Origin of the sequence: Bradyrhizobium sp. LTSP857 (genome assembly GCF_000938285.1) — a bacterium.
In the GTDB taxonomy this organism is placed as follows: Bacteria; Pseudomonadota; Alphaproteobacteria; order Rhizobiales; family Xanthobacteraceae; genus Bradyrhizobium.
The window spans coordinates 116,871-172,708 of the sequence record NZ_JYMS01000032.1; the positions used below are offsets into that span (position 1 = coordinate 116,871).

Consider the following 55,838-nt stretch of genomic DNA (forward strand, 5'->3'; position numbering starts at 1 on the left):
GCCAACGGTAGCCGACCGTGGCCCCCGCGCAAGGGGCTTTGTCATCGCAATGGCAGGCAGGGACCACCGCGGGAGCTCTTTTCTTCAAAAAATGTCGAAAACAACCCCATGCACAGTAGAAGCGATGCGCCAAGCCATTGTATCAACTTCGAAATCAAGTTGGTCCGTCGGGCAAAAAAATCGGCGCGACGGTACGATCGCACGCCCATGAGCGACAAGGGTCAGGTGAGCTGATCGCCGCGGGCGAGCATCTCGTTGAGCATCGCCTCGGCCTTGTGCTGGAGCGGCAGCGCGCCACTCGCGGAGGCAATGGCGATCGTGCCGCGCAGGGCGACGAGGATCGCGGCCTTGTTCTCCGCGCTGGAGGCCGGCGTCACGACGGCTTCGCCGAACAGGGCCTCGGCCTCGAGGCCGGAGAACCCCTGCTGGCGGGCGGTGTTGCGCGCCTCGCGCAGCATGTTCTGCGCGGCCTGGACATCGCCAAGCTGGCTGGTGGCCAGCGCCAGGTAGATCGAGCTGCGCAGCACCGCCGAGGTATAGCCGATCGCCTTCGCCTCCTCGCGCGCCTCGCCAAGCATGCCGCGCGCCCGGTCGAATAGCCCTTGCTCAAGATACGCCATGCCGAGATGGCAGGCGAGCACCGGTACGAACAGCCGGATGCCGTGCTTCTGCGCCAGCACGAAACCCTCTTCGAGAATGGCCGCGGCCGCCGCCGGATCGTTGCGGCCGAGCTTCAGCCAGCCGCCGCTATAGGCGGTGGCGACGCGGTCATAGGGACGGTTGGCCTCCTCCGCGATCGCGACGGCCTGCTGCTGGAGCTGTTCGGCGATATCGAGTTCGCCCATGACGGTGTGGGTGAAGCTCTTCATCATGCAGCAGAGGAGGAGGGTGTATTTTGGCGGAGCGCCGAAGGGCGCACTTGCCTCCGGCCCCATCAGATGGGCCCGGGCTCTCGCGAACGTCTGCTCTGCCTCGCGATAACGACCGGCAAGGAAATAGGCCTGCCCGAGATTGTATTGTGCAAGGTTACGCCAACCCGGGTTGCCCGACTCCTCGGCAAGGCCAACGACTTCCTCGCCGAGAGCAACTGCTTCAATCGGCGTCCCGTAGAAGTTCTGCCCACCCGCCATGACGGTCATGGCGGCGACCTTTCTTCCGATGTCGTCAATATCATTGGCCCGGCGCTCGGCCTCCTTTCCGAGATCGACCCACTCGGCAACCCGACCGGACCAGATGAACGCCATGCGGGCCTCCATCCGAAGGTCAATGGCATCCGACTCCCGCGAACGCGTCATCGGGGTTTTGTCGAGTGAACTCATCCCGATCTCGAAATAGTCGACCGCATCGGCGTATGCCGAGCGCACGAGACATTTCTGGGCGGCGCTCCTCCCGTAGCTGAACGCCTTCAGCCAATCCTTCGCCCGCATGGCGTGGTAGCAGAGCGTGTCAGGACCATCGCTCCATGTCTCATCGCTCTCGAAGGCCGCAAGAATCCGCGCGTGTATATTTTCACGCACTTTTTCCACCATCGACTCGTAGGTCACTTGGCGGACCATTTCGTGTCGAAACTCGATCGAGTCCTCAAGTTCGCTATCGATCCTGACAAGCAGCTCGGCCCGATCGAGCGCTTCGAGACAATCCTGAAAGACGTCTTGAGGCAGAACCGCGACATTCCGCAGCATGGCTATGCTTGAACGTGGGCCGAGCGCCGCCGCGATTTGAAGAACCGAGCGTTCCTGCCTCGATACGCGATCGAGCCGCGCAGCAATCACTCCTTGGATGCTGGTGGGGATGCCGAGCTCATCGATGGGACGAACGAGGGCAAGGTCACCCCACTGACCGCGAAGCGTGCCACTGTCCTTCAGCCCGCGGCAGACTTCCTCGAGAAACAGGGGAACGTTGGCGGTATGAGAGATGATCCGATTCTTCAAATCGAAGTTCGTCGTGGATGGGCCGAGCATATCTGCCAACATGGCCAATCCCGAATCGTCGTCCAGGGGACGCATTGCTATCACTTCCGCACGGCACCGTGCGACCCACTCAGGCATCCCGTTCGGCCTGCTCGTGAGAAAAACCAGCAGGTTCGAGACTTGTAGCGACGCGATTGCAGCAACGACCGTGTCGCTGGCTCGATCGATCCAGTGCAAGTCCTCGACGAGAAGAACCGTGCGTTGCTGAAGGGCTAAGCTCTGAACGATGGCGCAACTTGCATCGGAAATGGTGCGAGCACGCGCGTAGGGCTCCAGCTCGCTCCAGCTACGATCCGTGACCGGAATATCCAATATTGAGTCGATCGCGAGTTGATGGATCGCCGACAACTCCTTTCGGATGTCAGCCAGACGATCCGAATCTCTGGCGGCAACCTCCAAGATCGAGAGTATAGTACGCTTGAGCGCGCTGAACGGCGCGCCTTGAAGATTTGGACTGCATTCGGCGTCAACGAGTCGCCAACCGCCGGCCCTGAGGTCCTGGGCAAACTCGTGCGCGAGCCGGGATTTTCCAATGCCAGCGTCGCCGATCAGCAGGACGGTTTGTCGCCCCGCGCTGGCCCGTTCCGCGGCGCGTCCCAACAGCGCCCGCTCCGTGGTGCGATCGACAAACCGCGAAACGCTCCGTGCCCGTCGCACCCGCCAGCTCGAAAGATCGCTCGCGCCCACGACACGGTAGACTGGCAGCGGCTCATTGAAGCCGCGTAGCCCCTTACGGCCCAAGGATTCGAACCGGACATGCCCATCCGCGAGCTTCTGGCAGGCTTCCGACGCGTAGATCTGATTCGCCTCGGCCGCCGCCTCCAGTCGGGCGGCCAGATGCTGGGCGGCGCCTCCGATCTCGTAGACCTTGGAAAACTCGCTGGCGACCATGTAGGCGACGACGTGGCCTGAGTGGAGACCAACCCGGACCTGAAGTCCGGGATCGCCCAGGCTCCCAACGCGCCGGACCAGTTCGATGGCCGCATGACAGGCCAGGGGAGCGTGGTTGTCGTCGGCAATCGGTGCGCCAAAGACCGCAGCCAGCCCGTCCCCCAGCTCCTTGCTGACGATTCCGCCAAACTGACGTACCGCACCCCTCATGGCCGCCAGTGCAGGCTCCAGGCGCGATACCGCCTCCTCCGGCTCCAGTTCGGCAACAAGCCCTGTGGAGTCGATGACGTCGGCCCGGAGAATTGTCACAAACCGCCGTTCGCTATCGGGATCGCCGCGCTGACGCACCGCCGCCCCGCACTTGGAGCACCAGCTATCGTCCGGATCAATCGCCGACTGGCACGCGAAGCAATGCATTCCTGCGCCTTCAAAGGTCGCGGCATTGCTGTCGACCAGCACCCGCGAGCAACCCCTGGTAAGAATACCTATCGAGAACCGCTTAGCAATCAGGCTCGCTCATCGCCGCGGGGCACGGTGTGGGTGGCGATCTGGACGAAACACAGTCCTGAGTGGTAGCGTATGCAAATCCCAGCAAAAATGGGGCATATATTCTGGCGACGCCAGGTTGGCCGAACTGACCAGCGTCGTGTAGCTGTATGTATTTCCGCAAAGCCAAGGACATATTGAAGGAAAAGACGATGGGCTCGAGAACTTACACCGGGGCTTCATTCAAAGATTTGATGAACGACAATTATTTCCCGTTGGAAAACATGCAGAGGAGCGTGGACATCCTCAAGGCGTCCGAGGACATCCACCTGCCGACCCTGGAGTATGGCCAGTATCACCTGATCCTGACGCCGGCGGACAGATGGCCGGACGGAAGCGCCAAGCATTGGCAAAAGGAGAAGGGCCGCGCCCGCGTCGACCTCAGCACCCAGCCGAATACCATCCCGCTGTCCAATGACGAGCCCGGCGTGATCCCCCTGACGCGGTGTACGCTGCTCGATGCCTGCGTCCGGAAATGCTTCAATTCCGAGCCGCCGATCCCGATGAAGACGAAGATCATCACCCACGCGGCAAGCGATGCCTTTGCCCATCGGCACGAGATCAGGCTGGAGTGGGAGTATGATAATGGCGAGGACCATGCGCCGACGCTGCTCAATCTGACGATGGTCTGCCCGCACAGATCCTGATTGCGCGAGAGACCAAACGCGGAAGCTTTTGTATCGACTGAAGATGGTCCGTCGTCGTCGCGGCCCGCGCTACACGACGGATCGATCCTTCCCTCGCCACTCAGCCCACGATAATGCGCCGCCCCACGAGAGACCGGCCGTCAACGCCGCGCAAAGCGCGTGCTGAAGGCTGCGCCGCACGGGTGTCAGGAAATGACAACCGCGCTGAGAGGGCGACGCCCGCTTGCCGGCGCCGGACCATCCGCGTAGCCAACCCGGAAGCCGAAGATCGGCTCCCAGCCGTTCCAGACGCCGCCGAGATTCATTCGAGCGGCGATCGAAGAATTGCCGCCGCCTTGCGTCTCGAAGTCGATGACTTCGATGGAATGGTTCATCGGCTGCAAGGCCAACCCGCGCTGCACCCCTTCGAGGTGAATGCGTTGCCACAAGCGACCAGCCTCGATGTGCAGGCGATGATCCGCCCTCGATCCGCGAACCATGATCAATCCAAATGACGGTGCGGTGGCGCAGGTAACGGCCTGGGTCAATTCGAGCCAGCTCTTGTCGATTTTCTGAAACGCGGCCTCGTCGATGTTGGTGCCGCTCGCCGACGCCCGGATGCCGGCATGACGGCCCTCGCGCAGCGATTCGACATCGAGAATCCGCCGCGTCCCCTCGAGGGTCAAATCGCTGAAAGCCTTGCCTGCATCGTCACGGGCGTTGATCAGCAGGAGTTTGACGTCAGGCGACGTGGCCTGACGGTTGAACGCATTGAGGATACTCGTCTCAATTTGCCGGTCTCGCTGGTAAGGCCCACGGTGCGTATGCCGCCGCGCAATCGCGTCCTGATGGGGATGGGCTGACGCGGGCGTCAGCTCGAATGCCAGCGTTGCGGCAACGCCGTCCGCCGCCCCATCGGGCAGCAGCGAGACCTTGGCGTTGAAACCCTGGGAGGGCGCTGCCACGCAGGCGTTCTCGATGGCGCAGCCGAGCCCCATATAGAATTCGCGGCGAAAGGGATCCAGGCCGCCAAGATTTCGCTTTTCATCCGCGATGACCTGGATCTCGTTGGACCCGAGCCGAAACAGCCAAGGCTGCGTATTATAAGGGCTGGCTGCCAGGATGGCGCCGGAAGCTACTCGAAGCGCTCCGGCTCCCGCATTCGACTGCCAATAATCCCAGGGGGCAACTCCGCCTTCGCTCGGCAAAGCCGCGATGGATCCGGCCCCGATCTCCGCCGCAGCGTCGCGGCTGAACCGCACACCGGCGGCCATCGCGACACCACCGGCGACGACCATTCGCCTCGAAATCAAATGATTTGTCATGGCTATTTCCTCAACGATGATGGAATCAATTCCGCTTTGCTTCCAGATGAATGGTCAGGCTCACTGTTTTCCCGACCATGTCGGAGGCGGTCCACATCCCCTGGCCGATGCCGAATGTGGTGCGATCCAAATCCAGCTTCGCATCCATCCGCGCGATCTCGCCGTTAATATCGAGCGTGAAAGGCAAGGCAACCGGCTGCTTGACGTCGCGGAGCGACAGCGTGCCGCGGGCCATGAAGCCCTTTTCGGTCCGCTCGAAAGTCTCGGCTTCAAATACGGCTCGCGGAAATCGCGCGATGTCGAACCAGTCGGACTTGGGGAGTTCGCGGTCCCGGTCTTCCGCGCCGGTCGAAACGCTGGCGGCATCCACTTCGACCCGCACTTTCGATGAGGGGAGGTCGTTGGGGTCGAACGCGATGTCGGAGCTGAACCGCCGGAACTCTCCCTTGACCGTTGCCCCTGCTTGACTCACCTCGAATTCGATCCGGCTTGCGGCCGTGACCGGTATCCATCGGGTGGCAGCCTGTCCGGCGCCGACGCCGACGAGCAGATTTCCAACGACCGCGACGGCAACATGACGCAATACGCTCATCACCGTCTCCGCAACGTCGGAACGCTCGGCAGCATTCGCTGCAATATCGAATCGCGCATGATCACCCGGTGGTAGAGCGCCGCGCCGACGTGGAGAGAAACGAGTCCGACGACTCCCCATCCCAGCAGCCAATGAGCGGACCGCCAAAGCTCTCTCATATCCGTGCCGCCACCGAGGAGCGGGGGTACGTCGATCAGGCCGAAGAACGAGAGCGGAAATCCAACGCTCGAATTATAGGCCCATCCACTCAGCGGGAGACCGAACATCAGAAGATAGAGACCGAAATGAGTGGCATTGGCGGCGCGACGCTGCCACTCCGGTGTCCCCGTCGGCTTGGGTGGTGGCGGCCGCAGCCTCTGCCAGACGATACGGACGATGGCGAGCACCAAGATCAAGAGGCCGAGAGATTTGTGGAGGGCGTACGCTTCCATTTTGCCTGGACTGAGCGGCATCCTGACCATCTGCCAGCCGATCACGAACAGGGCGGCAATGATCGCGGCGCTTCCCCAGTGAAATAGAATGGCCGGGCCGCTGTAGCGCGTAACCGCCGTCTGATTCATGACGCACCGAACTCGACATCAACGGTGATCGTGACGTCATCACCAACCATCGGAAGAAAACCCATGATCTTGAAGTCGCTGCGTTTGATAACGCCGCTCGCCGCGAACCCGATCCGCTGCGCGCCTGTGATCGGATGCTTGCCCTTCTTCTGGAGCGTCGCGTTCAACGTGACCGGGTGAGTCACACCGTGCAATGTCAGATCGCCCGTGATTTTGGCGGTCGATTCGCCGGACCGTTCCACCTTGGTGGAAACAAACTTCATTTCCGGAAAGCGGTCCGTTTCGAGAAAATTGCCGCCGCGTACCGCGTTCGACCTGCCGCCGTCGAATGCATCGATACTCGCCGCGTTGATGCGAACCTCAAGTCGGGCCTCCTCAGGCGCCTTTTCGTCGATCGAAAGCTGTCCCTGAACCTCTCTGAACACCCCTCGACTGATCGAGAAGCCCAGATGATCCAGCGAATACATGACCGAGGTATGGGTGCTATCGAGGCTGAAGTTTTCGGCGTAGGCCGGAAGCAGACCAAGCAGCAAACCCAAAGCGGTGAAACGAGCCAGTTTGAACACAATGCCTCCAGGATCAGATCGACATATCTGCTATAATCCCATTATTTGGGATTTAAAACTTTCTTATTTGTAATGAATCTCGTATACTGAATATGTTGAGGTAAAGGCCGTGGCAGGAACTGGATCAGTCCAACACCTTTCAGCGCTCCTGGATCTATTCACCGACCGGCAATGGATCGTGACCATTGACGAGGTGATGGCCAAACTGGAGCTTCCCCGCAGCACGGCCTATCGGACGGTGGGCGCATTGAGCCGCGCAGGATTCCTCGACCGCGTATCCGACGAGGGCTATTCGCTCGGGCCGAGAATCCTTCAGCTTTATCGATTGCTGCAAGTCGGTGATCCCCTGCTCCAGGTCGCACGCCCCGTTTGCATGGCCTTGGCGGCGACTGCCCCGCGCGGAAGTGCTGTTCTGCTTTGCCGGTCGTATTTCGATGGCGTGATGTGCGTCCATCAAGAGATGGCGCCGGGACCGCAGGAGGCGGTGAGCTATCAGGTCGGGCGCCCGATGCCGCTATATCGCGGCTCCTCGTCAAAGACCGTTCTCGCCGCGCTGGATCGCCCGCGGCTGACAAAACTGTACGATCGGCAGTCGGATGATATCAGGCGAGCGGGCTTCGGCGAGAGCCGCGAGGCGTTTTTGGCAAACGTCAAAGCGATCCAGCGCGCAGGCTATTGCGTCGCGCGCGGCGAGGTCGACAAGGGACGCATTGGCATCTCTTCCCCGTTCGCGGACAAGGGTATCGGATTGACCGGCTGCATCAGCCTGGTTCTGTCCGAGGCATCATCGACCGAAGAGGACATCAGCAGGGCGATTGTTCAGGTCGCTGCGGCCGCGCACGACACCATGCAACGCCTCGCGGTCTGGAAGCCTGCAACGCGTTCCTCGGACATCGACTCTCCGGCACGGCCGGACGCAACCAACCGAGCGACCGCGTCCGGATCGCCGAGTCGAAGAGCTCGGTCTACGTCGTAGCATCGGTGGTGCCGTTCGGCTCTTCGCCGGGCGGAGCCGGCAAACAACCGGCAAACAAGAAGCCCGCCAAACGGCGGGCTTCTTCACATCGGAGGACTTTGAACCCAGGCGCGTGATGGTGTCATGTCTCCCGTCGCCGGGTTCGAATTCGGCCTAGCCGGTGACAGTTGCCCCGGCGTAGGACGCCGTGCTCTTGGCGCGGTTGTCGATGCTGAGCGCGCCGGCGCCGAAGGCCGCGATCTGGAGCAGTCCGCCCGCCATCATCACATTCTTGAGGAAGTGAATCATCTGGTTCTGGTCGGCGAAGTTGCTGTGGAACGCAACAGCGGTCGCGATCGAGAACACGGCGAGCGCAAGCCCGACGGCGCGGGCCTGGTAGCCGGCGATCAGCAGCAGGCCACCGCCCAGTTCGACGACGACGGCCACGGCATAAGCAAGCGGCGGCAGCGGCAGCCCCGCCGAACTGATGAGGGCCGTGGTCGCCGCGTAGGCGCCCAGCTTGCCGAGGCCGCTCATGGCAAACGGGAGGCCGATCAGAAGACGGCCGGCGAAGGGAAGATAACGGGTGAAGCTCATGATCGTGGTCCTTGCTTGCGATGATTGAATTTCGGCGAGCCAAGCCTTGATTTCGCAGGCCTTGGCCTCGCCGGTCGCGAACCCTGTCGGCGTCCGCTTCCCCCCTGTTATCGGTCTGAACCGGTCTGGCGATTAGTCGGTCAATTTCAGACGGATCGTTCCATCTGGTGAACGATCGCCGGCCAGCAGCAGCCTTGCGCGACGTCGTTCAGCCAATGGAACGGTCCGTCCGACCCACGCCGGCTAATGCGGCGGATCAACCGTCTCTATAACCGGTCCATCGAAGGAGACGGATCATGTTCGACATGTTGAAAATCAAGCTGATCGCAACGCTGCGAAGCTTCCAGCACGCCTGTCTGACACCGGTCATGCGGGACGACGACGGAGACGACGGTGATATCGCCACGCCGAAGACCTGCGCGGACGATGATCTCTGAAGCGTGACTGATCTCTGAAGCGAGATTTGGGGCCCGTCGATCCGCTTTCCGGTCGACAGCAGCGATTCGGCGTTGAAAGCCGGGAGAATTTATGATGCGGATGAATGCCCTGATCCCGCCGAACGCGGGAGGAATTGACCCGGCGGCGCCCTTCATGCGGGACTTCAACGATCTCTACTTCTTCGCGGCCGTGGTCAAGCACGAGGGATTTTCGGCAGCGGCCCGCGCACTCGGCTTGCCGAAGTCAAGGATCAGCCGCCATGTCGCGCTGTTGGAGGAGCAGCTGGGCGTTCGCCTGATCGAGCGATCGACGCGCCGTCTGAGCATCACGGCCGTCGGCCGGGACGTTTATCGGTACGCGCAAACCGTGGTCGACGCCGCAGACGCCGTAGATGAAGTCGCCCTGCGGATGAAATCCGAACCTCAGGGCCTTGTCCGCATCGGCTGCCCCGTCGGCGTCCAGAGGACGCTTGCGCCGAAACTGCCCGAGCTTTTCGCGAAATATCCGCGCCTCAGGACCCAGTTCCTCATCACCAACCGGCCCATCAACCTGATCGAGGAGCAGGTCGACGTCGCCATTCGCATCCGGGAAAATCTCGACACCGACGCCGAGATGCAAATGCGCAAGATCGGGATCAGCCGGAGGATTCTGGTCGCGAACACAGCCCTCCTCAGGGAGCATGGAGCGCCCAAGGAGGCGAGCGACCTTTCGCGGCTGCCGCTGCTCGATGCAACGGAAACGCCGGGTCCGCGCACATGGGAGCTTTCAGGCCCTCGGGGGCAAAAGGCCTCGATCGCGGTCGAGCCGAAGGTCTCAGCCGGTGACTTCGCCATTCTCATCGAGGCGGCCCAGGCCGGGATCGGCGTAGCCCTGCTGCCCGAAATTCAATGTCAGGACGCCCTGCGCGATGGACTGCTGGTCCGCATTCTGCCGGACTGGAGCGCCAAGGACGGCATCATCCATCTCGTCTTTCCGTCCCGGCGCGGCATGCTGCCCGGCGTTCGCGCCACGATTGATTTTCTGGCCACCGCGCTGAAGGCTCAGGTCTGAAGGCTCAAGTCTCGCTCGCTGTCATGAATCAGCCGCGGGCCTCGCGTCCTCGAGCTGCAAGAGGCGCGACTCCACGAGCGTCACGGAGCCGCCAAGAAGGCAGCCGACAGGCCGGCTGCCGGCGAAGCCGAGGCGCACGTGGATCTCGGACAAGGCATCCATGGCCCGCCCCTGCATGACAGTGATCCGCTCGCTGTTGCGTTCGACAAGGCCGTTCTTGAGCAGTCCGAACGCGAGCGCCGCAGCGGCGATGCCCGTGGCGGCATCCTCCGGATAGCCCGACGATTTCGGGAATTGCCGCGCCTCGAAACGCCGTTCGCCCTGATGTTCGATGGCGTAGGGGTAAAGTCCGGTGGACCCGATCCGCCCACAGCACGCCTCGATCTGCGCTGGGTCCGGTACCAGCTCATTGAGCTGACGGACGCCCTTGATCGGGACGAGGGTCTTCACGCGCGACGTGACGGCGTTCTGCACCGGCAGATCAAGCAGATCGCCACGCGATATCTTGAGCGCAGACAGAACCTCATCCTCCTCGGCGCGCGTCAAATCGACGACCTTGCCGACCGGCTGGCTGATCTCGACAGATGGCTCACCCGAGCTTCCACGATCGACATAGCCTGTCACCGGTCCGCTGAGCGTTTGGATGCGAACCTGTTCGCCCGGCAAACGGCCCTTGATCGCAAGGGCCCAGAGCGCACCAATCGTCGCGTGACCACACATCTCCATCTCATGCCGCGGAACCCAGAACCGGAAAGTATAGTCGGAGTCGAGGCCTGGGGCCGGCAGCACGAAGCCCGATTCGTGCCCGAAATGCCGGGCCACCGACTGCATTCCCGCGCTCGGAAGGTTCGATGCATCGACGACGATTGGACAAGGGTTGCCACCGCGCCCCAGGTGCGTGAACACACTGACAAGTTCGATCTCGGTCATCGGACGGCTCACTTCATGGACGGCGCGACGGCATCGACGATCGCGTTGGTGTAGGATTCTGCGACCGGAACGGTGACAGGCCTCCGTTCGGCCTCTTGCAGGAAACCGTAGTTCTGCAACATACCTGCCTCGTCGATTTTCGGATTGTCGCCGAATGACGGAAGGCTCAACGCCCAGGCCATGTCGAACTCGCCCTTTGGCACCTGCGTAAAAAAAGGACGCACCGCCTCCCGAGCTTCATCCGGATTTGTCTTTGCAAATCGAAGCCCCTTCCAGAGGGCTCGGACCACCTTCTGCGCCATCTCGGGCTTTCCGGCAATCCAGTCATTCCGCGCGATCAAGGTATAGAAGAGAAAGTTGGCAAACGGCGGATACTCGCCCTTGGCAAAATTGAACAGCATGGCACCGCCAAAACGCTCGATGCCCGTCGTCGAGGTCGGCGCGGACAATGCATATCCATCGATGCGCTTCTGACCGAAGGCGGCGAGCATGCTGCCGCCTCCCCCGATCGGCGTGATGGTCATGTCGCGATCCGGATTCAATCCGCCGAACTGCGCAATGTGCCGGACCATCAGGTCGGTCAGGCTGCCGGGCCCGGCCACGGCAATGGTGAGCCCTTTCAAGGCCGCCGCCTTCGCCTTGGGATCCGACAGATTGGCCAGGTCGATCCTCTTGGCGACGTCGGCCGACAGAACCAGGTCGGAGCCGAACTGGGTCTGCACCGCGGCAAACGACTTCAACAACTGCCCCTTCTCCTGTGCCCTCAATTGGACGGTTGGGCTGCCGACATAGATGTCGGATTGACCACCCAGCACGGCGGCCAGCGCTTCGGCGCCTCCCTTGGAGAAGGTGATCACCTCGGCATCCAGGCCCTCCTGCTCGAAGAACCCTTTCGTTCGCGCCACGTAGATCGGAATGTAGATGAAGCCCTCGCTGGGCTGGCCAAGGACAACCTTCTGCTTCGACTGCGCAATGACGGGGGCTCCGAGAATGCCGGCGACACCTGCGCTGGTGATTGCGATAGCCTTACGGCGTGTGACTGGCATGTTGATCTCCGCGGGACGAAAGGGCGAGTGGGTGCGAACGACGCGCTACACGGTGGTTTCGCGGTGTTCTTCGGCCTGTTTCCAGGGCATGAGCATTCGCTCAGCCGTCTTGACCGCAAGATTCAGCAGCATCGTGAGAGCGACAATCGCGATCAGGGCCGCGAACACGCCGGGTGTATCGAATTTGGCAGCGGCGTTGGAAACGAGGTAGCCGAGGCCTCTGTTGGAAGCGATGATCTCGCCGACGATCGCGCCAATCAGCGCATACGGCACCGACAGCCGCAGGCCGGCAAAGACCCAATTGATCGCGGAAGGCAGCACCAGCTTCGTCATCAATTGGCGTTCGGACGCTCCCATCAGGCGGATGACGGTCAACTGCTCTCTGCTCACACTGCGAACACCGGTGTAGGTATTGAGGAAGACGAGGAAGAAAACGGTGGCGGCAGCCAGCACGATCTTCATTTCAATGCCGATGCCGAGCCACAGCACGAACAGTGGCGCCAAAGCGACCTTGGGAAGGCTGTACAAAGCGGTCAGGAATGGATCCAGAATATCGGCAAGAAGACGCGAACTTCCGAGAAGCAAACCCACGACGATGCCGGCGCCCCCGCCAATCAAGAAGCCGAGCAAGGCCTCGACGGTCGTGATCGAGGCGTGGAACAACAACTCCCCGCTTCTCAACGCCGACCAGAAACTCGCGGCAATGATGGATGGCGTCGAAACATAGAACTCGCTCCCCGACCAGGTCGACCCGACTTGCCAACCCAACAGCAGGAACATCAGGAGCCCGAGGCGGGCGAGCAGGATCGTCGAGGTCGACGGAGCTTTCTCCATGACGTGCCTCCTCAGGCTGTTGCCGCAAGTGGAGTCGGCGAGGACGAATTCAGGTCCGGCGTCAGCAGCGTCCACAGCTCGTTGGTGAAGGCGTGGTGGCGCGCGTCGAATCGCAAGCGCATCAGGTCGCGATCCCTGGGCAGCGGATTGTCGACAATTTTCGCGACCGTGCCCGGGCGGCCCTGGAACACCGCGCATTTGTCCCCCAACGCGGCAGCCTCCTCGATGTCGTGCGTCACGAACATCACGGTGAGATTGACGCTCCGGCAGATTCGCAGGAGTTCGGCCTGGAGGGTCATCCTGAGTTGCGCATCCAATGCGCCAAATGGCTCGTCGAGCAGAAGCGTTTCGCGGTCGGCGGCGAGCAGTCTCGCCAGCGCGCAGCGCTTCCGCATGCCGCCGGAGATCTGGCTCGGATATGATCTGGCGAAGTCCTCAAGTCCGACCAGCGCCAGGAGCTCTGCTATCCGCGCCTCGCGTTGACTGCGAGGAAGTCTGGCGATTTCCAGTGGGACTGAGATGTTCTCTGCAACCGTCCGCCATGACAGCAGATGGTCCTGCTGCGTCATGTAGGCGACCTTCGGATTCAATCCGACGACAGGCGCGCCATCATAGGCGACCTGCCCCGCGCTCGGCCCGATCAGCCCGGCAACGAGATTGAGCAGCGTGGACTTTCCGCAGCCGGACGGCCCCAGCAGCATCGCGATTTCACCACGCTTGATCGACATCGTGACACCACGAATCGCGGTGTAGCTCTCGGCGCCGATCTGGAAAGTCTTCATCACATCCGTGAAGGTGATGAAGTCGTCCCGCTGGACATTTTCCATTGTGATCTGCTCACCCTCGCCATGTCGAACTCCGGCAAGGATTGAGGGTAAGGGCGAATGCCGCCCTGTGCGCGACCGAACGGGCCTTATGTCCCGTCAGATCGGGCCATACCCTTGCGTATGTCCGTGGGCGTAAGGCCGACCACGCGCCGCATGGTCCGGGCGAGGGACGAGCCGGATTCAAATCCAACCCGCCAGGCGACCTCCCCGACAGGCAAATTCGTCTCCAGCAGGAGTTCGCGCGCCCGCATCACCCGCTCCCGCTCGTGACATTCCAGCAGCGACATGCCGGTCTTCTCACGAAACAAACGCGTGACATGCCGCCTGGAGACCGAAGAAATCAGCGATCACATCCAGCGGCAGGTCGTTGGCGACATTTTGCCTGATGAAGCTCTTGATCTCGGACACGAGCGCGTCGCCATGACCTTCGGCACGGGCCGCCGAAAGTTGCTCGCTGCGTTCGATCTGAGACAGGCAATTGATCAGAAGCGCCGCCGCGACATGGCCTCGCGCGGTGCGGTTTGCCACATCGTCGGGATCTGCCGCTGCCTGGCACAGGCTCTGGAGCGATCGTATCTCCGGGGTCATCGAAAAGAAGGCGGGCAGATCAAGCCTGGCCCGGACCCGGCTCAGCGATCCCAGGCGCGCCTCGATCCTGGCGAACTGCTCGTCGGTCGTGTAGATCGCCAGATGACGATGTCCGCTGCGGGCCGCGGCAGTCTGGTGCGCCAGGCCCCCTCGTACCGCAACGAAACGGTCCTCGCTCAGCCAGGCCCCCGACTTTCTCGTCTCATCGCGAAAATCGACGGCGCCGGTGCGGGGCAGGAAAATCATCAGGCCGTCATGCCAGTGCCACGGCATGAAGTAGTCACCGCCTCCGCCCATCAGCGTAAGCTGATCGTCGTCGGCGACGAGCATCGTTGCGGCCGCCGTATCCCGAAGCTGCTGAATGGACCGGAACATGCCGCCAAGCTAGCAGATGTCCGGCGGTTGGAAAGATCAAGATCACGCCACGCCAGGCCCGAACTGCCCAGATCGCCGAGCGATATCGAGCTCAGGCGAGCGCCTGAACCTTTCTATTGCTCGATCTTGGAAAGAGCCCCGAAGATATCGGCGCGCAGATCCTCGTAGTCCTCCAGGCCGACCGACAAGCGGATGAGCCCATCGGTGAATCCGTGCTTGGTGCGTTCATCAGGCGCGTAGGTCGCGTGCGTCATGCTGGCGGGATGCTGAACCAAGGTCTCGGCGTCGCCGAGGCTGACCGCCCGGGTCACCAAGGCCGTCGCATCCATGAACGCCTTGCCGGCGGCGAGCCCGCCCTTGAGCTCCATCGCGATCATGCCGCCATAGGCCTTCATTTGCCGGGTCGCGAGCGCATGCTGAGGATGACTGGAAAGGCCAGGAAAGAAAACGCGCGCGACCGCAGGATGGCCCTCGAGGTCGTGGGCCAATCGTTCGGCGGTCGCGCAATGGCGATCCATTCGCAGCGACAGGGTCTTGAGGCCCCGGAGAACAAGGAATGCATCGAGCGGGGAAATGCATGCGCCGTTCATTTCCTTGATACCAACGAAACGAAACTGGTCGACGAGCTCCTTGCGCGAGACGACGACGCCCGCCAGCAGATCGCCGTGGCCGCCGAGATATTTCGTCGCCGACTGAACGACGATATCGGCACCGAGTGTCAAAGGTCGCTGTAGATAGGGTGTGCAGTAGGTGTTGTCGACGACGAACAACGCGCCATGCCGGGAGGTGATTTCGGAAATGGCGGCGATGTCGACGACGCGCATGTTCGGATTGGACGGCGTTTCCGTGATGACCAGTCGCGTCTTCGGGCCGATCGCAGCCGCAACATTGGCCGCGTCAGTCATGTCCACAAAGCGCGTGGTGATTCCAAATCGCTCGAGATGATGGTGAAGCAGGGCGAAGGTGCAGCCATAAAGCGTCTTGTCGGCAATGATCTCGTCCCCGGCCTTGGTGAGCGTCCAGATGACCGCTGTCAGCGCGCCCATGCCCGATGACGTCGCAAGGCCGGCTTCACCCTCTTCCAACGCGGCGAGACGGGTTTCCAGAACAGTGGCCGTCGGGTTGCCGACGCGACCGTAGATATATCCCTGTGCTTCGCCCGCAAAACGCGCGCTACCAGACTCCGTTGTGTCGAAGGCGTATGTCGATGTCAGGAAGACGGGCGGATTCAGAGCACCGTGGTAGTCGAGAGGGTCGTATCCGAAATGGATCGCTCTGGTGGCGAAGCCCTGTTGTAGGTTACGTCGTGACATCACAATCCTTCCCGGCTCGGAGCGCGCAACGTGGCCAGTAGCCGCCCCGGCGAGCTGTCCGGCTCGCCGACGCGTCGTCCGTCAAATCAGCGACGATCGGCCCCGTCAGACGTAATTAATCTGCCAAACTTGACATGATGCTGATATTACATCGGCATGGATAAAGATCGACCGAATGAATCACGGGATGTCGCTCAGACTCCCGACCTTGACCGAATTGACGTCGGCATTTTGCGGCTTTTGCAGAATAACGCCCGGCTCTCGGTCAAAGAGATCGCCGCCGAGATCGGCCTTGCACCCTCCACCACGCATGAGCGGATCAGAAGGATGCGTGAGACCGGCATCCTCCTGGGAACTCATGTCGAGGTGAATCCCAAGGCGCTCGGCATCGGGCTCGAAGCCTTGCTGATGATCGAGCTCTCAAAACACAATCGGGGCATCGTCGATCAGTTCTTGGATGAGATCGTCAGCGTGCCCGAAGTGAGGTCAGCCTTCCTCGTTTCCGGGCGTTACGATCTGGTCGTTCATGTCGTGGTCCACGACACCCAGCACCTCAAGGATCTTGCGCTCGATCAGTTCACGATCCGGCCAGGCGTAACGCGCATTGAGACATCGATCATTTTCGACGCCCGGCGGCGGTACGAGCTGCCCGTCTTCCGTTCGCTGAGGTGATCCCCGCACGACTCGCGCATGCCTCGCGGTGACGTCAGGACTCGCATCCCCAAAACAAAAATGGCCCGCGTGATGCGGGCCATTTTCTCATCGGAACCGGATGTCCGAACTTGGTTGCGGGGATACGCCACCACCGACCATGCCGGGACGACGGCCTTCAGCACCGTCGGCCGGCCAAAGTTCGTGCCTTGTCAGCGAAGTCCGCCGGTGACGTGAAGTGTCTCGCCCGTGATGTAGGACGCGTCGTCCGAAGCGAAGAAGGCCACCGCGGCGGCGATCTCCTCGACCTTGCCGATGCGGCCGAGCGGGGTGGCGGATTCGATCCACGTACGCATGTCGCCCTCGTGCAGGCCGGCCGAGACGACGCCTTCGGTGGCGATCATGCCCGGATTGACGGCGTTGACGCGGATCTTGCGCGGCGCAAGCTCCTTCGCCAGCACGGCGGAGATTGCATCCACCGACGCTTTCGTCGCGGTGTAGACGGCGGTGTTCGCCGGCGCCATGGTCGATACGCCGGAGCTGATGTTGATGATGCTTCCGCCTTTGGGGTTGAAGTGCTTCGACGCTTCACCCGAGACCAGCAGCAGACCAAGCACATTGAGGTCGAAATGCTTGTGGAAGTGCTCAGGCGTGATGGCCTCGAGCGGGGCGAATTCGTAAACGCCCGCATTGTTGACCAGGATGTCGATCGCACCGAACGCCTTCACGGTCTCAGCGACGACGCTTGTGACGGCTTTGGCGTCGGCCAGGTTGCCGTGGACCGCAACGGCCTTGCCACCCTTGGCGACGATGCCGGCGACCACGCGGTCGGCGGCCTGCTTGCTGGAGCTGTAATTGACGGCAACCGCTGCACCCTCGGCCGCAAGCCGGACGGCGATTTCGGCACCGATGCCTTTGGATGCGCCGGTCACGAGCGCAACTTTTCCTTCGAGTCTCTTGGTCATCGCAGTTCTCCATGATCCGGCTGTATGCCGATATTCAATAGTTCAATACTAGTGAACTATTGAATAAGTTCAAGGGAGGCGCTATATTTCAGTCATGGTGCAGTTCGTTCACCCAGCGCGGGACGATATTTCGCTGGCCGGGGTGCTTGCAGCGCTCGCGGATCCGATGCGGCTGCGCATCGTCAAAAGCCTGGCCGCGCAAAACGATTGTATGTCGTGCACCGAAGCGGCGCCTTGCCCTGAGATGGCGAAGTCGACCCTGTCCAACCATTTTCGCATCCTGCGCGAGGCCGGCCTGATCCGGACGTCAAAGCAGGGTGTCCAGCACCGCAACGTTTTGCGCGAGGAGGACATCAACGCGCGGTTTCCGAAACTGTTGAAGATGATCCTGAGCTTTCCGGATTGAGGGCAGTCGCGCAGGACAACAGATTTGCGGGAGGGTGTCGCTGACGTTTCCACCCGGAGCGGTGGTCAAACAAGAATAGCCCGCGTGATGCGGGCCATTTTCGGAGATTGCAGTCCAGTGCACTCAACTCTGACGGCGCGTTGAGTGCACCGTAACTCCCCCGCCATGTGCCAAATATGTGCCATGTAGCTTTTGGAAATCCCTGACAACGCGTGGTTTTCCAAGATGCGGCAGACTTACCCGTCGCTGGGGGTCGAGGCGGGAGGAATCCAGTCCGCCGGGCGATGAAACACCATTTTTCGGTCGCCAGCTTTGAGCAGCCGGTAGTGCGCCCAAGTCATGTCGCTGACCAATTCATCGCCCGCATCCGTGACCATGTGCCTTACATGGGGGAAGTGTCCAAACTGGCAGGCGAAGTGCCGATTCATATCGAGCCGAAAATCCTCACCTTGCAGGACATTGAGAAATGCGTCGTCAAAGTCGCCCAGGACAAGATTCACGATGGTCGTTGGATTGACGGCGAGGTTGTACGTAAACGGCACCATGCCCGGCAGCGGTAACCGTACCGCGGGATGCTCGGGAGACCGGATTGTCATAACGGGGGTGGTCGAAGTCCGCACGGGCTTGGCGGTCCGAACTATGCTTACGCCAGCACCGCGATAGGCTGCCTCGGACCATTCCACTGAAGCCGACATATAGTTGAAAATTTCCTTGCCGAGCGCCGGGTTCGCCCGCATCTCGGCGTAGTGTTCCCTCTCCTCGTCCGTAAACGGAATCTCGCTGTCGGGCTGAGCGGCAAGCTGGGCAAGCTCCAACTGTGTCTCCAAGTAATGGGGTGTCCGCGCCTCAAGATGTCGCACCAAGGCATAAAGGATCGGCTTGTCGGACCGATCGAGAGCGTCTGTGCGCCCGCTTTGAATCTTGGCCCAAGCGTCGCTTTGTGAAATCGGGGTCTCAACCGATCGATTGATCGTGCTCTCGACCGAAACTGGAATACCCGCATAAGAATGGACATAGAGATCTCGCTCGAAACCTAGGCCCTCGATCGAGCGCTCGGCCCAAATTGCGTACTCACCATTCTTCGCGAGTGTCCTGATCTTTCTCCTTTCCGGGTCACAAGCGAAGTTCCGCAGATTGAATTGCGGAACATAGCGATGGTCGCGAGGGTAATTCATGGGGGCCTAATATACTGAATTTACTCAACTATCGGTCGAGCTAATTGTTTTTCCCCAATTTGGGTAGTATATTCCCCGATATGGGTACGACTATGGAAGCCATCAATCTATCGAGTGCGCTGTTTTCAAAGGTCCAGCAACGCGTGCTGGGTCTCATTTTCGCGCATCCTGATCGTAGCTTCTACACCTCGGAGATCATCCGAACGGTTGAATCCGGCAGCGGTGCCGTCGAACGCGAACTCTCTCGCCTCCAACGTAGCGGGCTAGTCTCGGTCGAGCGCATCGGCAACCAAAAGCACTACCGCGCCAATCGGCATTCACCGATCTTCGAAGAGTTGCAGGGTCTCGTGCTAAAGACAGTGGCCCTACGTGAGCCTCTGAAGGATGCTCTTGAACCCTACGCAGACAAGATCAAGACTGCGTTTGTCTATGGCTCCGTTGCCAATGGCACGGATACCGCGCAAAGCGATATCGACGTCATGGTGATCGGAGACGACCTGAATTACTCCGACCTCTACACGGCCTTCCAACATGCCGAGGATCGCCTGCTACGAAAGATCAATCCTACTTTCCTGTCGACAGACGAGTGGCAGCGCCGATCATCAACGGACGGCTCGTTCATTCAAAAGCTTGGTGCTCGTCCGATGATGTTCCTTTTTGGCTCTAAAGACGATCTGCACACATGAGCAAAGCTGCACTCGACAACCTCGTGAAGATAGAGCGGCTCAAGGCCGAGCCGCCTACCCAAAGCGAATATCAGGGGATGCTCACCGCCGCACGCAGTCGCTTGAAAGACGCGCAAAACGAAGACCTCGATTCCGACAGCCGCTTTGATCTGGCTTATGGCGCAGCACACCGGCTGGCCTTGGCCGCCTTGCGGCGCGAGGGTTATCGGTCGGAAAACCGGATCACCGTTTTTCAGACGCTTGTTCATACGCTCGGCACGAACGCGGCCGACGTGCAAATACTTCTCAAAGCTCACAACGAACGAAACCTCGCCGAATACCAAGGCCGCCTGGAGATCGACGAGAAACTTCTCACCGACCTGATCCGCTGCACCAAGACACTGGAGACCGCCGTCGCCAAGCTCGATCCACCTTCCGATAGCCAGGCCTGACGTCTCTAAGCCCAACCTTCGTTGAATTGTTCTCCGGGTGCGGTGTCTTCTGCGCCGCCGCGTGCGCCTGACTTACCTGTCCGGGACGGCCGCATTAACAGACGGCTCGCTTGGCGGAAGACAGTCGGCCTGCCGCTTCCGCCAAAACAAAAATGGCCCGCATCAAGCGGGCCATTTTCGTATCGGAACTGTTGAATTCCGAATTTGGTTGCGGGGATAGGATTTGAACCTATGACCTTCAGGTTATGAGCCTGACGAGCTACCGGGCTGCTCCACCCCGCGTTAAACCGTTGCTTTGCCTTCGTGAAAATGCCGGGGACGATGGATCGGGGCCGACGCTGCTCGCGTGGCTTGCTTCTCCCGTCCCAAAGGCTTCCTTGGAAGGCAACCCCGGGGCAAAGCCCGTTGGGTGCGGCCGGTATGTACCAACCCGGGCTGCCTTTGGAAAGGGCTGCGGGGACGTTTTTTTCGACTTTATGATAGGCCGATGGACCGAATTTCGGCCGGTTTGGCGCACACTTGCCAGAAGTTCCACAAAGGGCCAGCTTGCGGCAACAAAACTCAGGGCGAAACGCCATCTTGGGGAGGAAGGTCATGGACAAGATCTTGGACCAATCCCTGACGAGCCTGCTGCGGGCACTTGAGGGCGCCTTCCATGCCATGGTCGCGCGATCGCGGGCCGAGCCGGCGGCAGCGCTGACTGAGCGCCTCGATCGGCTGGCGCGCCTGCGCGCTGTCGTCGCCGACAATGAAGAGCGCTTCCGGCAGGCAATCTCGGCCGATTTCGGCCATCGCTCGGCGGTCGAGACCACCATCGCCGAGACCATACTGGTGTTCTCCGAGATCCGGCATGCGACCAAGCACCTGAAGGCCTGGATGGCGCCGCAGCGCGTCGCCACCGCGCTGCAATTCCTGCCCGCGCGCAACCGGCTGATGCCGCAGCCGCTCGGCGTCGTCGGCATCATCGCGCCCTGGAATTATCCGCTCCAGCTCACGCTGGCGCCCGCGATCGGCGCGCTCGCCGCTGGCAACCGTGTCATCATCAAGCCGAGCGAACAGGTAGCCCATTTTTCCGCGCTGCTGAAGGAGACGGTCGCCGAGAGGTTCGACGCCGCGGAGCTGCTCGTCACCGGCATCGAGGACGAGATCGCAAAGGCCTTTGCGTCACTGCCGTTCGATCACCTCGTGTTCACCGGCTCGACCCGGGTCGGACGGCTGGTCGCGGAGGCCGCGGGGCGTAATCTCACGCCGGTGACGCTCGAGCTCGGCGGCAAGTCGCCGGCGATCATCGACGCCTCCGCCGATCTCGAGGAGGCGGCCGAGCGCATCGCCTATGGCAAACTGCTCAATGCCGGGCAGACCTGCATCGCGCCGGACTATGTGCTGGTGCCGGAGCGCTCGTTGCAGGCCTTCGCCGAAAAAGTGCGCGCGCAGATGCGCCGAATGTTCGGCACCGATCCCGCCAACAAGGACTACACTTCTGTGATCTCCGACCGGCATTATGCGCGGCTGGAAAATCTCGTCGCGGATGCGGCACAGCGCGGCGCAAAGATCCTGCAACCGGCGAAGGCCGACGATCCCAACTGGAAGGCGCATCGCAAATTCCCGCCGACGCTGATCGTAGGCGCGACCGAAGACATGGCGGTGATGCAGGAGGAGATCTTTGGGCCGGTGCTCCCGGTGCTGGGCTATCGCACGCCGTCCGACGCGATCGCCTTCATCAACGCACGCGACCGGCCGCTGGCGCTCTACTGGTTCGGCAAGGACGGCAGCGCGCGCGACGAGGTGCTGGCGCGCACCGTCTCCGGCGGCGTCACGATCAACGACTGCCTGTTCCACTTCGCGCAGACCAACCAGCCGATGGGCGGCGTCGGCGCATCCGGCACCGGTGCCTATCACGGCGAATGGGGTTTTCGCACGTTCAGCAAGCTGAAGCCGGTGTTCTACCGCTCGAAGTTCAATCGCCTCGCCGACCTCTATCCGCCCTATGGCGGCAAGATCGCGCGGCTGGAGAAGATGATGCGGTTCATGTCGTAGGTTTCAACGACAAGAAAATTGGGGGGGGGGAACACAAGTGACTGACACATTCGATTTCGTCGTTGTCGGCGCGGGCTCGGGCGGCTGCGCGGTGGCGGGACGGCTGTCGGAGGATACGGCGACGTCCGTGGCGCTGCTCGATGCTGGCGGACGGAACGACAATTGGCGGATCACCACGCCATTCGGGCTTGCTTTGCCATACAAGGCGGCGAACTGGGCTTTCGATACGGTGCCGCAGAAGGGATTGAACGGCCGTATCGGCTATCAACCGCGCGGCAAGGGCCTCGGCGGTTCCTCGGCGATCAACGCCATGGTCTACATCCGCGGCCACAAACGGGACTACGACCATTGGGCCTCGCTCGGCAATGCCGGCTGGTCGTACGCCGACGTGCTGCCCTATTTCAAGCGCTCGGAAAACAACGCCGATTTCGACGGTGAGTACCATGGCAAGGGCGGCCCGCTGCATGTCAACAGACTGCGCTCGGACAATCCGATCCATGACGTCTTCCATCAGGCCGCGCGCGAGGCGCAATTCCGCATCCGCGAGGACTTCAATGCCGACGACCACGAGGGGCTCGGCAGCTACCAGGTGACGCAGCACAAGGGCGAGCGCTGGAGCGCGGCGCGCGCCTATCTGCAGCCCCACATGGACAAGCGCGCGAATCTGCGCGTCGAGACGGGTGCGCATGCCACGAAAATCCTGTTCGAAGGCGGGCGCGCGGTCGGTATCGAATATGTGCAGGGCAAGCATACGAAACAGCTGCGCGCGCGCCGCGAGGTGATCCTCGCCTCCGGCGCCTTCCAGTCACCGCAATTGCTGATGCTGTCGGGCATAGGCGATGGCGATGCGCTTCGAACGCACGGCATTGGCGTCGTGCATCATTTGCCGGGCGTCGGGCGCAATCTGCAGGACCATCCGGATTTCGTGTTCGTCTACGCCTCAGACTATCCGCACTTCGTTCACTCATCGATCGGTCGATTGCCATCCCTGCTTCGCGCCATCCAGCGCTACCGCAGGGAGCGACGCGGCCTGATGACCACCAATTTTGCCGAGTGCGGCGGCTTCCTGAAGACGCAGGCCCACCTCGACGTACCGGACATTCAGCTGCACTTCATCATCGCGATGCTCGACGACCATGGCCGCAAGAAGCACAAGGAGGCGGGTTTCTCATGCCATGTCTGCCTGTTGCGGCCGAAGAGCCGCGGCAGCATATGGCTGAAAAGCGCCGATCCGCTCGCTGCACCCATGATCGATCCGAATTTTTTGGGCGAGGCGGAGGATCTCGAGACGATGGTCGCCGGCTTCAAGACCACACGGCGGCTGATGGAGACGCCTGCGATGCGCGCATTGCAGAAGAAGGACATGTTCACGTCCGATGTGAGAACGGACGACGACATCCGCGCCATCCTGCGCGCGCGCGTCGACACCGTCTATCACCCCGTCGGCACCTGCAAGATGGGAACGGATGCGATGGCCGTGGTCGATCCGACACTGAAGGTGCACGGCGTGGACGGCTTGCGCGTGGTCGACGCCTCGATCATGCCGACACTGATCGGCGGCAACACCAATGCGCCGACCATCATGATCGGGGAGAAGGCCGCGGACATGATCCGGGCGGAGGTGCGGGCGAACTAAGCGGCGCTCTACGTCGTCGTCCCGGCGAAGGCCGGGACCCATACCCACAAGAAGTAGTTTGGCGAAGACTAGTCGTTACGCGGTACCGCCACCTGCGATTCATCGACAGATCACGCGGTATGGGTCCCGGCCTTCGCCGGGACGACGACTGAGGATAGTTCCTTTACCGGCGTCGAATAGATCTGATGTCGACGCAATCCCCGCGCCCTGGAGCCAAAAAATACAGACGATTTTAGCGATCTGAAACCGGAACGATCGGTTCGGCGTTCATTCGTTCCATGGCAGGCTCTCGCTCATGAACAGTTTCGATCTCGCGGTCTATGCGGCACTCGCGATTGCGGTCATCTTCGGTTTCAGGATCGGGCTGTTGCGCAGCGCCATGACCATTCTGGCCTATCTTCTCGCCGCCCCCATCGCGGTTTCGCTGATGCCGATGATCGCGCCGCAAATTACCGGCAATCCGAATGCACCGCTGCTGCAGAACTGGATCTGGTTCTTCGGCATCTTCCTGGTGGTCGGCATGCTGCTCGGATATATCGGCCGCTTCGTGCTGGATGACACCATCCGCCACGCCGGCATCGGTGACCGCCTCGGCGGCGCCGCGCTCGGCGCGATCAGGGTCGGTCTCGTCGCCACCACGCTGGTGCTGGTGTTCGACCAGATCGTGCCGGCCAACCACCAGCCGCCCTTCCTCGCCGGTTCGCGCCTGCGGCCGCTGTTCTCGGCGGTCGGCCAGATGGGCTTCAAATCGCTGCCGCCGGAGGCCGCCGCCGCGATCGACCGCCTCAAGCAGGAACGGCGCATCTAGCTCATTGTCCGGGCATGATCTTTTCGGAAAACCGCTGCACACTTTTCGCTAACGCGCCCTTCGGGTCCGGATCATGCCCGCACATTTGCATCGCCGCGCGGGCGTGCATGCATTTTGATGCGAGCCGGTCCCTTATCAGCGGCGCCACTCTTGGCTAGAGTGCCGCCCTCTAAAACCTGCCTGACATTACGGGAGTGAAACAGTGGATCTTGGGATCAAAGGTCGCCGCGCCATCGTCTGCGCATCCAGCAAGGGCCTCGGGCGCGCCTGCGCCATCTCGCTGGCCGAAGCCGGCGTTCACGTCACGCTGACCGCGCGCGGCGCCGAAGCGTTGAAGAAGACGGCCGACGACATCCGCAAGGCCTATCCGACCGTGACGGTCACCGAGATCGTCGGCGACATCACGACGCCCGCGGGACGCGAGGCCGTGCTGAAGGCCTGCCCCGAGCCGGATATCCTGATCAACAATGCCGGCGGCCCGCCGCCCGGCGATTTCCGCAACTGGACCCGCGACGACTGGATCAAGGCGATCGACGCCAACATGCTGACCCCGATCGAGCTGATCAAGTCGACCGTCGACGGCATGATGGCGCGCAAGTTCGGCCGCATCGTCAACATCACCTCGGCGGCGGTGAAGGCGCCGATCGACATCCTCGGCCTCTCCAACGGCGCGCGTGCCGGCCTGACCGGTTTCATCGCCGGCCTGTCGCGCAAGACCGTGATCAACAACGTCACCATCAACGGCCTGTTGCCGGGCCCGTTCGAGACCGATCGCCTGACCGGCACCGCGAAGGCCGAAGCCGACAAGCGCGGCGTCACGGCGGAGCAGATCCTGACCGAGCGCGCCAAACTCAACCCCGCCGGCCGCTTCGGCCAGCCCGACGAGTTCGGCTATGCCTGCGCCTTCCTGTGCGGCGCCAAGGCCGGCTTCATCACCGGGCAGAACATTTTGCTCGACGGCGGCGCCTTCCCCGGAACGCTGTGAGAGCGATCTGGTACGAACAGACGGGACCGGCGGTCGACGTCCTCACCTATGGTGAGATGCCGACGCCGGTCGCAGGTCCAGGCGAAGTTCGCATTCGCCTGGAAGCCTCCGGTGTCAACCCGGCCGATGTCGGCCGGCGCGGCGGCAGCTACCGGGCGATGGACTACGAGCGCGTCATCCCGAACAGCGATGGCGCGGGCTTCGTCGACCAGATCGGCGACGGCGTGACGCGGTTCAAGAACGGCGACCGGGTCTGGCTGTTCAACGGCCAGCGCAACGGCCGCGCGTTCGGCACGGCGGCGGAATATATCGCGCTCGCAGAGGCGCTCGTGACGCCGCTGCCGGACAATCTGTCCTTCGCGGAAGGCGCGACGCTCGGCATCCCCGCGATGACGGCGTGGTGCGGCCTGTTTGCGGACGGGCCGATCGTCGGCAAGACCGTGCTCGTGACCGGCGGCGCCGGCGCAGTCGGGCACTATGCCGTGCAACTCGCGAAATGGGGCGGCGCGCAGGTGATCGCGACCGTGAGTTCCGCGATGAAGGGCGAGCAGGCCCGACGTGCGGGCGCCGATCTCGTGGTCAACTATAAAGACGAGGACGTCGTTGCGAAGGCGATGGCGTTCACTGGCGGTCGCGGTGTCGACCGCGTGGTCGACGTCGATTTCGGCGGCAACATCGCGACCACGCTGAAGCTGATGGCGATGAACTCCACCATCGCGGTTTATGCCACCAACGGCAATCGCACGCCGAATTTGCCGATGCGCGAGCTGATGGAGAAGTGCATCGCGCTTCGCGCGCTGGTGCTGTTCGCGCTGCCGCCCGCGCTGCTTGCAGCGGCGCAGGCCGACATCTCGAAATGGCTGGCGGCCGGGCCGCGTATCCATAATGTCGCGGCGCAGTTTGCGCTGTCGGACACGGCGCAGCCGCACCTCGCCGTCGAGAAGGGCGACAAGCTCGGCACCGTGATCGTCGACTGCGCGCGCTAGCTGCCTACACGACGGGCGTGGTCCGCTCGTCGGTCCAGTCGATGCCGAGTTCGTCGAGGCCGTCGGCCAGCAAATCGCCCAGCATCGGCTCGCCCAGCAGATACTGCACCGTCTCATGCCTGGGCTTCTTGTACTCGGCGCGCGCCTCGATCGCGCGGGCGCGCAAATCGTCCCACTCCTCCACCGTGCCGTCGGCGCGACCGAGCCACATCAGCGTGACCAGATCGAGCTGCTCGTCCTCGTTCATCGCCCCGATGAAGCCGGTCAATTCGCTCGCGACCGGATCGGAATTGGTGTCCTCGAGAACGTCGATCTCGTCATCGTCGGTAGCGTTGGAGCCCGAATCCGTATCGGACGCCGCTTCCTTGACGTCGAATTCGCGGGCCTTCTCAATGATGAAGGTCACCTTCTCGGCGGAAATTGAAAGCTCTGGCATGGCTCCCCCTTTTGGATCCTGACGGGTTCCTTCGATAACGCACGATCACGACAGATGATCCATTGCGCTTGCGGGCGGAAACCCGCATGTTTCGGCGCCAAACGAGAACATGGGGACACACCGCATGCAGTGGAAGGTAGGCCGGGTCAAAATCACCAAGATGGTGGAATTGGAGACGGTCGGCTCGACCCGTTTCATCCTGCCCTTGGCGAGCAACGACGAAGTCCAGAAACTGCCCTGGCTGATCCCGGATTTCGCGACTGAAGAGGGCCGCCTGAAAATGTCGATTCACTCGCTGGTGGTGGAGACGCCCTCGCAGCGGATCGTGGTCGACACCGGCCTCGGAAATGACAAGCAAGGCCGCAGCGTTCCGATCTGGAATAACCGCACCACGCCGTTCCTGGAGATGATGAGTGCGGCGGGGTTTCCGCCCGATAGCATCGACACCGTGCTGTGCACGCATCTTCATGTCGACCACGTCGGCTGGAATACGAAGCTGGTCGACGGCAAATGGGTGCCGACCTTTCCCAAGGCGCGCTACGTGTTCGGCCGGACCGAATACGAGCACTGGCGCGACCATTCGACCGCGCCGGACAAGCAGGCCGTGTTCAACGATTCCGTGAAGCCGATCGTCGATGCCGACCGGGCCGACCTGATCCCGAGCGACCACCAGCTTTGCGAGGAGATCAGCATGATCGCGACCCCGGGCCACAGTGCCGGCCACATGAGCGTCCTGATCCGGTCCGAGGGAGAACAGGGGCTGCTCGCCGGCGATGTCGCCCATCACCCCTGCCAGATGGCCCATCTCGACTGGTCTTCGACGCCGGATTTCGACCAGACACAATCAGCCGCGACGCGGCGCGAATTGTTCGCTCGGTTTGCCGATACGCCGACACTGGTGATCGGCGGGCATTTTTCGGCCGGGCACATCCGGCGGGAGGGGGACGCGTTCAGGTTTGAAGCGCTGCAATCGTAGGGTGGGCAAAGCGACTTGTCCGCCGTAGCTCGAAGAGCGAAGGCGGAAGCGTGCCCCCCATGCCGGGCCATCAAAAGAATTGGTGGGCACGGCGCTCCGCGCCTTTGCCCACCCTACAAAGGAAGGGCTGCAATGCGCCCCACTTTGAGCGGTTGAATTTCCCGCCGCGCTGTTCCATGAAGCTATTTAACCGATCGGTCCACCTGAGGGAGAAACGAGAATGAAGCTTGTTCGTTATGGCGAAAAGGGTGCGGAAAAGCCCGGCCTGATCGACAAATCCGGCCAGTTGCGCGACCTGTCGGCGCATGTGAAGGACCTGACCGGCGAGGCCTATTCACCGGACTCGCTGAAGAAACTCGCCGCCATCGACCCGGCGTCGCTGCCCGCCGTCTCCGGCAAGCCGCGGTTCGGCGCGCCCGTCACCGGCATCTCGAAATTCGTCGCCATCGGCCTCAACTACAGCGACCACGCCAAGGAAACCGGCGCGGCGATCCCGACCGAACCGATCATCTTCATGAAGGCCAACACGTCGCTGTCCGGCCCGAACGATGTGGTCGAAAAGCCGCGCGGCTCGACCAAGCTCGACTGGGAGGTCGAGATCGCCGCGATCATCGGCACCCGCGCCAAATACATCTCGGAAGCCGATGCGCTGAACTACGTCGCCGGCTATTGCGTTTGCAACGACGTCTCCGAGCGCAACTTCCAGACCGAGCGCCTGGGCCAGTGGACCAAGGGCAAGTCGCACGACACGTTCGGTCCGGTCGGACCGTGGCTCGCCACCAAGGACGAGATCAAGGACGTGCAGAACCTGTCGATGTGGCTCGACGTCAACGGCCAGCGCCGCCAGACCGGCTCGACCCAGACCATGATCTTCTCGATGGCCAAGTGCATCTCCTATGTCTCGCAGTTCATGACGCTGCTGCCGGGCGACATCATCACCACCGGCACCCCGCCCGGCGTAGGCCTCGGCATGAAGCCGCCGACCTTCCTCAATGTCGGCGACGTCATCACGCTCGGCATCGAGGGCCTCGGCGAGCAGCGCCAGGAGATCGTGGCGGCGTAAGGTCTCCGCCCTCTCCCCGTCATTGCGAGCGAAGCGAAGCAATCCAGAATCCCTCCGCGGAAACAGTCTGGATTGCTTCGTCGCTTCGCTCCTCGCAATGACGAAAATCAACTGCTGGCCATCCCGTAGGACACATCGATGAAACTCTCCTTCTCCCAAGCCTCGCCCTTCGCCCGCAAAGTACGTATTGCCGCAATCGAGCTCGGGCTGATCGACAAGATCGAATTCACGCCAGCCACCGTCGCGCCGGGCCAGGCCAACGAGGATTATTCGCGCATCACGCCGCTGAAAAAGCTGCCGGTGCTGATCACCAATGACGGCGACGTCATTTTGGATTCCTACGTCATCGTCGAATATCTCAACGAGATGGCCGGCGGCAGCCTGATCCCGGATTACGGTCGGGCCCGCTGGAAGACCAAGACCAATCACTCCTTGATCAACGGCATGCTCGATTCCATGCTGCTGTGCCGCTACGAGAGGATGGTGCGGCCACAGGGCCTGCAATGGCAGGCGTGGTCCGACGACCATTGGAACCGGGCCTGGACCGGCATGGCGCGCTTCGAGAACATGCCGGACGTCCTGAACGGACCGTTCGACATCTCGCAGATCGGCCTCGTTTGCGTGCTCGGCTATGCCGACTTCCGCTTCGCCGATTGCGGCTGGCGCAAGGCCTATCCGAAGCTCGATGCGTTTCACCAGAAGATGCTGGAGCGGCCCTCCGTGAAGATCTCGGTGCCGCCGGCGGCGTAAATCTCGGGAGTTCTCATGAGCTTGAAATTCACCGTCGGCGATCTCACCATCCATCGCATCATCGAGCAGGAAACCACGTTCTTCCCCGCACTGGAGCTGTTGCCGGGACTGACGCCAGACGTGCTGGCCGAGAACCGCGCATGGATGAAGCAGGCCAAGGCGATCGACGATCAGGATGTGCTGATCCTCTGCTTCCAGTCCTATGTGATCAAGACGCCGCACCACACCATTCTGGTCGACAGCTGCATCGGCAACGACAAGCCGCGGCCGCAGCGGCCGAACTGGAACATGAAGACCGACGACAACTATGCGCGCGGGCTCGCGGCCGCGGGCGTCTCCGTCGACGACATCGACTTCGTGATGTGCACGCATCTGCATGTCGATCATGTCGGCTGGAACACGCGGCTGGAGAACGGACGCTGGGTGCCGACCTTCCCCAAGGCGCGCTATGTGTTTGCCAAGCAAGAATTCGACTACTGGTCCGAGCAGAATGCGAAGGCGCCAGTGCCGCCCTTCGTGGATAGCGTGCTGCCGGTGGTCGAGGCCAAACGGCACGAGGTGGTCGGCAACGATCACCAGATCGGCGATCACGTCCGCATCCTGCCGACGCCGGGCCACACGCCCGGTCACGTCGCCTTTACCTTCGGCCGCGGCAAGGATGACGCTGTCTTCAGTGGCGATCTCATGCATTCACCGATCCAGACGCTCTATCCGGAAATGTCGGTGAAGTTCGACGTCGACCAGGCAGCGGCGGCAACCACGCGCCGCAGTTTTCTGGAACGCTATTGCGACACCGACACGCTGTGCTGCACCGCGCATTTCCCGTCGCCATCGGTGGGGAAGATCAGGCGGAAGGGCAGTGGCTTCGTTTGCGCGGCAGTTTAGCGAGATGCCGTAGGGTGGGCAAAGCGAAGCGTGCCCACCCTGCCAAACACGTTAGAGAATGGTGGGCACGACGCGCGAAGCGCGCGCCTTTGCCCACCCTACGATTCCACCCGAGCGGAGGAAACGATGACCGCACTCCCCGACATCCCCCTGCCCGCCGGAATCCGCTCGCGCTATGTCGACGGCATCAACGGCTTGCGCATGCATGTGCTGGAGGCCGGCTTCGAGACCAAGGGCTGTCCCTGCATCCTGCTGCTGCACGGCTTTCCGGAGCTCGCCTTCTCCTGGCGCAAGGTGATGCCGGCGCTCGCAGCCGCCGGCTATCACGTGCTCGCACCCGATCAGCGCGGCTATGGCCGCACCACCGGCTGGACCGCGGATTACGACGGCGATCTCACGCCATTCTCTCTTCTCAACCTCGCGCGCGATGCGCTCGCCCTGGTATCGGCGTTCGGTTACAAGCAGGTCGATCTCGCCGGACATGATTTCGGCAGCCCGGTCGCGGCGTGGTGCGCGCCGATCCGGCCCGACGTGTTTCGTTCGGTGACGTTGATGAGCGCGCCGTTCGGCGGAACGCCGCAATTACCCTTCAACGCGGTCGATAGTCCGGCTAAGCCTGCGGTCGAAGATCCCGTGCATCGCGAACTCGCCGCGCTGCCGCGCCCGCGCATCCACTATCAATGGTACTATGCGACGCGCGCCGCGAACGCCGACATGCAGCACGCGCCGCAAGGCGTACATGATTTTCTGCGCGCCTATTATCATCACAAGAGCGCGGACTGGATCGACAACAAGCCGTATCCGCTGAAATCGTGGTCGGCAGGCGAGCTTGCAAAGCTGCCGACGTATTACGTGATGGACCTCGGTGAGACCATGGCCGAGACGGTCGCGAAGGAGATGCCATCGCCGGCCGCGATCGCTGCCAATCGATGGCTGCCGGACGGCGACCTCGCCTATTACAGCGCCGAATATGCTCGCACCGGATTCCAGGGCGGTCTGCAATGGTATCGCTACGGCACCACGGGCATGCTCAACAGAGAGATGCAGCTGTTTGCCGGCCGCAGCATCGACGTGCCCTCCTGCTTCATCTCCGGCAAGCAGGATTGGGGCACCTATCAGCGCCCCGGCGTGTTCGAGGCGATGCAGGGGCGCGGCTGCACCAGGATGCTCGGCTGCCATCTCGTCGACGGCGCCGGCCATTGGGTGCAGCAGGAGCAGCCGGCCGAGGTCAGCCGATTGCTGCTCGACTTCCTGGCAAAGGCCCGTTCCGCCTGATTTGACCCGGGAACCTCGGCGCCCTATAGTTTAGAATAATTCTAAACTAGCAAGTCAGGGCCGTCGTGAAGAATTTTTCCGATCTGACCGAGCGCGAGGTGCTTGCGGTCGCGATCTCCTCCGAGGAGGAGGACAGCCGCATCTACATGAGCTTCGCCGAGGATCTGAGAGAGCGATACCCCGACACGGCCAAGATTTTTGAGGAGATGGCCGAGGAGGAACGCGGCCACCGGCATCGCCTGCTCAAACTCTACGAGGAGCGCTTCGGCCCGCATCTCCCGCCGATCCGCCGCGAGAACGTCAAAGGTTTTCTGCGGCGGCGTCCGATCTGGCTGACCAAGAACCTGCCGCTCGACACGATCCGGAAGGAAGTCGAGACCATGGAGCTCGAGGCCGAGCGTTTCTACGCGAGGGCCGCCGAGCAGGCCGACGATGTCGGCGTGCGCCGCCTGCTCGGCGATCTCGCCGAGGAAGAGAAGCACCACGAGAACCGCGCGGTCACGCTGACCGACGAGATCCTAAAGCCCGACGTGCGCGCCGAGGAAGACCGCACGCGACGGCGGATGTTCGTGCTGCAATATGTGCAGCCGGGCCTCGCCGGGCTGATGGACGGATCGGTCTCGACCCTGGCGCCACTGTTCGCGGCCGCCTTCGCCACGCATCAGAATTGGCAGACGTTTCTGGTCGGCCTCGCCGCCTCGATCGGCGCCGGCATCAGCATGGGCTTTGCGGAAGCGCTGTCCGATGACGGCTCGCTTACCGGCCGCGGCTCGCCCTGGCTGCGCGGCGCTGCCAGCGGCATCATGACCGCGCTCGGTGGGCTCGGTCACTCCTTGCCCTTCTTGGTCCCTGATAGTTGGCCAAATGCGTTCTGGATCGCCACTGCGATGGCCGGCGTGGTCGTATTCTTCGAATTGTGGGCGATCGCCTTCATCCGCTCGCGCTACATGGATACTCCGTTCCTGCAGGCCGTGTTCCAGATCGTGCTCGGCGGCGCGATCGTGCTCGCGGTGGGGATCTTGATCGGGGCGGCGTAGGCTTTCCGCATCGCATATCAATCGCCATCAAACGGCGGTTGCGCCATTTGGCCAAACTGCGCATCATCTCGCCAGTGAAACGCAGGAGCATGTCGTGGCCAAGTCGGAATGGAGCTACAAGAGCGCGGTCGAGCTGTCGGCCGCATTGACTGCCAAGAAAGTCTCGTCGGTCGAGCTCACACAGGATGCGATCGATCGCATCGAGCGGCATGACGGCAAGGTCAACGCGATCTGCGTCCGGGATTTCGACCGTGCGCTCGACGCTGCACGCACAGCTGACGCAGCACTCGCGCGCGGCGAAAGAAAGCCGCTGCTCGGCCTGCCGATGACGGTGAAGGAGTCCTACAACGTCGCCGGCCTGCCCACGACCTGGGGTATTCCCGCGCAGAAGGATTTCATCGCCAAGGAAGATTCGCTGCCGATCACGCGGGTGAAGGACGCCGGCACCGTCGTTCTCGGCAAGACCAACGTGCCGCTCGCGCTCGCCGACTGGCAGAGCTACAACGACATCTACGGCACCACCAACAACCCCTACGATCTCGGCCGCACACCGGGCGGCTCGTCCGGTGGCTCGTCGGCCGCGCTGGCCGCGGGCTATGGGCCGCTCTCGATCGGCTCGGACATCGGTGGCTCGCTGCGCGTGCCGGCGTTCCATTGCGGTGTCTATGCACACAAGCCGACCTTCAATCTCGTGGCCATGCGCGGGCATGTCGCGCCACCGGCGCCGCCTTTGCCATTCGAGCGCGACCTCTCGGTGATCGGCCCGATGGCGCGCAGCGCCGCCGACCTTTCCCTCCTGCTCGATGTCATGGCCGGCCCCGATCCAATCGACGCGGGCCTGGCCTATCGTCTCGAATTGCCGGCGGCGCGCCACAGCGCGCTCAGGGATTTCCGCGTGCTGCTGATCGACACCGACCCGGTGCTGCCGACTGATACTGCCGTGCGCGGCACCCTCAACAAGCTCGCTGACCATCTCGCCAAGGCTGGCGTGAAGATCGAACGCGAGAGCCCGCTGCTGCCGGACTTCGCGGCCTCGTCGCGGCTCTATATGCGGATGCTGATGTCGTTCCTCGCCGCAAGTTTTGCACCCGACATTTATGCCGGCGCCAAGGCCGCTGCGGCGGCGCTCCCCGAGGGCGACAACAGCCTTACCGCCGAGCGGCTGCGCGGCATCGCACTGAGCCATCGCGACTGGGTGGTGGCGAACGCCGGACGCACCCGGCTGCGCGCGCAATGGCGGGAGCTTTTCAAGACATATGACGCAGTGATCTGTCCGGTCATGCCGACGCCGGCCTATCCGCACGACCATTCGGAAGACCAGGAAACCCGCCGCATCACCATCGACGGCAAGAAGTATGCCTATCCCGACCAACTCGCCTGGCCCGGCATTGCCACGCTGCCCGGCCTGCCCGCCACCGCGATCCCGACCGGCTTTGCGCCGGATGGGCTGCCGGTCGGCGTCCAGATCGTCGGCCCGTGGCTGGAGGACCGCACGCCGCTCAAGCTCGCCGAGCTGATCGAGCGCGAGTTCGGCGGATTTGTGCCACCGAAGATGTTTGACGATTAGTGCCGCCTCGTCATTGCGAGCGAAGCGAAGCAATCCAGATCTATCCGCGGAAACAGTCTGGATTGCTTCGTCGCAAGGGCTCCTCGCAATGACGGAGCAAAATGGCGTGGAGCAAGGCGTAACCCACTCTCCGCCGTCATGCCCCGCGAAGGCGGGGCATCCAGTACGCCGCGGCGACAATTGGTACACACAACTCCCGCTGCGGCGTACTAGATCGCCCGGTCAAGCCGGGCGATGACACCGGAGCTGAGATAACAGCGCCTTCGCCGGCGATGACACGGTCAGTTGTGGCTCAGCTATCGAACATGATCACGCTGCGCAGCGTCTTGCCGGCTTTCATGTTGGCAAAACCCTCGTTGATCTCCGACAGCTTCAGCTTGGCCGAGATCCAGTCCTCCAGATGCAGCCGTCCGCGCAGGTAGAAATCGACCAGCCGCGGCATGTCGACGCGAAAGTGGTTCGAGCCCATCGAGGATCCCTGGATTCTGCGCTCGCGCAGGAAGTCGAAGCCGTGCAGCTCGATCTTCTGGCCGAACGGGATCATGCCGACGATGGTCGCAGTCCCGCCGGAGGCGAGCATGCCAAAAGCCTGCTCCGCGGTTTCCTTGCGACCGAGCACCTCGAAGGAATGATGCACGCCGCCATTGGTGAGATCGCGCACCTGCTTCACCACGTCGCCGTCGGCGGGATTGATGATGTCGGTGGCCCCCAGCTTGGTCGCGAGCTGGAGCTTTGCCGGATTGGTGTCGATGGCGATGATGCGACCGGCGCCCGCAATCTGCGCGCCGTTGATCGCGGCCATGCCGACGCCGCCGCAGCCGATCACCGCGACGGTCTCGCCAGCCGTCACCTTCGCGGTGTTCACCACCGCGCCGTAGCCGGTGATGACGCCGCAGCCGATCAGCGCGGCAAGATCGAGCGGCATCTCCTTCCTGATTTTCACGATGGCATTTTCGTGCACCAGCATCTGCTCGGCAAAGGACGAGAGATTGAGGAACTGATGCAGCTTCTCGGAGCGAGACCACTGCATCCGGTTGGAGACGCCCGGCAGCAGCTTCACCGTCGTGTCGGTGCAGAGCACGGTACGGCCCGTGGTGCAGTTGTCGCAGGTGCCGCAGAACACGGACAAGCAGGTGACGACGTGGTCGCCGGGCTTCACATAGGTGACGTCGGAGCCGACCTGCTCGACCACGCCGGCCGATTCATGACCGAGCACCGCGGGCAGCGGGTGCGGATAAAGACCTTCCATGAAGTGCAAATCGGAATGGCAGAGTCCGGCGACCGACGTGCGGATCAGGACCTCGCGCGGGCCCGGCTTCGGCAAGCTGATATCCTCGATGACCAGAGGCTTGTTGACTTCATAGAGGACCGCGGCCTTCATCGAGCACTCCCTATCGCTTTTTTTGCTTTGAACGCGGGCGCAGCCTACGCTGCCAGAACCAGTTCGCCAACCTCGCTCATACCGGCATCGCAATCGCCGAGCAGCAGTGCGGCGATCTTCTGCTGCGCGGCATTTTCCGTGAGCCGGAACGGATCGCTCGGCGACACCCGATGATCGATCACGAGGCGCGAGAGCAGCAGCCTGCGCGCATCGCCGCGCATGTCGTGGATGCGGTGCGCTTCCCAAGCGAGCGCGACGGCGCTTGCGACATGGTAGAGCAGGCTCGTCGCGCGCCGCGCATCGGCTTCGTTCTCGGATTTGCCTGCAACCTCACGCGCGAAGCCAACCGCGCGATCAACGAGACCGCGCAAACGGTCGCGCCAGGCCTGCGGCACGGACGCACTGTCGTCGAGCCGGGCGTGCAGATCGGCGGCAAGCGCGGATTCGGCGCCGTGGCGGCCGACGGCGCGCCTCAGCGCATCGATGGCGACGATGTTGCCGGTGCCTTCCCAGACTGAGCCGAGATGCGCATCGCGAAGCAGTCGCGGAGTGGCGAATTCCTCGATATAGCCGATGCCGCCGCGCATCTCGAGCGCATCGCCGCAGACTTTTCGCGCATCGCGCGTGGCGCGGAATTTGAGCGTCGGCGTCAGGATGCGCAGCAGCGCCGCTGCATCCTGGCTGCCGGCCTCGGCACGGTCGAGCGCATCGGCGGTGAGAAAGCTCATCGACAGCGCCTGCTCGACCGGCAGCATGATCTTCAGCATCTGGCGCCGGCCGAGCGGCAGGTCAATGATGCGGTTACCAAACACCACGCGGTTCTTCGCCACCGTCATCGCATCATGATAGGCGCGGCGCATCAGCGCAGTCGACTTGACGCCGTTGGAGAGCCGCGACGAGTTCACCATCTCGGCCATCTGCACGAAGCCGCGGTCGAGCTTGCCGACCGCGTACGCGATCGCGCCTTCGAGCTTGATCTCGCCCGACGCCATCGAGCGCGTGCCGAGCTTGTCCTTCAGCCGCACGATCCGGTAGTGGTTTTGCGAGCCGTCGTCGAGGAAGCGCGGCATCAGGAACAGGCCGACGCCGCGCGTGCCGGGCCCGGCGCCTTCGGGACGCGCCAGCAGCATCACGACCTTGGCGTCCGCGTTCGAGCAGAACCATTTCTCGCCGGTGAGGCGCCAATGGTCGCCCTCCTGCACCGCGCGCGTGGTCAGCGTGCCGACGTCGGAGCCGCCTTCCTTCTCGGTCATGAACTGGCCGCCCTGGGTCAGCTTGCTCATGTCGGTCGAGGTCAGGCCGTCGAGATATTTCGCCTTCAGCGCGTCGCTGCCGAAATTCGCCAAGAGCTTTGCGCAACCGTCGGTGACGTTGATCGGGCAACCCATGCCGAATTCGGTCTGGTTGAACAGAAAAGTGAAGGCGTGCTTGGCCACGACAGGATATTTGTCGGGCCAGCCCATGATGCCCTTGCGGATCGAGAGCGCATGGATGCCGAACTCGCCGAACGCGGCCTTCTCCAGTTCGCGATAGGCCGGGTGGTATTCGATCCACTGCACGTCGCGGCCGAACTTATCGCGCTGGTGCAGCACCGGCATGTGCCGGTCAGCCAGCCGCGCATAGTCATCGAGCGGGCCGCCGGCCAATTCACCCAGGCGATCGAGATGCGGTTCGATGTGGCGGAACAGCGCCTCCGGCAGATGGATGCGCAACAGGTCCGTCAGCGCCGGATCGGCGCGATAGAAATTCATGCCTGACGTATCGGGTGCCAGCAGGCCGGATGGTGCGGCCGCGACATTTTTCGGCTGCGCTGGGACCGGCTTGTGCATGATCGTCCTCTTCGTTTCCGCGCCCTGCGGTCATTTTGCGCTGCTTTAACGCTTGCCGCTTGGGATGATGTCGATCATGCTCCAGCCGACAGATTGGATAAAGCCGCAAATTGTCAGGGAGGCATGATCGCCGCGAGGGAGCAATTCGCTCTGCGGAATTGTGATCAAGCCGGCTGGTTGTCCGCGCGACGGATGCATAGATCAACGGCTCCCAGTCTTCGAGAGATCACGCCATGGAACACCCAAAGTACAAGATCGCGCTCATTGTCGGCGCCGGCGAAGGCCTCAGCGCCTCGCTGGCGCGGCTGCTATCCGCCCAGGGGATTCGCGTCGCACTCGCCGCGCGAAAGATCGAGAAGCTCGGCGCACTCTGTAGCGAGACCGGCGCCAAGGCCTATGCCTGCAACGCCACGGAGCCGGAGGAGGTCGAGCGCCTGTTCGGCCTGGTCGAGCGCGAGATCGGTACCCCCGACCTTGTCGTCTACAACGCCAGCGGCCGCGCGCGCGGGCCGTTCATCGATCTGGTCCCCGCCGACGTTGCTCAAGCCATCGCGGTCAGCGGCTATGGCGGTTTCCTGGTGGCGCAGCAGGCCGCGAAGCGCATGCTGCCGAACAAGCACGGCGCGATCCTGTTCACCGGCGCTTCGGCAAGCGTCAAGGGCTATGCGCAATCCGCTCCGTTCGCGATGGGCAAGTTCGCGCTGCGCGGGCTCGCACAAAGCATGGCGCGCGAGCTGTCGCCGCAAGGCATCCACGTCGCGCATTTCGTGATCGACGGCGGCATCAAGAGCACAGCGCGCACCGAGCCGACGGACAAGCCGGATTCGATGCTCGATCCCGATGCGATCGCGGAGAGCTATTGGAACGTGCTGCAGCAGCCGCGCAGCGCTTGGAGCTGGGAGCTGGAGCTGCGGCCCTGGGTGGAGAAGTTTTGAGGCACGACTGCCGTAGGGTGGGCAAAGGCGCATCGCGCCGTGCCCACCAGTGACGACGAGGACGCAAATGGTGGGCACGCTTCGCTTTGCCCACCCTACAAGAGCAGAGGGAGCGACATGACCACGGAAACCACCGTCGACACCGGCACCAATGAACTGCTCTGCGTCATCCGCGACCGCGTCGCGGTGATCACGCTGAACCGGCCGGAGGCACGCAACTCGCTGTCCGACACGCTGACGCCGGCGCTGCGCACGATGATCCGGACCTGCGGCGAAGACCCCAATGTCGGCGCGCTGCTGATCACCGGCGCCGGCGAAGCGTTCTGCGCCGGCGGCAACGTCAAGGGCATGGGCGCGCATCGCGACCCGAAGAAGCTGGAAATGTCGCTCGAGGAAAAGGTCGCCGATCTCCAGGAGCGACAGCGGCTGCTCACCGGCGCGCTGGTGTCCGTCCGCAAGCCGACGATCGCTGCACTGCCAGGACCGGCGGCCGGCGCGGGACTTGCCATCGCCATGGCCTGCGACATCCGCATTGCCGCGCAATCAGCCTTCGTCGCCACCGGCTATGCTCGTATCGCGCTGAGCGGCGATTACGGTATCGCCTGGCTGCTGACCCGGCTCGTCGGCACCGCACGGGCGCGCGAGCTGATGTTCACCGGCGACAAGGTCGACGCGGCGCGCTGCGAGGCCATCGGCCTCGTCAACCGCGTGGTGCCCGACGACAAATTGCAGACTGAGGCCTTCGCGCTGGCCAAGTCGCTCGCCGAAGGCCCGCGCCTCGCGCTGCGCTACATGAAGGACAATCTCGACGAGGCCCTGCAATTCGATTTCGAGACCGCCCGCGACCACGAAGCCGAACGGCTGATGCGCCTGACCACAACCGCCGATCACAAGGAGGCGGTGCAGGCCTTCATCGAGAAGCGCAAGGCGGTGTTCGCGGGGGGGGGGTAGCGGCTCCAATGTAGCCCGGATGGAGCGAAGCGTAATCCGACGAGCCTACCTACGCAGCGAGGATCCCGGATTGCGCTTCGCTCCATCCGGGCTACGCAGCTACTTGGTTGACGAGCAATCGAGGAGTGACACCATGAGCCCGCGAAGATCAGGCACCTACTACCTCATTGCTTCGATGGTCTCGCTGTTTGCGATGACGATATTGCCGGCGCCAGCAGCCGAGCCGGGAAAATTCGTCGTCACTCAGGTCGCGCAGAAAAAATTGAGTGGCCTCCCACCGGGAGAGCTCTATTGGCGCGTCGAGAATTTCCCCACACTCGATCTGGCGCAAAACGCTGCGAGCGCAAGCCCGACGTCATTGGCCGCCGAAGTCTCGGGCAAGGTCTGGCTGTTCACGCTCGGCCCGAAAGGCGGCATGACGCCTGGCGGCACGACAGCCGCCGAGATCGGGCCGATACCGGTCTTCTCGGCACCGGAATATCTGCTGCAAATCAATCACGCCGGCGGTCCGCCCGGCTCCAGGACGCCGGTGCATTCCCATCCCGGCTCGGAATCGTTCTATGTGCTCGCCGGCCAGGTCGGCCAGCGAACGCCGCACGGCGTCAGCCGCACCGAAGCTGGCAAGTCGATGGTCGGCCACGGCCCGGACATGGCCATGGAAGTCTTCAGCGACGGGACGACGGACCTGGACCAACTGGTGATGTTTTTGTTGGATGCGACCCGGCCGGCCTCGGTGCCGGCCAAGTTCGAATGAGGCGCAAAAAAATGCCCGGCTCTGAATCAACAGAGCCGGGCTTGGAGTGGTGTCAGGCCGAGGCTGAGGGGCTTACGGCCTGACGGGAAAGAGCGGCGAGGCGCCAGCTGGCGCAGGGAATGTCCTTCGGCGCGACATTGATCTCCTTGTCGAAGCGCACCAGCTTCCAGTCGTCCGGATGGTTGACGAAGGCGAAGCCGGATTTGCGCGCGAGCGAGATCATGGCCTGGTTGGAGCGCAGCGTGTCGCCGAACATGTGCTCCGCTCGAAGCGCGGCTGCGCGGCATTCCAAATTCTTCAGCAGGGCGGTGGCGATGCCGTGGCTTTGCCAGCGGTCATCGACCGAGAGACCGAACTCGAGCGTCGCACTCTGCTCGTGGAGCGCATAACGGGCCTCAGCAACGATCGTGTCAAAACCGTCGACCGTCATGGTCGCGACGACCGTGAAACGTTGGCGCTCGCCGACCTGGAGGAAGTCGTGCAGCAGCCCCTTCGGCAATTCGTTGATGGCGCCGAAGAAGCGGTTGTAACGGGAGCGGGTCGTGAGCGAACGGAAATAATGCTGCAGCTCGTCGGTGTCGCGCGGCTCGACGAAGCGGACGTCGAGCGCCTCACCTTGCCGGGTGCGCAGCGTGTCCGAATATTGCTTCAGATCTTCCAGGCGAAGAATGCTCATGACACGTGCCTTCAGAAATTTCCCTCGCGAAAAAGGGACCGCAGGCGCCCCTGTGATCAGGCGGCGCCGGCCTGGCGGCCAATCAGGCCCGCCAGAAGGGTTTGTCGGCCTCAAAGGCCACGTCGGTCCAGGACAGGCCGACGTCGTGGAGATCGCGGGCGGTCCAGTGGGTCAGCTCGCGACGGGTCCGGTAGCGCTCGTGCCAGACATGGATCGTTTCGCCGATCTGGTAGATCAGGCCGGGCGCATGATGATTTGTCATCGAATTATCGGTGTAAGTAGACATTTTAAGCTCCTCGAGCTAACTTGGATGCTAATATCTGCCCGCGCGCGCGTTTCGACAAACGACAATTTGTACCCCTTCGCATGAAATAAGCTCATGCATCCTGCTGCCAAATGACTGCCAGATTGCCTTCCCTGAACGGATTGCGGGCGTTCGAGGCCGCCGCGCGCCATCTCAGCTTCACGCTGGCGGCCGCCGAGCTCAACGTGACGCAGACCGCGATCAGCCATCAGATCCGCAGGCTCGAGGAGGAGCTCGGCATCCGCCTGTTCATCCGGCAGAACCGCGCATTGGCGCTGACGCCTGAGGCGCGCGACTACCTGCCGGGCGTCCGCGCCGCCTTCAACGATCTGAGGCTCGCCACCGACCGGCTGCTGCGCAAGGACGACGACAAGGTGCTGACCATCTCGACGCTGGCCTCACTCGCCGCGAAGTGGCTGCTGCCGCGACTGACCGATTTCCAGGAGGCGCATCCCGGCATCGATGTCCGCATCACCACCTCGACCAGCCTCGTCGACTTCCAGCGCGACAATGTCGATGCGGCGATCCGCTACGGCCGTGGCCAGTGGCCGGGCCTGCGCGCCGACTGGCTGATGGCGGACGAGCTGTTTCCGGTGTGCAGCCCTTCGCTGCTGCGCGGCGACAGGCCTCTACGCCAGCCGGAGGATCTGAGGGGCTATCCACTGCTGCACACGTCCAACGCCAACAGCGACGATTGGCGGCTGTGGCTGACGGCGGCAGGCCTGCCCGCCGACATTGCCAAGCAGCCCGGCATCACCTTCGACATGATCTTCATGACCATCCAGGCCGCGATCGACGGCATCGGCGTGGCGATGGGACGGACGTCCTATGTCCAGGACGACATCGCCAAGGGCCGGCTCGTGGTTCCCTTCAAGATCGCGCTGCCGGCCGATGCGGGCTTCTACCTGGTCTCGCCGGAGGGGCGCCGCGAGGCGCCGAAGCTCGCCGCCTTCCGCGAGTGGATGATCGCTGCAACGCAGAATAAAGCCTGAAAAATCATCAGCTTCCGTCGCAAAATAAGTTGACTCGCAACGCCTCGCGCGAGAGGGGTAGTCAGATTGTCACAGCAACAATCTGTCGCCTTGCCGTGAAGATGAGTTCCGGTCCGGCCGCGTCAAAAAAGGGGAGAAACGTCATGGCTGGGCCAACAGCATCAACCAATCCGCCCGAGATCAAGTCGCGCATCGGCGCGATCCTGCGCGCAACCAGCGGCAATTTCCTCGAGCAGTTCGACTTCTTCCTGTTCGGCTTCTATGCCGCCGCCATCGGCAAGGCGTTCTTCCCCTCGACCAATGAAACCGCATCGCTGCTCAACACCTTCGGCGTATTCTGGCTCGGCGCGCTGATGCGCCCCGTCGGCGCCATCGTGCTCGGCGCTTACATTGACCGTATCGGCCGCCGAAAGGGCCTGATCGTGACGCTGGCCATCATGGCCGCCGGCACTGTCGTCATCGCATTCTGCCCGACCTACGCGAGCATCGGCATCGCGGCACCGATCATCGTGCTGCTCGGTCGCCTGCTGCAGGGCTTCTCCGCAGGCGTCGAGCTCGGCGGCGTCTCGGTCTATCTTGCGGAAATCTCCACACCCGGCAATCGCGGCTTCTACACCTCGTTCCAGTCGTCGAGCCAGCAGGTTGCGATCTTCGTGGCGTCGATCCTCGGCTTCCTCCTGTCCGAGGTGATGCCGGCCGACACCGTCGCCGCCTGGGGCTGGCGCATTCCGTTCTTCGTGGGCTGCTTGATCATCCCCTTGATCTTCATGCTGCGGCGGACGCTCGAAGAGACACCGGCCTTCCTCGCCATGAAGAAGCATCCGACCGCGAACGAGGTGTTCGCCTCCGCGCTCGCCAACTGGCGCATCGTCATCCTCGGCATGATGATCGCGATCCTGACCACGACGACGTTCTACTTCGTCACCGTCTACACGCCGACCTTCGGCAAGACCGTGCTGAAGCTGTCGACGCAGGACGCCCTGCTTGTCACGCTGCTGGTCGCGGTCAGCAATTTCATCTGGAATCCGGTCGGCGGCGCGCTGTCCGACCGCATCGGCCGCAAGCCGGTGCTGCTCGCCATCGCCGGCCTGGCGTTCGTCACCGCCTATCCGGCGTTGTCCTGGCTGGTGGCGGCGCCGACCTTCGGCAAGCTGCTCGCGGTCGAGATGATGTTCTCGTTCTATTTCGGCATGTACAGCGGCACCATGCTCGGTGCACTCGTCGAGATCGTGCCGGCGCATGTCCGCACCACCTGCTTCTCGCTCGCCTTTGCGCTCGCTGCTGCGCTGTTCGGCACCTTCACGCCGTTCGCCTCGACCTTGCTGATCGAGCACACCGGCGACAAGGCCTCGCCCGGTTTGTGGCTGATGCTCGCAGCCTTCCTCGGCATCATCGCGACATCGATCGTTTATCGCGGCGGCCGCCAGGCGGTGACGACGTATAATGCGGTCGGCGAACCGGCCGCAAGCCACTAGATGCTGGTCATTCCGGGGCGCCCGAAGGGCGAGCCCGGAATCCATTTCTCCCAGCATTCCTGTCGCACAATGGATTCCGGGCTCGATGCTTCGCATCGCCCCGGAATGACGGTGGGGACTTACAGCTCAACCACCACATAATCGCTCTCGACCCGCACCGGGATCGTCTCCGCGACATACGGCCCCTTCACCACGCTCGCGCCCGGCTCGACATGGGCCGCATACGCTTTCACGCGGAAGCGGCGGGGGTCGCAGTAGGATTGGCCGGTGCGGATGTCGAATTCCCAGCCGTGCCAGGGACAGCGGATGATCTCGCCGAGCTTGGTGTATTCGATCTCGCCGGGGTCGCTCGATTGCGCAAGCCCGATCAGCGGGCCCTCGCACAGCGCCGCGCCCTGATGCGGGCAGCGGTTCATCAGACCGAAATACTCGCCCTTGATGTTGAAGACCGCGATCGGCCGTCCCTCGATCTCCAGAAATTTTCGCGTGCCCGGCGGCAGCTCATCGACCGCCGCAATCACATGCCGCGCCATCAACTCATCCCGTAAAGCTTCTTGGCATTGCCCAGATAGAACGCCTCGCGATTAGCCTCGCTGACGCCTGCGGGCAGCACGCGCGACGGCTCGTCATAGTCCCAATGCGGATAGTCGGTCGCGAACAGCAGGCGGTCCCAGCCGATCCACTTGATGACGTCGAACAGGTCCTCGCGCCGCTCCGGATCCTCCATCGGCTGCGTCGTCCACCACACCTGCTCGCGGATATATTCCGACGGCGGCCGTTTGACATGCGGCACCTCGCTGCGCAGGCGCTGCCAGACCTTGTCGAGCCGCCAGGCCAGCGACGGCGCCCAGCCGAAGCCCGCCTCGATCATCACCATCTTCAATTTCGGAAAGCGCTCGAACACGCCTTCCAGAACAATACTGGCCAGTGCCGATTGCTGGCACTGCGAATGTCCCACCATCTCCTCGATGTAATAGCTCGGCCAGCCCGACGGCGTGATCGGGTTGCCGCCGAAGCCGAAGGCGTGGACGCCGACCGGCAAACCGGCTTCTTCCGCGGCCTGATAGATCGGCCAGTAGCGGCGTTGGCCGAGCGGCTCGACATTGCGGCTGAGCAGCAGTACCTGGACGAAATTCTTGTCGCCGGCGCGCTCGCGGATTTCGGCGGCAGCCGACAATCCGTCTTCATTGCCGACGACAATGGACGCCTTCAGCCGCTTGTCCTTGCTGGTCCATTTGTCGATCTGCCAGTCGTTGATCGCCGAGCACAGCGCGGCCGAGAGTTCGTGGTTGCGGATGCCCTGCCCGGAGTTGAGCGGATTGAGCACCCCTAACTGCACGTTGTTGGGATCGAGCAGCTGCTTCTGCATGAACGACAGCGAGGAGCCCTGCGGCCCGCCTTCCGGCGGATAGGCATCGCGGCGCGAGGCATTGGGCTGGGCCTTCGGATAGGGCGGCCCTTCCATCATGCCCTGATAGGCATGGACGCCGTAGACTTCGAGATGATGCTGCCAGCGTTTGGCCAGATAAGGGTAGAGCTCGGTACGGCTGGCGCGCGCCGGATGGATGTCGCAGTCCGCGATCGCGGTTTTGACGGTCAGGGGGGAAGCGGCTTCGGTGCCTTCGCGGAACTGGATATTCATCGCCTTGCCTCCTTTGGCAGCGGGCTAAGTCAGGCGGGGATAGGTGGCGAGCGGATTGTCGATCATGATCTTGCGCACGAGATCGGGGGTGAGACCTGCGGGCAGCGCGTCCTGGCCATCGAACTGCCAGTGCGGGTAGTCCGTGGAGAATAGGACCAATTCATCCGACTGCATATGATCAAACAGGCGAATTAATGTCGCTTCGTCCGGCGGCGCGTCAAATGGCTGTAACGAGAAGCGGATGTTGCTTCGCACAATTTCCAACGGCGCGCGATCGACCCAGGGCGTCTCCATCCGCACCCCGCGCCAGAATTTGTGCAGACGCCAGAGATAAGGGGAGATCCAGGAGATGCCGGATTCCAGCATCACCATCTTCAGCCGCGGATATTTGGCGAACACGCCCTCGACGATCAGGCTGGTGAGCTGGGTCTGGAACGCCTGGGCCTGACCGACATAATCCTCGATGTGGTAGGAACCCCAGCCCACCGCGGTCGGCGGATTGTGATAGGCGGAACCGGCGTGGATGCCGATCGGCAGTTCCAGCCGTTCCGCCGCCTCGTAGATCGGCCACAGCGCGCGCTTGCCCAGTGGCGTGTCGCCCATCACCAGCATCAGCACCTGCACGAAGCGCTTGTCCTGCGCGCAGCGCTCGATCTCGGCAACGGCCTTCTCGACGCTTTGCGTGGGGATCACGATCGAGCCGCGCAGCCGCGGATCGCGATCGAGCCATTCCTTCGCGAGCCACGCGTTCAGCGCACCGCAGAACGCGGCTTGCAGATCCTCGGAAAACACCATCTGCACACCATAAAGCGGATTGCAGATGGCATGCGTGAGCTGAAAGGGATCAAGCACATGGCGCTGCATGTCGTCGAGGCTTTCGCCGGGTTTGCCGGTTTCTGGACGCCAGTCCGGCCGCGCCACGATCGGTGAGTTCTTCGGATAGGATTGCGAGACGAGATCGACCATGCCGCGCGTCGTCACCTGGTCGCGCCAGTAGTCGTTGAGATACGGCAGCAGGTTGGTCAGATGCGGCACGGCCGGATGCACGTCGCAATCCACCCCGCCGGCGATCAGGGACGCCATGACGTCTCCCTTTTGCGTTTCCTCTTGACGTTACTTTTGCGCAGCGCTTCGCCGCGCCGTCTTGCGTCCTGCCATTCAAGCAGGCCTGCCCGCCGCCTGCAACTCGGCCAATCGCGCTGTCATATGCTAGGAAGGCGCAGCTCGGTTGCGATGGAGTGAGGTACAGGACATGAAAGAGCTCGTCGGCATTGCGGAACAGGTCGCGGCGAAACTGATCGCGCGCAAACAGACCATCGCGGTCGCGGAATCCTCGACCGGCGGCCTGATCTCGGCCAGCCTGCTCGCAGTGCCCGGTGCGTCGGCCTATTTCCTCGGCGGCGCCGTGGTCTACACCCGCGATGCCAGGCGCGTGCTGATGGATATTTCGGATGACGGCATGAAAGGCTTTCGCTCGTCCTCGGAGCCTTATGCGCAACTCCTGGCCGAGCAGATGCGCGGCCGCTTCAATAGCGACTGGGGGCTTTCGGAAACAGGTGCCACCGGCCCCACCGGCAACCGCTACGGCGATGCGGCCGGCCACAGCTGCATGGCGGTCTCGGGGCCCGCGGCGGAGGTGATCACACTGGAGACGGGCAGCAACGACCGGTTTGCGAACATGCAGGTGTTTGCGGCGACGGCGCTGAAGTTGCTGTTGAGGAAGTTGGAGGGGTGAGCTGCTGTGCTGTGAGTGAGGGCAGTATCGCCACAAACACCGCTGTCATGCCACGCGAAGGCGGGGCATCCAGTACGCCGCAGCCTATCGATTCAATCACGACTGTCTCGGAGTACTGGATCGCCCGGCCAAGCCGGGCGAAGACAGCGGAGAACGGAGCGACACTACCGCCCCAAATGCCGCATGAAGATCCGCACCACGTAGCCCTTGAAGCGCGGTGCCTCGTCATAGATATCCGACGCGATACGCTCGACGGTCTCGCGCAGCGACACGAACTGCGCCTGGCGGGCGCTGCTTTCGGTACCCTGCATGCCCGCGAGCTCGTCCAACGCCGCGTCGCTGATCTGGCAGTCCACGACCTCGCCATCGTTCATCATGGTGAAGCGAAAGGCCAGCCGCTCAAGGTCATGGCCGATGATCCTGTCGCGCGTCAGCGGCATCAAATCGTCCCGGTCGAGCCCCCGAACGAGACAATGCTAAAAATCTTTCCGCCTGTCAGCAGCAAACAGAGACTTCGCCCTACTGAAACGCGACTTCGGCGAAGCTGCGAAGCTTTCGCGAATGCAACCGCTCCGATTCCTGCTGCTTGAGCCGCTCCAGCGCCTTCAGGCCGATCTCGAGATGCTGGCCGACGCGGCGGCGGTAGAATTCGCTGGCCATGCCCGCCAGCTTGATCTCGCCATGCAGCGGCTTGTCGGAGACGCACAGCAGCGTGCCGTAGGGGACGCGGAAGCGGTAGCCGTTGGCGGCGATCGCAGCCGATTCCATGTCGAGCGCCACCGCACGCGATTGCGACAGGCGACGAATGACCTCGGGACCGCTGATCTCCCAATTGCGGTTGTCGACGCTGGCAACGGTGCCCGTGCGCATCAGGCGCTTGAGCTCAAAACCTTCCAGGCCCGTGACGTCTTCGACCGCCTCTTCGAGCGCGACCTGCATCTCGGCCAGCGCCGGGATCGGCACCCATAGCGGCAGCTCGCGATCGAGCACGTGGTCCTCGCGCACATAGCCATGGGCGAGCACGTAGTCGCCGAGCCGCTGCGTGTTGCGCAAGCCGGCGCAATGCCCGAGCATCAGCCAGGCGTGCGGCCGCAGCACCGCGACGTGATCGGTGACGTTGCGCGCGTTGGACGGGCCGGTGCCGATGTTGATCAGGGTAATGCCGCGATAGCCGGGCGCGACCAGATGAAAGGCCGGCATCTGCGGCGCGCGCACGGGTGCTGTACCCGTCGTTGCGCCGCCATTGCGCATGATGACGTTTCCGGGCGCGACAAAGGCGTCGAGGCCCGCCTCGCCGGACCGAAGGCGCTGCTCGCAAAGCTGGGCGAATGCATCGACATAGAACTGGTAGTTGGTGAAAATGACAAAGTTCTGGAAATGCTCGGGGTCGGTGCCGGTGTAGTGGTAGAGCCGGCGCAGCGAGTAGTCGACGCGGGCGGCGCGAAACAGCGACAGCGGCTCGGGCGTGCCCGGCTGAAGCTCGAACGTGCCGTCGGCGATCGCATCGTCCATGGTGGCGAGATCGGGCACGTCGAACGCATCGCGCAGCGACCGTGTCACGGGCGAGTTCTCGCTGGTGGTGATGGCGGCTTCAATGTTGATATCGCGGCGATAGGCGAAGTGAACGGGGATCGGCTCACTGGATTCACCAATTTCGACCGGCACGCCGTGATTCTGGATCAGCAATCCGATCTGCTCGGTGAGATAGCTGCGGAACAAATCCGGCCTGGTCACGCTGGTTTCGTGCACACCGGGCCGGGCCACGAAGCCATAGGCGAGACGCGAGTCGAGCCGCGCATGCGTCACGGTGGTGACCCGGACGAAGGGATAATAGGCTCTCGCGCGCGTCGTGACGGCCTCGCCGTTGACATAGGCCTCGAACCGGTCGCGCAGGAATTTTGTGTTGCGCTCATAGATCTCTTCGAGGCGGGCGACGGCCGCGGCCGGGTCGATGAAGGCTTCGGTGGCGATGGAGGGTGGGGTCTGCATTGTTCGACGCCGGGTTGCTGGGGCCTGAGTCGAACTATAGCAAGAACGAGAAAGCGTAGGGTGGGCAAAGCGAAGCGTGCCCACCATCTTCATTGCCGAACGAAAAATGGTGGGCACGGCGCTTTGCGCCTTTGCCCACCCTACGAGATCGAGTCTGCCGCTCGAGATCCCGGATGCGCGCCAAGCGCGCTCCGGGATGCTGCGCCTTCGCGCGTCACTTCTCCCGGAAGGCCCGCATGAACTGGTCGTGCAGCGGCTTCATCAAGTAGGAGAACATCGTGCGGTCGCCGGTCTGGACGAAGGCTTCCGCCGGCATGCCGGGGATCAGCCTGGAGTCGCCGAGCTTGGCGACCTCCTCCGCGGACATCGACACGCGGATGGTGTAATAGCTCTGCCCGGTGCGCTGATCGGTGGTGACGTCGGGCGAGACGCGGGTGACGACGCCGTTGAGCTCGGGCGTGGTACGCTGATTGAAGGCGGAGAGGCGCAGCAGCGTCTTCTGGCCGATCTGGAGCTTGTCGATATCGACCGGATTGACCTTGGCCTCGACCTGGAGATCGTCGGCCTGCGGCACGATCAACATCAGGGCGTCGCCCGCGGTGACGACGCCGCCCACCGTGTGCACGGTCGATTGCAGCACCATGCCGTCCTGCGGCGCGCGGATGTCGACGCGGCGGAGCTGATCCTCGGCCGCGACCTTGCGCTCGATCGACTCGCCGATCTTGTCATTGGTCTCGCGCAAATCCTTCGAGACCTCGCTCACCATGTCCTTGTCGACCTGGATGATCTGGAGCTCGGTCTCGGTGATCTTGCCCTTGGCCTGCGCCCGCGAGGCGATGTACTGCGCACGCTCGCCGTTGAGGCGCGCGCTGTCGCGTTCGAGCGTGGTCAGACGTGAGATCTGCACCAGGTGCTTGTCATAGAGATCGCGGACACCGATGAGCTCCTGCTGCACCAGCGAGATCTCCTTGTCCTTGGCCTTCTCCTGCGCGGAGAGACCCTCGATCTCCTCGTTGAGCTGCTGGATGCGCTCGCGGAGCTGCGCCTTCTGCCCCGCACGGCCGTTGACGCGAACGTCGAACAGCTTTGTTTCGGCGGAGAGCAGCACCTTGACGTCGGGATCGTTGCCACGATCGAGCAGCGCCTGCGGAAACTCGAGCTTGTCGAGCCCGCGCTGCTCGGCCTGAAGCCGCGCCGCTCGCGCCTGCCCCGCGTCGAGATTCTTGGTGACGATGGCGAGATTGGCCTTGGTGACGGTGTCGTCGAGCCGCACCACGATGTCGCCGGCCTTGACCAGGTCGCCGTCATGGGCACGCACCTCGCCGACCACGCCGCCGGTCGGATGCTGCACCTTCTTGACGTTGGATTCGACCACGATCTGGCCGGGCGCGATCAGCGCGCCGGAAATCTGCACCATCGACGCCCAACCGCCGAGGCCCACGGCCAGAACCAGCACGATCGAGACCCCGAGGATCAGGTGAAACCGGATCGACTCCCGCACGGTTCTCTTCGCGCCGGGCTTTGCGCCGCCAATCGTCATCGTGCTCATGATTTGGCCACTCCGCCTTCACTGACGATCTTGATCGGCGCCGGCGGCGCGACGCGGGACTGGAGCACCTGGGCGAGCACCTGCTCCTTCGGCCCGAAGGCCTGCATACGGCCGTCGCGCAGCACCAGGATCTGGTCGACCGCCTCGACGCCGATCGGCCGGTGCGCCACCACGATGACGATGGCACCGCGCTCGCGCGCGGCACGGATGGCGCGGGTCAGCGCTTCGTCGCCTTCGGTGTCGAGATTGGAATTGGGCTCGTCGAGCACGATCAGGAACGGATTGCCGTAAAGCGCGCGCGCCAGCGCCACACGCTGCGCCTGGCCTGCGGAGAGCGAAGTGCCCTGCTCGCCCACTTGCGTGTTGTAGCCCTCGCGCATCTTGATGATCATCTCGTGCACGCCGGCTTCTTTCGCCGCGCCGATGATGCCGTCAGACGTGGCCTCGGGATCGAAGCGGCTGATGTTCTGCGCGATGGTGCCGCCGAACAGTTCGACGTCCTGCGGCAGATAGCCGATATGGCGGCCGAGCATGTCGGACGCCCACTGGTCGAGCGCCGCGCCGTCGAGCCGCACCTTGCCGCGCGCCGGTTGCCAGACGCCGACCAGCGCCCGGATCAGCGACGATTTGCCGGAGCCGCTCGGCCCGATCACGCCGAGGCCGTGGCCGGCTTCGAGCGCAAAAGTGATGTCCTGCACGATGAGACGCTGGTCGCCCGGCGGCACCATGGCGACGCCTTCGACCGAGAGGCGGCTGGTGGGCGCCTGCAACTGGGTCGGCATCGTTTGCGCCGGCATCTGTTCCAGAAGACGGCTGAGGCGGTGCCAGCTCTGGCGTGCGGTGACGAAGGATTTCCAATGCGCGATCGCGAGATCGACCGGCGCCAGCGCGCGGGCGGAGAGTATCGAGCCTGCGATGATGATGCCGGCGGTCGCCTCCTGGTGGATGACGAGATAGGCGCCGACCGCGAGCACCGCCGATTGCAGCATCATGCGCAACACTTTGGCGACCGCGCCGAGACCGCCGGCGACGTCGCTCGCACGCTGATTGCCGGCGAGATATTTTTCGTTGGCCTCGCTCCAGCGCTGGTTCAACCGGCCGGCCATGCCCATCGACACCAGCACTTCCGCGTTGCGGCGGCTGGACTGGGCGAGATCGTTGCGCTGGGCGGCAAGGCCCATCGCCTCTTTCGCCGGCTGGCGGGACAGGAACTCGGTGACCAGCGTCAGCCCGACCAGGATGATGGCGCCGACCAGTGCGGTGAGGCCGATCATGACATGGAAGGCGAAACAGATGGCGAGATAGAGCGGCAGCCAGGGCAGGTCGAAGAACGCGCTCGGCCCCATGCCGCCGAGGAAGGAGCGGACATTGTCGAGGTCGCGCAGCGGCTGAAGTCCCTCGTTGCGGCTGCCGACCAGCAGCGGCAGGCGCACGATGGTGTCGAACACACGCTTGTTGAGGGCTTCGTCGAGCGCGGTGCCGATCCGTCCCAGGATGCGGCTGCGGATCATGTCGAGCACGCCCTGCGCCATATAGAGGCCGCCGGCGAGGACGATCAGGCCGACGAGGGTCGGGATGCTGCGGCTCGGCAGCACCCGGTCGTAGACCTCAAGCATGAAGATCGACCCGGTCAGATAGAGTAGGTTGATCATGCAGCTCATGAAGCCGAGGCCGATCAACGCCGTGCGGCAGGCACGCAGCGCATCACCGAGCTCTGAACGGCGGAGGCCGGGAACGGCTGCCATCAGTCTGATCTCTTTCGGGCGAGGGGCAGAAACCCCTGATTTCAAAGGTACATTGAGGGGTACTTGCCCCGGATTAATATCGCGTTCTCTCCCGCGTGCGGCGCAATCGAATTAATCCAGGACCTTGATTACGTCACATCTACCGCGGATGGCCTGATGCGCAAGTCCGGTATTTCACAGTCTTCGCGGCTTTTTATAGCAGACAAATACGCCCCTCCCCAGCCTGGGGAGAGGCGCAAAGTTCCGCTTCGCTGAACCGAGAAGCCTAGAACCGGCCGCCGCCGCGCACCAGCCGCACCACCAGCAGCAGGATGACCGCGCCGATGGCGGAATAAATGATCTCCGATACCAGCCCGGTACCGATATGAATGCCGAGCTTGGGGAACAGGAACGTCGCGACAAACGCACCGGCAATGCCGATCACGATGTCGCCGATGATGCCGAAGCCTGCGCCCCGCACGATCTTGCCGGCCAGCCAGCCGGCCACGAGGCCGACGAACAGGATGACGAGCAGGCCTTCATTCGAAATGTACATAAGTCAGATCCCTCTCCGTGAACGGCCGCATGGAACCGGAATCGGGATGAATGGGGTCTGAATGCTGTTCCCCGCTCTCCCGGAGGCCTCCGCGCGCAGGCAAAAATGTCGAAAACAACCCCATGCACAGTAGAACAGCTCTTCACCGAGTACGCCCGGTGAATCGTGACAACTCGGTGCTGGCGCAGGGGATTTTCGAGATCAGGCGCGGCCGGCCTACGACGCGACCACGGCGTCCGCCAGCACACACCTTGCCGCCCGGCCCGGCCCCACCTCCACATTCGGCGGCAGCTGCTCGACGCAGCGGGGCTGCGCCACCGAACAACGTGGGGCGAAGGAGCAGTTATGCGGCCTCTCGGCCAGCGACGGCGGCGTGCCGGGGATGGTCTCGAGCCTTGCCCCCCGCTTGGCGCCATGGATGGTGGAGGCGAGCAGGCCCTTGGCGTAGGGATGCACCGGCGAACGGACGATGTCGCGAAGCGTCCCCTGCTCCACGATCTGGCCGGCATACATCACCGCGACGCGGTCGCAAATCTCGATGGCGACGCCGATGTCGTGGGTGACGAAGATGACGGACATGCCGAACTCGCGCTGTAGCTCGCGCAAGAGCAACAATATCTGGATCTGCACGGTGGCATCGAGCGCCGTGGTCGGCTCGTCCGCGAGCAAGATCTTCGGCCGGCAGGCCAGCGCCAGCGCGATCATGGCGCGCTGACGCATGCCGCCGGACATTTCGTGCGGATAGGCATCCAAGCGGCGCTTTGCGGACGGGATGCGCACGACCTCGAGCATCTCCAAGGCTCTCGCACGGCCTTCCGCGTAACTCTTGCCCTCGTGGCGCACCACGCTCTCGGCGATCTGCGCGCCGATGGTGTAGACCGGATCGAGCGCCAGCGCGGGCTCCTGAAAAATCATCGACACGGTCTGGCCGCGGAACGACGACAGCTCCTCGTCGTTCATGGCCAGCACATCGCGCCCCATGACGTTGACGGTGCCTGCGATCTGCGTGCGCTTCTTCGGCAACAGCCGCATCAACGCGCGCAAGGTCACGCTCTTGCCCGAACCGGACTCGCCGAGCAGGCCCAGCACCTCGCCATCGCCGAGCGTGAGACTGAGATCGTTCACGGCATAGACCGTGCGCTCGCCGGTGAAGCGGATGTTAAGGCCTGAGATGTCGACGAGCTTTGTCATGACGGCAGCTTGGGCACCCGGTCGTGGTAATCGGTGACGCGCTGGAAGGCGGCGCCGATGGTGAGCAAGGTCGCTTCATCGAAGGAGCGGCCGATCAGCTGCATGCCGATCGGCAGGCTGCTTTTGGTGAAGCCGGACGGCACGGTCAGCGACGGCAGGCCCAGGAAGTTCACCGGGCGGGTGAACAGCGTCAGCCGCTGCAACAGCGCCGGCGCGTTCGGCCCGCCGCCGACATCGCTTTCCTCAATCGTGGGCGCCGGCACCGGAGATGCCGGTGCGATCACCGCATCGACGCCGGCGGTGGCCGCATTGTGCGCGGCGAGCGCGGGCCCGCGCCAGCGCATCGCCTCCAGATAGGTGATGGCGGGAACGGCGAGCCCGTTCTGAAGCCGCATCAACACCTGCGAGCCATAATCCTGGGGACGCTCGATCATCCAGCGCTTGTGGAATGCGGCCGCTTCGGCCGCGAGCACAAGTTGGCTCGCGGAGGACAATTGCCGCTGATCGGGCAGCTCGACCGTGACAATATCGGCGCCTTCGCGCTTGAGCACGGCGATGGTCTCGTCGAGCACGCGCGCGACTTCGCTGTCGAGATCGTCGACATAGAAGGACGCAGGCACGCCAATCTTCAAGCCCTTGAGCGAGCCCTTGGTCGCGGCGACATAGTCCGACAGCGGCTCGTGGCTCGCGGTCGAATCTTCGGGATCGGGACCGGCCATCAACGCCAGAAGCAGCGCGCAATCCTCGGCGGTGCGGGCGAGCGGGCCGACGGTGTCGAGCGATTGCGACAGCGGCATCGCGCCGGCACGGCTGACGCGGCCCCAGGTGGTCTTGAGCCCCGTGACGCCGCAGAAATGCGCGGGCATCCGGATCGAGCCGCCGGTGTCGGAGCCGAGCGCGGCATAGGTCAGGCGCGCGGCGACCGACGAGCCCGACCCCGACGACGAGCCGCCGGTGATATGCGCGACGTTCCAGGGATTGCGCACCGGACCGTAATGGGCGTTGTGGCCGGTCGGGCCATAGGCGAATTCGGCGAGATGCAGCGTGCCGAGGCGGACCTGGCCGGCGTCCTTCAGCCGCTGCAAGGCGGTGGAGGTGGTGGTCGGCACGAAATCGCGGCGGATCAGCGAACCGCAGGTCGCTACGCGACCCGCATCGTAATACATGTCCTTGTGCGCGAGCGGCACGCCATGCAGCGGACCGCGGACGTTGCCTTTGGCGAGCTCGGCGTCGGCGGCATCTGCCGCCTTCAGCGCGGCCTCCGATTCGATCGACATGAAGGCGTTGAGGTGCGGCTGCCACTGCGCGATGCGGTGCAGCAGCGCGCGAGTCGCCTCATGCGAGGACACTTGCTTCATCGCGATCGCACGC

The 55,838-nt window shown here is 63.1% G+C and carries 56 protein-coding genes and 1 tRNA gene (1 of these 57 only partly in view); 26 read left to right on the forward strand and 31 right to left on the reverse strand.

Annotated elements, in window-relative coordinates; translation table 11 throughout:
- Positions 1-221 precede the first annotated feature (221 nt).
- Positions 222-3,278, reverse strand: coding sequence for an ATP-binding protein (locus UP06_RS21365; RefSeq protein WP_045005787.1), 3,057 nt, complete (start codon positions 3,276-3,278; stop codon positions 222-224).
- Positions 3,279-3,559: 281 nt separating this feature from the next.
- Here UP06_RS21365 and UP06_RS21370 point away from each other — a divergent pair, with 281 nt between their 5' ends.
- The gene (locus UP06_RS21370; RefSeq protein ID WP_045005789.1) at positions 3,560-4,054 is read left to right on the forward strand and encodes a hypothetical protein; all 495 of its coding nucleotides are present in this window, start codon (positions 3,560-3,562) and stop codon (positions 4,052-4,054) included.
- A gap of 185 nt (positions 4,055-4,239) precedes the next feature.
- Here the strand turns inward: UP06_RS21370 and UP06_RS21375 are convergent, their stop codons facing one another.
- Genes UP06_RS21375 through UP06_RS21390 form a run of 4 tightly spaced genes read right to left on the reverse strand, consistent with a single transcriptional unit; the run spans position 4,240 to position 7,076 of the window.
- A complete protein-coding gene (locus UP06_RS21375) occupies positions 4,240-5,331 on the reverse strand; it encodes a hypothetical protein (RefSeq protein ID WP_045005509.1) in 1,092 nt (363 codons plus the stop codon).
- A 52-nt stretch (positions 5,332-5,383) separates the two neighbouring features.
- Positions 5,384-5,950: a YceI family protein gene (locus tag UP06_RS21380; protein ID WP_050031899.1), complete on the reverse strand. Its 567-nt coding sequence runs from the start codon at positions 5,948-5,950 to the stop codon at positions 5,384-5,386.
- The gene (locus UP06_RS21385; protein ID WP_045005510.1) at positions 5,950-6,510 is read right to left on the reverse strand and encodes a cytochrome b; all 561 of its coding nucleotides are present in this window, start codon (positions 6,508-6,510) and stop codon (positions 5,950-5,952) included. Before UP06_RS21385 ends, UP06_RS21380 begins: the two co-directional genes overlap by 1 nt.
- Positions 6,507-7,076 (reverse strand): YceI family protein, encoded by a 570-nt coding sequence (locus UP06_RS21390; protein ID WP_156163105.1) that lies wholly within the window; start codon positions 7,074-7,076, stop codon positions 6,507-6,509. Before UP06_RS21390 ends, UP06_RS21385 begins: the two co-directional genes overlap by 4 nt.
- A gap of 109 nt (positions 7,077-7,185) precedes the next feature.
- Here UP06_RS21390 and UP06_RS21395 point away from each other — a divergent pair, with 109 nt between their 5' ends.
- On the forward strand, positions 7,186-8,052 hold the full coding sequence (locus UP06_RS21395; protein ID WP_082078521.1) for an IclR family transcriptional regulator: 867 nt from the start codon (positions 7,186-7,188) through the stop codon (positions 8,050-8,052).
- 153 nt (positions 8,053-8,205) lie between these two features.
- Here the strand turns inward: UP06_RS21395 and UP06_RS21400 are convergent, their stop codons facing one another.
- Complete coding sequence (locus UP06_RS21400) at positions 8,206-8,628, reverse strand: DoxX family protein (RefSeq protein WP_045005511.1); 423 nt, start codon at positions 8,626-8,628, stop codon at positions 8,206-8,208.
- Positions 8,629-8,924: 296 nt separating this feature from the next.
- Here UP06_RS21400 and UP06_RS40920 point away from each other — a divergent pair, with 296 nt between their 5' ends.
- Together UP06_RS40920 and UP06_RS21405 are read left to right on the forward strand one after the other, a co-directional pair.
- Positions 8,925-9,065, forward strand: a complete 141-nt coding sequence (locus UP06_RS40920; RefSeq protein WP_156163106.1) for a hypothetical protein — start codon at positions 8,925-8,927, stop codon at positions 9,063-9,065.
- Positions 9,066-9,156: 91 nt separating this feature from the next.
- Complete coding sequence (locus UP06_RS21405) at positions 9,157-10,116, forward strand: LysR family transcriptional regulator (protein WP_050031905.1); 960 nt, start codon at positions 9,157-9,159, stop codon at positions 10,114-10,116.
- A 21-nt stretch (positions 10,117-10,137) separates the two neighbouring features.
- Here UP06_RS21405 and UP06_RS21410 read toward each other — a convergent pair whose 3' ends face one another.
- The 7 genes from UP06_RS21410 to megL form a co-directional block, all read right to left on the reverse strand.
- Positions 10,138-11,046: a PhzF family phenazine biosynthesis protein gene (locus UP06_RS21410; protein ID WP_045005796.1), complete on the reverse strand. Its 909-nt coding sequence runs from the start codon at positions 11,044-11,046 to the stop codon at positions 10,138-10,140.
- Between the two features lie 8 nt (positions 11,047-11,054).
- Positions 11,055-12,092, reverse strand: a complete 1,038-nt coding sequence (locus UP06_RS21415; RefSeq protein WP_045005512.1) for an ABC transporter substrate-binding protein — start codon at positions 12,090-12,092, stop codon at positions 11,055-11,057.
- A 45-nt stretch (positions 12,093-12,137) separates the two neighbouring features.
- Entirely contained in the window at positions 12,138-12,926 is a 789-nt protein-coding gene (locus UP06_RS21420; protein WP_050031906.1) for an ABC transporter permease, read from the reverse strand.
- A gap of 11 nt (positions 12,927-12,937) precedes the next feature.
- Entirely contained in the window at positions 12,938-13,753 is an 816-nt protein-coding gene (locus tag UP06_RS21425) for an ABC transporter ATP-binding protein (protein WP_045005513.1), read from the reverse strand.
- A gap of 86 nt (positions 13,754-13,839) precedes the next feature.
- Positions 13,840-14,040: a helix-turn-helix domain-containing protein gene (locus UP06_RS42700; protein ID WP_045005515.1), complete on the reverse strand. Its 201-nt coding sequence runs from the start codon at positions 14,038-14,040 to the stop codon at positions 13,840-13,842.
- Positions 14,041-14,050: 10 nt separating this feature from the next.
- Positions 14,051-14,671, reverse strand: a complete 621-nt coding sequence (locus UP06_RS21435; protein ID WP_156163107.1) for a hypothetical protein — start codon at positions 14,669-14,671, stop codon at positions 14,051-14,053.
- A 158-nt stretch (positions 14,672-14,829) separates the two neighbouring features.
- Positions 14,830-16,029, reverse strand: a complete 1,200-nt coding sequence (gene megL / locus UP06_RS21440) for a methionine gamma-lyase (RefSeq protein ID WP_045005519.1) — start codon at positions 16,027-16,029, stop codon at positions 14,830-14,832.
- Positions 16,030-16,185: 156 nt separating this feature from the next.
- Here megL and UP06_RS21445 point away from each other — a divergent pair, with 156 nt between their 5' ends.
- Positions 16,186-16,701: an Lrp/AsnC family transcriptional regulator gene (locus UP06_RS21445; RefSeq protein ID WP_045005521.1), complete on the forward strand. Its 516-nt coding sequence runs from the start codon at positions 16,186-16,188 to the stop codon at positions 16,699-16,701.
- Positions 16,702-16,892: 191 nt separating this feature from the next.
- Here UP06_RS21445 and UP06_RS21450 read toward each other — a convergent pair whose 3' ends face one another.
- Complete coding sequence (locus UP06_RS21450; protein WP_045005522.1) at positions 16,893-17,645, reverse strand: SDR family NAD(P)-dependent oxidoreductase; 753 nt, start codon at positions 17,643-17,645, stop codon at positions 16,893-16,895.
- Between the two features lie 94 nt (positions 17,646-17,739).
- Here UP06_RS21450 and UP06_RS21455 point away from each other — a divergent pair, with 94 nt between their 5' ends.
- Complete coding sequence (locus tag UP06_RS21455; protein WP_045005524.1) at positions 17,740-18,051, forward strand: ArsR/SmtB family transcription factor; 312 nt, start codon at positions 17,740-17,742, stop codon at positions 18,049-18,051.
- Between the two features lie 236 nt (positions 18,052-18,287).
- Here the strand turns inward: UP06_RS21455 and UP06_RS21460 are convergent, their stop codons facing one another.
- Positions 18,288-19,226 (reverse strand): DUF4238 domain-containing protein, encoded by a 939-nt coding sequence (locus UP06_RS21460; protein WP_045005526.1) that lies wholly within the window; start codon positions 19,224-19,226, stop codon positions 18,288-18,290.
- Between the two features lie 92 nt (positions 19,227-19,318).
- Here UP06_RS21460 and UP06_RS21465 point away from each other — a divergent pair, with 92 nt between their 5' ends.
- Positions 19,319-19,912 carry a nucleotidyltransferase domain-containing protein gene (locus UP06_RS21465; RefSeq protein ID WP_245305515.1) on the forward strand — a complete coding sequence of 198 codons (594 nt, stop codon included), beginning with the start codon at positions 19,319-19,321 and terminating at the stop codon, positions 19,910-19,912.
- Positions 19,909-20,343, forward strand: coding sequence for a hypothetical protein (locus UP06_RS21470; RefSeq protein WP_045005529.1), 435 nt, complete (start codon positions 19,909-19,911; stop codon positions 20,341-20,343). The genes UP06_RS21465 and UP06_RS21470 overlap by 4 nt, the downstream gene beginning before the upstream one ends.
- 205 nt (positions 20,344-20,548) lie before the next feature.
- Here the strand turns inward: UP06_RS21470 and UP06_RS21475 are convergent.
- A tRNA-Met gene (locus tag UP06_RS21475) sits at positions 20,549-20,625 on the reverse strand.
- 312 nt (positions 20,626-20,937) lie between these two features.
- Here UP06_RS21475 and UP06_RS21480 point away from each other — a divergent pair.
- The 5 genes from UP06_RS21480 to UP06_RS21500 all read left to right on the forward strand — a co-directional run bounded on the left by UP06_RS21480 (position 20,938) and on the right by UP06_RS21500 (position 26,795).
- Positions 20,938-22,380 carry a coniferyl aldehyde dehydrogenase gene (locus UP06_RS21480; RefSeq protein ID WP_045005530.1) on the forward strand — a complete coding sequence of 481 codons (1,443 nt, stop codon included), beginning with the start codon at positions 20,938-20,940 and terminating at the stop codon, positions 22,378-22,380.
- A 37-nt stretch (positions 22,381-22,417) separates the two neighbouring features.
- Positions 22,418-24,016, forward strand: coding sequence for a GMC family oxidoreductase (locus UP06_RS21485; protein WP_045005532.1), 1,599 nt, complete (start codon positions 22,418-22,420; stop codon positions 24,014-24,016).
- A 295-nt stretch (positions 24,017-24,311) separates the two neighbouring features.
- Positions 24,312-24,824, forward strand: coding sequence for a CvpA family protein (locus UP06_RS21490; protein WP_045005534.1), 513 nt, complete (start codon positions 24,312-24,314; stop codon positions 24,822-24,824).
- 202 nt (positions 24,825-25,026) lie between these two features.
- Positions 25,027-25,809, forward strand: a complete 783-nt coding sequence (locus tag UP06_RS21495; protein ID WP_045005535.1) for an SDR family oxidoreductase — start codon at positions 25,027-25,029, stop codon at positions 25,807-25,809.
- The gene (locus tag UP06_RS21500; RefSeq protein WP_045005537.1) at positions 25,806-26,795 is read left to right on the forward strand and encodes an NADPH:quinone reductase; all 990 of its coding nucleotides are present in this window, start codon (positions 25,806-25,808) and stop codon (positions 26,793-26,795) included. The genes UP06_RS21495 and UP06_RS21500 overlap by 4 nt, the downstream gene beginning before the upstream one ends.
- Before the next feature lie 4 nt (positions 26,796-26,799).
- Here UP06_RS21500 and UP06_RS21505 read toward each other — a convergent pair whose 3' ends face one another.
- Entirely contained in the window at positions 26,800-27,231 is a 432-nt protein-coding gene (locus UP06_RS21505) for a DUF3775 domain-containing protein (RefSeq protein ID WP_045005538.1), read from the reverse strand.
- Positions 27,232-27,355: 124 nt separating this feature from the next.
- On the opposite strand from UP06_RS21505, the gene UP06_RS21510 reads away from it, so the two are divergent.
- The 7 genes from UP06_RS21510 (at position 27,356) to UP06_RS21540 (ending at position 34,784) form a co-directional block, all read left to right on the forward strand.
- A complete protein-coding gene (locus tag UP06_RS21510; protein ID WP_045005540.1) occupies positions 27,356-28,207 on the forward strand; it encodes an MBL fold metallo-hydrolase in 852 nt (283 codons plus the stop codon).
- 220 nt (positions 28,208-28,427) lie between these two features.
- Positions 28,428-29,270, forward strand: coding sequence for a fumarylacetoacetate hydrolase family protein (locus UP06_RS21515; RefSeq protein WP_045005542.1), 843 nt, complete (start codon positions 28,428-28,430; stop codon positions 29,268-29,270).
- Between the two features lie 138 nt (positions 29,271-29,408).
- Positions 29,409-30,020 carry a glutathione S-transferase family protein gene (locus UP06_RS21520; RefSeq protein WP_045005543.1) on the forward strand — a complete coding sequence of 204 codons (612 nt, stop codon included), beginning with the start codon at positions 29,409-29,411 and terminating at the stop codon, positions 30,018-30,020.
- 15 nt (positions 30,021-30,035) lie between these two features.
- On the forward strand, positions 30,036-30,905 hold the full coding sequence (locus UP06_RS21525; RefSeq protein ID WP_045005545.1) for an MBL fold metallo-hydrolase: 870 nt from the start codon (positions 30,036-30,038) through the stop codon (positions 30,903-30,905).
- A gap of 126 nt (positions 30,906-31,031) precedes the next feature.
- Positions 31,032-32,180, forward strand: coding sequence for an alpha/beta hydrolase (locus UP06_RS21530; protein ID WP_045005547.1), 1,149 nt, complete (start codon positions 31,032-31,034; stop codon positions 32,178-32,180).
- Positions 32,181-32,245: 65 nt separating this feature from the next.
- Positions 32,246-33,217 (forward strand): iron exporter MbfA, encoded by a 972-nt coding sequence (gene mbfA / locus UP06_RS21535; protein WP_045005549.1) that lies wholly within the window; start codon positions 32,246-32,248, stop codon positions 33,215-33,217.
- A 94-nt stretch (positions 33,218-33,311) separates the two neighbouring features.
- The gene (locus UP06_RS21540; protein ID WP_045005551.1) at positions 33,312-34,784 is read left to right on the forward strand and encodes an amidase; all 1,473 of its coding nucleotides are present in this window, start codon (positions 33,312-33,314) and stop codon (positions 34,782-34,784) included.
- A 292-nt stretch (positions 34,785-35,076) separates the two neighbouring features.
- Here UP06_RS21540 and UP06_RS21545 read toward each other — a convergent pair whose 3' ends face one another.
- Positions 35,077-36,165, reverse strand: coding sequence for a Zn-dependent alcohol dehydrogenase (locus UP06_RS21545; RefSeq protein ID WP_045005553.1), 1,089 nt, complete (start codon positions 36,163-36,165; stop codon positions 35,077-35,079).
- Positions 36,166-36,209: 44 nt separating this feature from the next.
- Positions 36,210-37,994 (reverse strand): acyl-CoA dehydrogenase family protein, encoded by a 1,785-nt coding sequence (locus UP06_RS21550; protein ID WP_045005555.1) that lies wholly within the window; start codon positions 37,992-37,994, stop codon positions 36,210-36,212.
- A gap of 233 nt (positions 37,995-38,227) precedes the next feature.
- Between UP06_RS21550 and UP06_RS21555 the strand changes: the two genes are divergently transcribed.
- The 3 genes from UP06_RS21555 to UP06_RS21565 all read left to right on the forward strand — a co-directional run bounded on the left by UP06_RS21555 (position 38,228) and on the right by UP06_RS21565 (position 40,634).
- Positions 38,228-38,929 (forward strand): SDR family NAD(P)-dependent oxidoreductase, encoded by a 702-nt coding sequence (locus UP06_RS21555; RefSeq protein WP_045005557.1) that lies wholly within the window; start codon positions 38,228-38,230, stop codon positions 38,927-38,929.
- A 117-nt stretch (positions 38,930-39,046) separates the two neighbouring features.
- Entirely contained in the window at positions 39,047-39,880 is an 834-nt protein-coding gene (locus UP06_RS21560) for an enoyl-CoA hydratase (protein WP_045005560.1), read from the forward strand.
- A 133-nt stretch (positions 39,881-40,013) separates the two neighbouring features.
- The gene (locus UP06_RS21565; RefSeq protein WP_045005562.1) at positions 40,014-40,634 is read left to right on the forward strand and encodes a cupin domain-containing protein; all 621 of its coding nucleotides are present in this window, start codon (positions 40,014-40,016) and stop codon (positions 40,632-40,634) included.
- A gap of 52 nt (positions 40,635-40,686) precedes the next feature.
- Here the strand turns inward: UP06_RS21565 and UP06_RS21570 are convergent, their stop codons facing one another.
- On the reverse strand, positions 40,687-41,310 hold the full coding sequence (locus UP06_RS21570; RefSeq protein ID WP_045005564.1) for a GNAT family N-acetyltransferase: 624 nt from the start codon (positions 41,308-41,310) through the stop codon (positions 40,687-40,689).
- Positions 41,311-41,392: 82 nt separating this feature from the next.
- Complete coding sequence (locus UP06_RS21575) at positions 41,393-41,596, reverse strand: DUF1127 domain-containing protein (RefSeq protein WP_045005565.1); 204 nt, start codon at positions 41,594-41,596, stop codon at positions 41,393-41,395.
- A 110-nt stretch (positions 41,597-41,706) separates the two neighbouring features.
- Here UP06_RS21575 and UP06_RS21580 point away from each other — a divergent pair, with 110 nt between their 5' ends.
- Positions 41,707-42,606: a transcriptional regulator GcvA gene (locus UP06_RS21580; RefSeq protein WP_045005567.1), complete on the forward strand. Its 900-nt coding sequence runs from the start codon at positions 41,707-41,709 to the stop codon at positions 42,604-42,606.
- A gap of 143 nt (positions 42,607-42,749) precedes the next feature.
- Positions 42,750-44,081, forward strand: a complete 1,332-nt coding sequence (locus UP06_RS21585) for an MFS transporter (protein WP_045005569.1) — start codon at positions 42,750-42,752, stop codon at positions 44,079-44,081.
- Between the two features lie 119 nt (positions 44,082-44,200).
- Here the strand turns inward: UP06_RS21585 and UP06_RS21590 are convergent, their stop codons facing one another.
- Genes UP06_RS21590 through UP06_RS21600 form a run of 3 tightly spaced genes read right to left on the reverse strand, consistent with a single transcriptional unit; the run spans position 44,201 to position 46,806 of the window.
- Entirely contained in the window at positions 44,201-44,614 is a 414-nt protein-coding gene (locus UP06_RS21590) for a Rieske (2Fe-2S) protein (protein ID WP_045005570.1), read from the reverse strand.
- Positions 44,614-45,723 carry an amidohydrolase family protein gene (locus UP06_RS21595; protein WP_045005571.1) on the reverse strand — a complete coding sequence of 370 codons (1,110 nt, stop codon included), beginning with the start codon at positions 45,721-45,723 and terminating at the stop codon, positions 44,614-44,616. Before UP06_RS21595 ends, UP06_RS21590 begins: the two co-directional genes overlap by 1 nt.
- Positions 45,724-45,747: 24 nt before the next feature.
- The gene (locus UP06_RS21600; RefSeq protein WP_045005572.1) at positions 45,748-46,806 is read right to left on the reverse strand and encodes an amidohydrolase family protein; all 1,059 of its coding nucleotides are present in this window, start codon (positions 46,804-46,806) and stop codon (positions 45,748-45,750) included.
- A 169-nt stretch (positions 46,807-46,975) separates the two neighbouring features.
- On the opposite strand from UP06_RS21600, the gene UP06_RS21605 reads away from it, so the two are divergent.
- A complete protein-coding gene (locus UP06_RS21605; RefSeq protein WP_045005573.1) occupies positions 46,976-47,458 on the forward strand; it encodes a CinA family protein in 483 nt (160 codons plus the stop codon).
- A 164-nt stretch (positions 47,459-47,622) separates the two neighbouring features.
- Here UP06_RS21605 and UP06_RS21610 read toward each other — a convergent pair whose 3' ends face one another.
- The 7 genes from UP06_RS21610 to UP06_RS21640 all read right to left on the reverse strand — a co-directional run.
- Positions 47,623-47,898: a DUF1488 family protein gene (locus UP06_RS21610; RefSeq protein ID WP_045005575.1), complete on the reverse strand. Its 276-nt coding sequence runs from the start codon at positions 47,896-47,898 to the stop codon at positions 47,623-47,625.
- 79 nt (positions 47,899-47,977) lie between these two features.
- The gene (locus UP06_RS21615) at positions 47,978-49,447 is read right to left on the reverse strand and encodes an AMP nucleosidase (protein WP_045005577.1); all 1,470 of its coding nucleotides are present in this window, start codon (positions 49,445-49,447) and stop codon (positions 47,978-47,980) included.
- Positions 49,448-49,661: 214 nt separating this feature from the next.
- Positions 49,662-50,996, reverse strand: a complete 1,335-nt coding sequence (locus UP06_RS21620; RefSeq protein WP_045005578.1) for an HlyD family type I secretion periplasmic adaptor subunit — start codon at positions 50,994-50,996, stop codon at positions 49,662-49,664.
- On the reverse strand, positions 50,993-52,741 hold the full coding sequence (locus UP06_RS21625) for a type I secretion system permease/ATPase (protein WP_045005580.1): 1,749 nt from the start codon (positions 52,739-52,741) through the stop codon (positions 50,993-50,995). The genes UP06_RS21620 and UP06_RS21625 overlap by 4 nt, the downstream gene beginning before the upstream one ends.
- A 265-nt stretch (positions 52,742-53,006) precedes the next feature.
- Positions 53,007-53,276: a GlsB/YeaQ/YmgE family stress response membrane protein gene (locus UP06_RS21630; RefSeq protein WP_045005582.1), complete on the reverse strand. Its 270-nt coding sequence runs from the start codon at positions 53,274-53,276 to the stop codon at positions 53,007-53,009.
- A 216-nt stretch (positions 53,277-53,492) separates the two neighbouring features.
- Positions 53,493-54,467: an ABC transporter ATP-binding protein gene (locus UP06_RS21635; RefSeq protein ID WP_045005584.1), complete on the reverse strand. Its 975-nt coding sequence runs from the start codon at positions 54,465-54,467 to the stop codon at positions 53,493-53,495.
- Positions 54,464-55,838, reverse strand: partial view of an amidase gene (locus tag UP06_RS21640; RefSeq protein WP_045005585.1) — the 3' portion only. 41 nt of this gene lie beyond the right edge of the window; 1,375 of the gene's 1,416 nt are visible here — the last part of the coding sequence; its start codon lies beyond the right edge, outside the window; its stop codon occupies positions 54,464-54,466. Before UP06_RS21640 ends, UP06_RS21635 begins: the two co-directional genes overlap by 4 nt.

Excerpts from the sequence above, each read along its gene's own strand:
- UP06_RS21365 (WP_045005787.1), bottom strand. The coding sequence starts at position 3,278 with ATGCATTGCTTCGCGTGCCAGTCGGCGATTGATCCGGACGATAGCTGG.
- UP06_RS21370 (WP_045005789.1), top strand. The coding sequence starts at position 3,560 with ATGGGCTCGAGAACTTACACCGGGGCTTCATTCAAAGATTTGATGAAC.
- UP06_RS21375 (WP_045005509.1), bottom strand. The coding sequence starts at position 5,331 with ATGGTCGTCGCCGGTGGTGTCGCGATGGCCGCCGGTGTGCGGTTCAGC.
- UP06_RS21380 (WP_050031899.1), bottom strand. The coding sequence starts at position 5,950 with ATGAGCGTATTGCGTCATGTTGCCGTCGCGGTCGTTGGAAATCTGCTC.
- UP06_RS21385 (WP_045005510.1), bottom strand. The coding sequence starts at position 6,510 with ATGAATCAGACGGCGGTTACGCGCTACAGCGGCCCGGCCATTCTATTT.
- UP06_RS21400 (WP_045005511.1), bottom strand. The coding sequence starts at position 8,628 with ATGAGCTTCACCCGTTATCTTCCCTTCGCCGGCCGTCTTCTGATCGGC.
- UP06_RS40920 (WP_156163106.1), top strand. The coding sequence starts at position 8,925 with ATGTTCGACATGTTGAAAATCAAGCTGATCGCAACGCTGCGAAGCTTC.
- UP06_RS21405 (WP_050031905.1), top strand. The coding sequence starts at position 9,157 with ATGATGCGGATGAATGCCCTGATCCCGCCGAACGCGGGAGGAATTGAC.
- UP06_RS21410 (WP_045005796.1), bottom strand. The coding sequence starts at position 11,046 with ATGACCGAGATCGAACTTGTCAGTGTGTTCACGCACCTGGGGCGCGGT.
- UP06_RS21415 (WP_045005512.1), bottom strand. The coding sequence starts at position 12,092 with ATGCCAGTCACACGCCGTAAGGCTATCGCAATCACCAGCGCAGGTGTC.
- UP06_RS21420 (WP_050031906.1), bottom strand. The coding sequence starts at position 12,926 with ATGGAGAAAGCTCCGTCGACCTCGACGATCCTGCTCGCCCGCCTCGGG.
- UP06_RS21425 (WP_045005513.1), bottom strand. The coding sequence starts at position 13,753 with ATGGAAAATGTCCAGCGGGACGACTTCATCACCTTCACGGATGTGATG.
- UP06_RS42700 (WP_045005515.1), bottom strand. The coding sequence starts at position 14,040 with ATGTCGCTGCTGGAATGTCACGAGCGGGAGCGGGTGATGCGGGCGCGC.
- UP06_RS21435 (WP_156163107.1), bottom strand. The coding sequence starts at position 14,671 with ATGCTCGTCGCCGACGACGATCAGCTTACGCTGATGGGCGGAGGCGGT.
- megL (WP_045005519.1), bottom strand. The coding sequence starts at position 16,029 with ATGTCACGACGTAACCTACAACAGGGCTTCGCCACCAGAGCGATCCAT.
- UP06_RS21445 (WP_045005521.1), top strand. The coding sequence starts at position 16,186 with ATGGATAAAGATCGACCGAATGAATCACGGGATGTCGCTCAGACTCCC.
- UP06_RS21450 (WP_045005522.1), bottom strand. The coding sequence starts at position 17,645 with ATGACCAAGAGACTCGAAGGAAAAGTTGCGCTCGTGACCGGCGCATCC.
- UP06_RS21455 (WP_045005524.1), top strand. The coding sequence starts at position 17,740 with ATGGTGCAGTTCGTTCACCCAGCGCGGGACGATATTTCGCTGGCCGGG.
- UP06_RS21460 (WP_045005526.1), bottom strand. The coding sequence starts at position 19,226 with ATGAATTACCCTCGCGACCATCGCTATGTTCCGCAATTCAATCTGCGG.
- UP06_RS21465 (WP_245305515.1), top strand. The coding sequence starts at position 19,319 with ATGGAAGCCATCAATCTATCGAGTGCGCTGTTTTCAAAGGTCCAGCAA.
- UP06_RS21470 (WP_045005529.1), top strand. The coding sequence starts at position 19,909 with ATGAGCAAAGCTGCACTCGACAACCTCGTGAAGATAGAGCGGCTCAAG.
- UP06_RS21480 (WP_045005530.1), top strand. The coding sequence starts at position 20,938 with ATGGACAAGATCTTGGACCAATCCCTGACGAGCCTGCTGCGGGCACTT.
- UP06_RS21490 (WP_045005534.1), top strand. The coding sequence starts at position 24,312 with ATGAACAGTTTCGATCTCGCGGTCTATGCGGCACTCGCGATTGCGGTC.
- UP06_RS21505 (WP_045005538.1), bottom strand. The coding sequence starts at position 27,231 with ATGCCAGAGCTTTCAATTTCCGCCGAGAAGGTGACCTTCATCATTGAG.
- UP06_RS21510 (WP_045005540.1), top strand. The coding sequence starts at position 27,356 with ATGCAGTGGAAGGTAGGCCGGGTCAAAATCACCAAGATGGTGGAATTG.
- UP06_RS21515 (WP_045005542.1), top strand. The coding sequence starts at position 28,428 with ATGAAGCTTGTTCGTTATGGCGAAAAGGGTGCGGAAAAGCCCGGCCTG.
- UP06_RS21520 (WP_045005543.1), top strand. The coding sequence starts at position 29,409 with ATGAAACTCTCCTTCTCCCAAGCCTCGCCCTTCGCCCGCAAAGTACGT.
- UP06_RS21525 (WP_045005545.1), top strand. The coding sequence starts at position 30,036 with ATGAGCTTGAAATTCACCGTCGGCGATCTCACCATCCATCGCATCATC.
- UP06_RS21530 (WP_045005547.1), top strand. The coding sequence starts at position 31,032 with ATGACCGCACTCCCCGACATCCCCCTGCCCGCCGGAATCCGCTCGCGC.
- UP06_RS21545 (WP_045005553.1), bottom strand. The coding sequence starts at position 36,165 with ATGAAGGCCGCGGTCCTCTATGAAGTCAACAAGCCTCTGGTCATCGAG.
- UP06_RS21550 (WP_045005555.1), bottom strand. The coding sequence starts at position 37,994 with ATGCACAAGCCGGTCCCAGCGCAGCCGAAAAATGTCGCGGCCGCACCA.
- UP06_RS21555 (WP_045005557.1), top strand. The coding sequence starts at position 38,228 with ATGGAACACCCAAAGTACAAGATCGCGCTCATTGTCGGCGCCGGCGAA.
- UP06_RS21560 (WP_045005560.1), top strand. The coding sequence starts at position 39,047 with ATGACCACGGAAACCACCGTCGACACCGGCACCAATGAACTGCTCTGC.
- UP06_RS21565 (WP_045005562.1), top strand. The coding sequence starts at position 40,014 with ATGAGCCCGCGAAGATCAGGCACCTACTACCTCATTGCTTCGATGGTC.
- UP06_RS21570 (WP_045005564.1), bottom strand. The coding sequence starts at position 41,310 with ATGAGCATTCTTCGCCTGGAAGATCTGAAGCAATATTCGGACACGCTG.
- UP06_RS21575 (WP_045005565.1), bottom strand. The coding sequence starts at position 41,596 with ATGTCTACTTACACCGATAATTCGATGACAAATCATCATGCGCCCGGC.
- UP06_RS21580 (WP_045005567.1), top strand. The coding sequence starts at position 41,707 with ATGACTGCCAGATTGCCTTCCCTGAACGGATTGCGGGCGTTCGAGGCC.
- UP06_RS21585 (WP_045005569.1), top strand. The coding sequence starts at position 42,750 with ATGGCTGGGCCAACAGCATCAACCAATCCGCCCGAGATCAAGTCGCGC.
- UP06_RS21590 (WP_045005570.1), bottom strand. The coding sequence starts at position 44,614 with ATGGCGCGGCATGTGATTGCGGCGGTCGATGAGCTGCCGCCGGGCACG.
- UP06_RS21595 (WP_045005571.1), bottom strand. The coding sequence starts at position 45,723 with ATGAATATCCAGTTCCGCGAAGGCACCGAAGCCGCTTCCCCCCTGACC.
- UP06_RS21600 (WP_045005572.1), bottom strand. The coding sequence starts at position 46,806 with ATGGCGTCCCTGATCGCCGGCGGGGTGGATTGCGACGTGCATCCGGCC.
- UP06_RS21605 (WP_045005573.1), top strand. The coding sequence starts at position 46,976 with ATGAAAGAGCTCGTCGGCATTGCGGAACAGGTCGCGGCGAAACTGATC.
- UP06_RS21610 (WP_045005575.1), bottom strand. The coding sequence starts at position 47,898 with ATGCCGCTGACGCGCGACAGGATCATCGGCCATGACCTTGAGCGGCTG.
- UP06_RS21615 (WP_045005577.1), bottom strand. The coding sequence starts at position 49,447 with ATGCAGACCCCACCCTCCATCGCCACCGAAGCCTTCATCGACCCGGCC.
- UP06_RS21620 (WP_045005578.1), bottom strand. The coding sequence starts at position 50,996 with ATGAGCACGATGACGATTGGCGGCGCAAAGCCCGGCGCGAAGAGAACC.
- UP06_RS21625 (WP_045005580.1), bottom strand. The coding sequence starts at position 52,741 with ATGGCAGCCGTTCCCGGCCTCCGCCGTTCAGAGCTCGGTGATGCGCTG.
- UP06_RS21630 (WP_045005582.1), bottom strand. The coding sequence starts at position 53,276 with ATGTACATTTCGAATGAAGGCCTGCTCGTCATCCTGTTCGTCGGCCTC.
- UP06_RS21635 (WP_045005584.1), bottom strand. The coding sequence starts at position 54,467 with ATGACAAAGCTCGTCGACATCTCAGGCCTTAACATCCGCTTCACCGGC.